This is a genomic window from Ramlibacter sp. PS3R-8, from assembly GCF_037572435.1.
Taxonomy (GTDB): Bacteria; Pseudomonadota; Gammaproteobacteria; order Burkholderiales; family Burkholderiaceae_C; genus Ramlibacter.
In genome coordinates this window covers 222,824-280,245 of the sequence record NZ_JBBHGT010000005.1, presented here as the reverse complement: position 1 = coordinate 280,245, position 57,422 = coordinate 222,824, and the positions used below count along the sequence as shown (strand labels likewise).

Annotated in this window: 50 protein-coding genes (2 of these 50 running past the window's edge); 23 read left to right on the top strand and 27 right to left on the bottom strand. The window is 66.5% G+C overall.

Annotation, left to right across the window (positions count from 1 at the left end; translation table 11 throughout):
- Positions 1-304, bottom strand: the start of a protein-coding gene (gene imuA, locus WG902_RS18155; RefSeq protein ID WP_340061625.1) for a translesion DNA synthesis-associated protein ImuA. The gene continues 437 nt to the left of window position 1, outside the view; the window shows 304 of its 741 coding nt (coding positions 1-304); it begins with the start codon at positions 302-304; its stop codon lies beyond the left edge, outside the window.
- Positions 305-447: 143 nt separating this feature from the next.
- Here imuA and WG902_RS18150 point away from each other — a divergent pair, with 143 nt between their 5' ends.
- On the top strand, positions 448-2,298 hold the full coding sequence (locus WG902_RS18150; RefSeq protein WP_340061565.1) for an ABC transporter ATP-binding protein: 1,851 nt from the start codon (positions 448-450) through the stop codon (positions 2,296-2,298).
- On the top strand, positions 2,291-2,854 hold the full coding sequence (locus WG902_RS18145) for a DNA-3-methyladenine glycosylase (RefSeq protein ID WP_340061564.1): 564 nt from the start codon (positions 2,291-2,293) through the stop codon (positions 2,852-2,854). Before WG902_RS18150 ends, WG902_RS18145 begins: the two co-directional genes overlap by 8 nt.
- A 92-nt stretch (positions 2,855-2,946) precedes the next feature.
- On the opposite strand, the gene WG902_RS18140 is transcribed toward WG902_RS18145, so the two are convergent.
- The 4 genes from WG902_RS18140 to WG902_RS18125 all read right to left on the bottom strand — a co-directional run bounded on the left by WG902_RS18140 (position 2,947) and on the right by WG902_RS18125 (position 6,376).
- On the bottom strand, positions 2,947-3,510 hold the full coding sequence (locus tag WG902_RS18140) for a hypothetical protein (RefSeq protein WP_340061562.1): 564 nt from the start codon (positions 3,508-3,510) through the stop codon (positions 2,947-2,949).
- 127 nt (positions 3,511-3,637) lie between these two features.
- Positions 3,638-5,017 (bottom strand): CoA transferase, encoded by a 1,380-nt coding sequence (locus WG902_RS18135; RefSeq protein WP_340061561.1) that lies wholly within the window; start codon positions 5,015-5,017, stop codon positions 3,638-3,640.
- An 11-nt stretch (positions 5,018-5,028) separates the two neighbouring features.
- Positions 5,029-5,667, bottom strand: coding sequence for a 3-oxoacid CoA-transferase subunit B (locus WG902_RS18130; RefSeq protein WP_340061559.1), 639 nt, complete (start codon positions 5,665-5,667; stop codon positions 5,029-5,031).
- A 13-nt stretch (positions 5,668-5,680) separates the two neighbouring features.
- Entirely contained in the window at positions 5,681-6,376 is a 696-nt protein-coding gene (locus tag WG902_RS18125; RefSeq protein ID WP_340061557.1) for a CoA transferase subunit A, read from the bottom strand.
- A 94-nt stretch (positions 6,377-6,470) separates the two neighbouring features.
- Between WG902_RS18125 and WG902_RS18120 the strand changes: the two genes are divergently transcribed.
- The gene (locus WG902_RS18120) at positions 6,471-7,016 is read left to right on the top strand and encodes a LuxR C-terminal-related transcriptional regulator (protein WP_340061555.1); all 546 of its coding nucleotides are present in this window, start codon (positions 6,471-6,473) and stop codon (positions 7,014-7,016) included.
- 76 nt (positions 7,017-7,092) lie between these two features.
- Here WG902_RS18120 and WG902_RS18115 read toward each other — a convergent pair whose 3' ends face one another.
- The 4 genes from WG902_RS18115 to WG902_RS18100 all read right to left on the bottom strand — a co-directional run bounded on the left by WG902_RS18115 (position 7,093) and on the right by WG902_RS18100 (position 21,258).
- Entirely contained in the window at positions 7,093-8,070 is a 978-nt protein-coding gene (locus WG902_RS18115) for a hypothetical protein (RefSeq protein ID WP_340061554.1), read from the bottom strand.
- A 78-nt stretch (positions 8,071-8,148) separates the two neighbouring features.
- Positions 8,149-8,532 carry a carboxymuconolactone decarboxylase family protein gene (locus WG902_RS18110; protein WP_340061553.1) on the bottom strand — a complete coding sequence of 128 codons (384 nt, stop codon included), beginning with the start codon at positions 8,530-8,532 and terminating at the stop codon, positions 8,149-8,151.
- Between the two features lie 327 nt (positions 8,533-8,859).
- Complete coding sequence (locus tag WG902_RS18105; RefSeq protein ID WP_340061551.1) at positions 8,860-9,324, bottom strand: hypothetical protein; 465 nt, start codon at positions 9,322-9,324, stop codon at positions 8,860-8,862.
- 12 nt (positions 9,325-9,336) lie between these two features.
- The gene (locus WG902_RS18100) at positions 9,337-21,258 is read right to left on the bottom strand and encodes a LysM peptidoglycan-binding domain-containing protein (RefSeq protein ID WP_340061550.1); all 11,922 of its coding nucleotides are present in this window, start codon (positions 21,256-21,258) and stop codon (positions 9,337-9,339) included.
- Positions 21,259-21,437: 179 nt separating this feature from the next.
- Between WG902_RS18100 and WG902_RS18095 the strand changes: the two genes are divergently transcribed.
- The 3 genes from WG902_RS18095 (at position 21,438) to WG902_RS18085 (ending at position 23,716) form a co-directional block, all read left to right on the top strand.
- Positions 21,438-22,013 carry a peroxidase-related enzyme gene (locus WG902_RS18095; protein ID WP_340061548.1) on the top strand — a complete coding sequence of 192 codons (576 nt, stop codon included), beginning with the start codon at positions 21,438-21,440 and terminating at the stop codon, positions 22,011-22,013.
- Positions 22,014-22,189: 176 nt separating this feature from the next.
- Entirely contained in the window at positions 22,190-22,711 is a 522-nt protein-coding gene (locus WG902_RS18090; protein WP_340061547.1) for a MarR family winged helix-turn-helix transcriptional regulator, read from the top strand.
- Positions 22,712-22,735: 24 nt separating this feature from the next.
- Positions 22,736-23,716 (top strand): Bug family tripartite tricarboxylate transporter substrate binding protein, encoded by a 981-nt coding sequence (locus WG902_RS18085; protein WP_340061546.1) that lies wholly within the window; start codon positions 22,736-22,738, stop codon positions 23,714-23,716.
- Between the two features lie 140 nt (positions 23,717-23,856).
- On the opposite strand, the gene moaE is transcribed toward WG902_RS18085, so the two are convergent.
- From moaE to WG902_RS18050, 7 genes are all read right to left on the bottom strand, one after another.
- On the bottom strand, positions 23,857-24,333 hold the full coding sequence (moaE, locus tag WG902_RS18080) for a molybdopterin synthase catalytic subunit MoaE (RefSeq protein WP_340061545.1): 477 nt from the start codon (positions 24,331-24,333) through the stop codon (positions 23,857-23,859).
- Between the two features lie 4 nt (positions 24,334-24,337).
- A complete protein-coding gene (moaD, locus tag WG902_RS18075; RefSeq protein WP_340061544.1) occupies positions 24,338-24,589 on the bottom strand; it encodes a molybdopterin converting factor subunit 1 in 252 nt (83 codons plus the stop codon).
- Positions 24,586-25,812, bottom strand: a complete 1,227-nt coding sequence (locus tag WG902_RS18070) for a molybdopterin molybdotransferase MoeA (protein WP_445263706.1) — start codon at positions 25,810-25,812, stop codon at positions 24,586-24,588. Before WG902_RS18070 ends, moaD begins: the two co-directional genes overlap by 4 nt.
- Complete coding sequence (mobB, locus tag WG902_RS18065) at positions 25,809-26,342, bottom strand: molybdopterin-guanine dinucleotide biosynthesis protein B (RefSeq protein WP_340061540.1); 534 nt, start codon at positions 26,340-26,342, stop codon at positions 25,809-25,811. Before mobB ends, WG902_RS18070 begins: the two co-directional genes overlap by 4 nt.
- Positions 26,339-27,748 (bottom strand): threonine synthase, encoded by a 1,410-nt coding sequence (gene thrC, locus WG902_RS18060; protein ID WP_340061538.1) that lies wholly within the window; start codon positions 27,746-27,748, stop codon positions 26,339-26,341. The genes mobB and thrC overlap by 4 nt, the downstream gene beginning before the upstream one ends.
- Positions 27,748-29,070 (bottom strand): homoserine dehydrogenase, encoded by a 1,323-nt coding sequence (locus tag WG902_RS18055; RefSeq protein WP_340061537.1) that lies wholly within the window; start codon positions 29,068-29,070, stop codon positions 27,748-27,750. Before WG902_RS18055 ends, thrC begins: the two co-directional genes overlap by 1 nt.
- 82 nt (positions 29,071-29,152) lie before the next feature.
- Positions 29,153-30,379, bottom strand: a complete 1,227-nt coding sequence (locus tag WG902_RS18050; RefSeq protein ID WP_340061536.1) for a pyridoxal phosphate-dependent aminotransferase — start codon at positions 30,377-30,379, stop codon at positions 29,153-29,155.
- 98 nt (positions 30,380-30,477) lie between these two features.
- Between WG902_RS18050 and WG902_RS18045 the strand changes: the two genes are divergently transcribed.
- The 3 genes from WG902_RS18045 to WG902_RS18035 all read left to right on the top strand — a co-directional run bounded on the left by WG902_RS18045 (position 30,478) and on the right by WG902_RS18035 (position 33,367).
- Positions 30,478-30,846: an Mth938-like domain-containing protein gene (locus tag WG902_RS18045; RefSeq protein WP_340061535.1), complete on the top strand. Its 369-nt coding sequence runs from the start codon at positions 30,478-30,480 to the stop codon at positions 30,844-30,846.
- A 162-nt stretch (positions 30,847-31,008) separates the two neighbouring features.
- Positions 31,009-31,485, top strand: a complete 477-nt coding sequence (locus tag WG902_RS18040; protein WP_340061534.1) for a peroxiredoxin — start codon at positions 31,009-31,011, stop codon at positions 31,483-31,485.
- A gap of 196 nt (positions 31,486-31,681) precedes the next feature.
- Positions 31,682-33,367, top strand: a complete 1,686-nt coding sequence (locus WG902_RS18035) for a PhoH family protein (protein WP_340061533.1) — start codon at positions 31,682-31,684, stop codon at positions 33,365-33,367.
- Positions 33,368-33,446: 79 nt separating this feature from the next.
- On the opposite strand, the gene WG902_RS18030 is transcribed toward WG902_RS18035, so the two are convergent.
- The 10 genes from WG902_RS18030 to WG902_RS17985 form a co-directional block, all read right to left on the bottom strand.
- On the bottom strand, positions 33,447-33,797 hold the full coding sequence (locus WG902_RS18030; RefSeq protein ID WP_340061532.1) for a hypothetical protein: 351 nt from the start codon (positions 33,795-33,797) through the stop codon (positions 33,447-33,449).
- 95 nt (positions 33,798-33,892) lie between these two features.
- A complete protein-coding gene (dnaB, locus tag WG902_RS18025) occupies positions 33,893-35,299 on the bottom strand; it encodes a replicative DNA helicase (protein ID WP_340061531.1) in 1,407 nt (468 codons plus the stop codon).
- 303 nt (positions 35,300-35,602) lie between these two features.
- A complete protein-coding gene (gene rplI / locus WG902_RS18020) occupies positions 35,603-36,055 on the bottom strand; it encodes a 50S ribosomal protein L9 (protein WP_340061529.1) in 453 nt (150 codons plus the stop codon).
- 11 nt (positions 36,056-36,066) lie between these two features.
- Positions 36,067-36,348, bottom strand: coding sequence for a 30S ribosomal protein S18 (gene rpsR, locus WG902_RS18015; protein WP_332823801.1), 282 nt, complete (start codon positions 36,346-36,348; stop codon positions 36,067-36,069).
- A 55-nt stretch (positions 36,349-36,403) separates the two neighbouring features.
- Positions 36,404-36,697 (bottom strand): primosomal replication protein N, encoded by a 294-nt coding sequence (gene priB / locus WG902_RS18010; protein WP_340061527.1) that lies wholly within the window; start codon positions 36,695-36,697, stop codon positions 36,404-36,406.
- A 19-nt stretch (positions 36,698-36,716) separates the two neighbouring features.
- Positions 36,717-37,082, bottom strand: coding sequence for a 30S ribosomal protein S6 (gene rpsF / locus WG902_RS18005; protein ID WP_340061526.1), 366 nt, complete (start codon positions 37,080-37,082; stop codon positions 36,717-36,719).
- 98 nt (positions 37,083-37,180) lie between these two features.
- On the bottom strand, positions 37,181-37,633 hold the full coding sequence (locus WG902_RS18000) for a hypothetical protein (protein WP_340061524.1): 453 nt from the start codon (positions 37,631-37,633) through the stop codon (positions 37,181-37,183).
- 59 nt (positions 37,634-37,692) lie between these two features.
- Entirely contained in the window at positions 37,693-39,396 is a 1,704-nt protein-coding gene (locus WG902_RS17995) for an MFS transporter (RefSeq protein ID WP_340061523.1), read from the bottom strand.
- 109 nt (positions 39,397-39,505) lie between these two features.
- The gene (locus WG902_RS17990) at positions 39,506-40,771 is read right to left on the bottom strand and encodes a putative Na+/H+ antiporter (RefSeq protein ID WP_340061522.1); all 1,266 of its coding nucleotides are present in this window, start codon (positions 40,769-40,771) and stop codon (positions 39,506-39,508) included.
- 32 nt (positions 40,772-40,803) lie between these two features.
- The gene (locus WG902_RS17985) at positions 40,804-43,128 is read right to left on the bottom strand and encodes a VC_2705 family sodium/solute symporter (RefSeq protein ID WP_340061520.1); all 2,325 of its coding nucleotides are present in this window, start codon (positions 43,126-43,128) and stop codon (positions 40,804-40,806) included.
- Between the two features lie 123 nt (positions 43,129-43,251).
- Between WG902_RS17985 and WG902_RS17980 the strand changes: the two genes are divergently transcribed.
- Positions 43,252-43,767: a hypothetical protein gene (locus WG902_RS17980; RefSeq protein WP_340061518.1), complete on the top strand. Its 516-nt coding sequence runs from the start codon at positions 43,252-43,254 to the stop codon at positions 43,765-43,767.
- Between the two features lie 8 nt (positions 43,768-43,775).
- Here WG902_RS17980 and ppsA read toward each other — a convergent pair whose 3' ends face one another.
- Entirely contained in the window at positions 43,776-46,166 is a 2,391-nt protein-coding gene (gene ppsA, locus WG902_RS17975; RefSeq protein ID WP_340061517.1) for a phosphoenolpyruvate synthase, read from the bottom strand.
- A 179-nt stretch (positions 46,167-46,345) separates the two neighbouring features.
- On the opposite strand from ppsA, the gene ppsR reads away from it, so the two are divergent.
- From ppsR to WG902_RS17910, 13 genes are all read left to right on the top strand, one after another.
- Positions 46,346-47,167, top strand: a complete 822-nt coding sequence (gene ppsR, locus WG902_RS17970; protein WP_340061515.1) for a posphoenolpyruvate synthetase regulatory kinase/phosphorylase PpsR — start codon at positions 46,346-46,348, stop codon at positions 47,165-47,167.
- A gap of 228 nt (positions 47,168-47,395) precedes the next feature.
- Positions 47,396-47,968 carry an alkyl hydroperoxide reductase subunit C gene (gene ahpC / locus WG902_RS17965; protein ID WP_340061514.1) on the top strand — a complete coding sequence of 191 codons (573 nt, stop codon included), beginning with the start codon at positions 47,396-47,398 and terminating at the stop codon, positions 47,966-47,968.
- 78 nt (positions 47,969-48,046) lie between these two features.
- Positions 48,047-49,588 (top strand): alkyl hydroperoxide reductase subunit F, encoded by a 1,542-nt coding sequence (gene ahpF, locus WG902_RS17960; protein ID WP_340061512.1) that lies wholly within the window; start codon positions 48,047-48,049, stop codon positions 49,586-49,588.
- 97 nt (positions 49,589-49,685) lie between these two features.
- The gene (gene bfr / locus WG902_RS17955; protein WP_340061511.1) at positions 49,686-50,162 is read left to right on the top strand and encodes a bacterioferritin; all 477 of its coding nucleotides are present in this window, start codon (positions 49,686-49,688) and stop codon (positions 50,160-50,162) included.
- 205 nt (positions 50,163-50,367) lie between these two features.
- Positions 50,368-52,536, top strand: a complete 2,169-nt coding sequence (locus WG902_RS17950; protein WP_340061510.1) for a TonB-dependent receptor — start codon at positions 50,368-50,370, stop codon at positions 52,534-52,536.
- A gap of 10 nt (positions 52,537-52,546) precedes the next feature.
- Positions 52,547-53,230: a Fe2+-dependent dioxygenase gene (locus WG902_RS17945; protein ID WP_340061508.1), complete on the top strand. Its 684-nt coding sequence runs from the start codon at positions 52,547-52,549 to the stop codon at positions 53,228-53,230.
- Positions 53,227-54,315, top strand: coding sequence for an alpha-hydroxy acid oxidase (locus tag WG902_RS17940; RefSeq protein ID WP_340061507.1), 1,089 nt, complete (start codon positions 53,227-53,229; stop codon positions 54,313-54,315). The genes WG902_RS17945 and WG902_RS17940 overlap by 4 nt, the downstream gene beginning before the upstream one ends.
- Before the next feature lie 100 nt (positions 54,316-54,415).
- Positions 54,416-54,676, top strand: a complete 261-nt coding sequence (locus WG902_RS17935; RefSeq protein ID WP_340061506.1) for a (2Fe-2S)-binding protein — start codon at positions 54,416-54,418, stop codon at positions 54,674-54,676.
- A gap of 61 nt (positions 54,677-54,737) precedes the next feature.
- Positions 54,738-55,475, top strand: coding sequence for an energy transducer TonB (locus tag WG902_RS17930; protein WP_340061505.1), 738 nt, complete (start codon positions 54,738-54,740; stop codon positions 55,473-55,475).
- 8 nt (positions 55,476-55,483) lie between these two features.
- Entirely contained in the window at positions 55,484-56,200 is a 717-nt protein-coding gene (locus WG902_RS17925; protein ID WP_340061504.1) for a MotA/TolQ/ExbB proton channel family protein, read from the top strand.
- Position 56,201: 1 nt separating this feature from the next.
- Entirely contained in the window at positions 56,202-56,615 is a 414-nt protein-coding gene (locus WG902_RS17920; protein WP_340061503.1) for an ExbD/TolR family protein, read from the top strand.
- Entirely contained in the window at positions 56,612-56,800 is a 189-nt protein-coding gene (hemP, locus tag WG902_RS17915; protein ID WP_340061502.1) for a hemin uptake protein HemP, read from the top strand. The genes WG902_RS17920 and hemP overlap by 4 nt, the downstream gene beginning before the upstream one ends.
- A gap of 116 nt (positions 56,801-56,916) precedes the next feature.
- Positions 56,917-57,422: the 5' portion of a Bax inhibitor-1 family protein gene (locus WG902_RS17910; RefSeq protein WP_340061501.1), read on the top strand. Its footprint extends 193 nt past the window's final position; the window shows 506 of its 699 coding nt (coding positions 1-506); it begins with the start codon at positions 56,917-56,919; its stop codon lies off the right edge, out of view.

Sequence of the window (57,422 nt, the reverse complement as noted above, 5' to 3'; positions counted from 1 at the left end):
TGATCCCTTGTGCCCGCAGAGAAGGGCCGAAGGGTTGATACGGAGCATTCACCAGCACCGCTGGCCCGGCGCCTTGCGCCATGCAAGATGACAATCCAGGCCCCACGAGTTGCCACACGTGGTGCTGCGCTTCCTGCTGCAGGACTTCGACCAGGTTGCCGACGGGCCAGCCTTTACCGGGAAGCTGCGCATCCAGCAGGTCGTGGCCGGTGGACAATGTCTTTTCCTGCGCCTGCGCAAGCTCCCGCCCGCGCCACACGTGCGGAAATTGCAGGGCTTGGGCGGAGGACGCGGAGGCAGTCATGGCAGCTTGGAATACTGTTTCTTTATACAGTAGTTTCCAGCCGACCGAAAGCGTCCCTTCCCCGTCCACCCACCGGGATCGTCTTTCCGATTAAAACTGCCGGTTTCCCCGCGCCTGGCTGCGCATCACTGGAGTGCTTTCGTTTGTACCGGCTGTTCGAGAAACTGCTTCACCCCTACCCGGAGTCCGAGCCTCCGGAGCTGCCGAAAACCTTCCTCTCCTTCGTCTGGGCCTGCACGGCCGGGCTGCGCGTCTACCTGGTGATGCTGGCGGTGCTGAGCGCCCTGGTGTCGGGGTGGGAAGCCTGGTTGTTCTCCGTGCTCGGCCATGTCGTGGACTGGCTGGCCAACACGCCCGCCTCCGAACTGTGGGAGCGCGAGCGCGAGCGGATGCTCACCTTCGCGGTGATCCTGTTCGCCAGCATTCCGCTGGTGGGCCTGCACACCTTCGTCAAGCACCAGACCCTGGCCATCAACTTCCCGCTGCGGCTGCGCTGGAACTTCCACCGCATGATGCTGGGGCAAAGCCTGGCTTTCTACTCGGACGATTTCGCCGGGCGCATCACCACCAAGGTGATGCAGACAGCGCTGGCCGTGCGCGAGATGCTGTTCACCACCAGCGAGGTGATCATCGGCATCGGGGTGTACTTCATCACATTGGTCGCACTGGCCGGCGCCTTCGACACCCGGCTGATGTTTCCCTTCTTCGGCTGGGGGTTTTTCTACGGCCTGTCCTGCTGGTACTTCGTCCCGCGGCTGGGCCGCATGGGCAAGGCGCAGGCGGATGCACGGGCCATGATGACCGGCCGCATCACCGACGCCTACACCAACATCTCCACGGTCAAGCTGTTCTCGCACACGCACCGCGAAGCGGGCTTCGCGCGCCAGGCGATGTCCGAGTTCATGACCACCGGCTACAAGCAGATGCGGCTGGTCAGCACCTTCGAGATCGTCAACCACACGCTCGTCGTTTGCCTGATCGTCTCGGCCGCCGGCTATGCGGTGTGGCTGTGGGCGCATGGCCAGGTCGGCCCGGGCGCGGTGGCCGCGGTGGTGGCCATGACGCTGCGCGTCAGCGGCATGTCGCACTGGATCATGTGGGAGATGGCGTCGCTGTTCGAGAACATCGGCACCATCCAGGACGGCATCGGCACCCTGACCCGGCCGCGCCAGGTGGTGGACCGGCCGGATGCCAAGCCCCTGGAAGTGTCGCGCGGCGAAGTGCGGTTCGAACACGTGCGATTCGGCTACGGCAAGCCGCAGCCGGTGATCGACGACTTCACCCTGTTGGTGCAACCGGGAGAGAAGGTGGGACTGATCGGCCGCTCGGGCGCCGGCAAGTCCACGCTGGTCAACATCCTGCTGCGCTTCTACGACGTGGAAAGCGGCCGCATCCTGATCGACGGCCAGGACATTGCCGGCGTCACGCAGGACAGCCTGCGCGCCAGCATCGGCATGGTCACGCAGGACACGTCGCTACTGCACCGCTCCGTGCGCGACAACCTCATGTACGGCCGGCCCACCGCCACCGAGGAAGACATGGTGCGCGCAGCCCAACGCGCGCAGGCGCATGGCTTCATCCAGACACTGACGGACCTGCAGGGGCGCATCGGCTACGACGCCCACGTCGGCGAGCGTGGGGTCAAGCTGTCCGGCGGCCAGCGCCAGCGCGTTGCGATCGCCCGCGTGATGCTGAAGGACGCGCCGATCCTGCTGCTGGACGAAGCCACCAGCGCGCTCGACTCGGAGGTGGAAGCGGCGATCCAGGCCAGCCTGTCGGAACTGATGCAGGGCAAGACCGTGATCGCCATAGCGCACCGGCTCTCCACCATCATGGCGCTCGACCGGCTGGTGGTGATGGACCAGGGCCGCATCGTCGAGGAAGGCACGCACAAGTCGCTGCTGGCGCAAGGCGGCCTGTACGCGCGGCTGTGGTCGCACCAGAGCGGCGGCTTCCTGGGCGAGAGCGTCGAGGAAGAGACGGTCGATGCCTAGGCGGTTGCGGCCGGCGGACTTCGAAGAGGATGCGCCGGTCGTCGCACAGGCGTTGATCGGGGCGGTGCTGCTGGTGGACGGCGTCGGCGGCCGCATCGTGGAAACCGAGGCCTACGACCGGGAAGATCCGGCCTCGCACAGCCACTCGGGGCCGACGCCGCGCAACCAGGCAATGTTCGGCCCACCGGGGCGGGCGTATGTCTACCGCTCGTATGGCATCCACTGGTGCCTGAACTTCGTCTGTCGAGAAGATGGGCACGGCGCCGGTGTGCTGATCCGTGCGATCGAGCCCTTGCACGGCATCGAGGTGATGCGCGAGCGGCGCGGGCTGCAGGAGGTGAAGTTGCTGTGCGCAGGGCCGGGGCGCGTGGGCCAGGCGCTGGGCATCGTGCACGCCTTCAATGGCCAGCGGCTGGACCAGAAGCCCTTCGAAGTACGCGCGTCGGAAGGCAGGCACGACGTGGTGATCGGCCCGCGCATCGGGATCAGCAAGGCTGCGGACGTGCCGTGGCGGTTCGGGTTGGCGGGGTCGCCGTTCTTGAGCCGGCGGCTTTGAACGCGGGCATGGCGGGGTCGCTGGCGCGAACTCGCCCTACCAGTTCGGATCCCCGTAGGGCGGGTTGCGCGAAGCGCACCCCGCCATGATTTTCACTTCCGCTCCACCACCACGTTCCCGTCGCGCGTCTCCGTGATCACGGTCTGGGGACGCGCCGGGGCGTTGCCCATCATGCGGGTGTCAGGCGCACGCGCCACGGCCGTATCGGCGGGAATCACGGTCACGGTGCCCATGTTGGCGGTCGCGCGCGCAGCAGCGGTGCCCTGCACCAGGACGATGTCGCCGGCCACCACGGTGTGCGGCAGTTTCTCGCGCAAGGCCGTCGTCCGGTCGGTCAGCAGCGGTGCGCTGCTCGACGGCGACACCTGCCTGCCCGAGCGCTCCATGCGGATGGTATTGGCGGGAATGATGCCGCTGGCGGGACGCGACACCTGGGCCAGGCTCACCGGCGTGCAGGAGGCGCCCTGCTCGAAGACCATGCTGGAGCCGGCCGAGAAGCGGCGCTCCAGCGCGACATGCAGGGGCTGGCTCATGTCGACCGGGGCGGAGGTGGACTGGAAGACGACACGGTTGCTGGCGTCATAGACGGTGTAGCACGCCATCGCGTTGGCGCCGGCCAGGGTGAGCCCGGCAAGCAGGGCGATCTTCAATTTCATGTTGGACCTTTCGGCGCGGCGACGTGCGCGTTTCTCGATGGCGCAATCTTCGTGGCGCGACCGTTCGAAGTGCGCAGGCCAAGCCAGTCATCCGCTGTCAGCAACGTTCCCGCTACGGTAGCGGACATCACCACCGCGGCGGGGACGAACCGGGAGGCGTGGAAGGAAGGACCCAGGCCGCCGGCGTGCGGCTGAGCTTGGCGCTGTGACGCACGCCCCGCAGGACGCCGAAGCCGGAGGGCTCGCTTTCCAGGTAGGGATCGAGCGACGGCCGATGGGCAGCGAGTCCGTTTTCCACCCGGCCCAGTTGCCGCAGCCAATGGCCGGTGCGCGCCAGCGACACCTGCACGTGCCAGCTGCCGCCCTCGCGCTGCTGGCGGACCAGCGCGGCAGCAGCGCCGAAAGCGATGAGGTAGCCCGTCGCCTCGTCGAGGATCTGCATGGGCAGCGGTTTCGGCCGGTCGGGCGTGCCGGCGGCCTGCGCTTCCGCCAGGTTGAAGCCCATGGCCGTCTGCACCAGCGAGTCGAAGCCGCGGCGGCCGTTCCACGGGCCGAGCGACCCGTAGGCGGACAGCGATACCTGCACGATGCCCGGCCGCCATCGGGCGATGTCATCCACACCGAAGCCGAGCGACTGCAATCCGCCCGGGCGGTAGCCTTGCACGAACACATGCGCGGTGGCCAGCAAGTCGCGCAAGGCGGTGCGGCCCTCCTCCGTGCGCAGGTCGACGTGGGCAGATCGCTTGCCACGGCTGGTATCCGCAATCGCTTCGATGTTGGGCAGGTGCGGCGCATTCACCAGCATCACGTCGGCCCCGTAGGCAGCCAGCGCGCGGCCGCCCACCGGACCGGCCAGGATGCGCGTGAGGTCCAGCACGCGCACGCCTTCCAGCGGACGCTGCTCGGCGCGCAATACAGGCAGTTCGCGCGGTGCAGCATCCCCCACGCGGGTGATCGTCAGCAGCGGCTGCGCGGCGACGGCCTGGCCCTGCTCTGTCGCATCCCATTGCGCGAAAGTGCGGGCCGCGGTGGCGACGAGCCCGGCCTGCGCGGCCGCCTGTTCGAATTCCACGGCGCTCCAGGACAGCATCGCCTGCTCCGCGGCGGCACGGTCCGCCGTGGCCGGATCCAGCCCGAGCAGCCGCAATGCGCCGTCGCGGTGATGCGGGAAATTGGCATGGACGCGCACCCAGCCATCGCGGGCGCGGTAAAGGCCGGAGAACTTGTCCCACGGGTCCGGAACGCGGCCGTCGATGCTGAACCAGCCGAGGCACTCGCAAGCGGCGTGCACGGCATCGACCGCAACGCGCTGGCGCGGCGTGCCGCGCAGGTGGCCGAGTTCGCACGCAGCCAGTGCGGCGGCCGCGATGGTGGCCTGCGCCGCCGTAGCGACCGCAAAGGAAGAAGGGAAGACCGGATCGCCGCCCGTGAGGTCCGCCAGGGCCAGCGCCTCCTCCGGCAGCCCGCCGAGCCGCCAGACATCGGCCAGGGCTGCGCGGGGGGTCACGGCATCCGGCTTCAGTCGATCAGCTTGACGCCGGTCTTGGACTGGATGGTGTCGAAGGTGACGCCGGGCGCCAGCTCCACCAGCTTCAGGCCCTTGGGCGTGACGTCCATGACGCCGAGGTCGGTGATGATGCGGTCCACCACGGCCTTGCCGGTGAGCGGCAGCGTGCACTGCGGCAGGATCTTCTGGTCCTCGGTGCCGTCCTTCTTCTTCGCGACGTGCTCCATCAGCACGATGACGCGCGGCACGCCGGCCACGAGGTCCATCGCGCCGCCCATGCCCTTGACCATCTTGCCGGGGATCATCCAGTTGGCCAGGTCGCCCTTCTCGCTGACCTGCATGGCGCCCAGGATCGACAGGTTGATCTTGCCGCCGCGGATCATGGCGAAGCTGTCGTGGCTGCCGAAGATGGCCGAGCCCTTGATGGTGGTGACGGTCTGCTTGCCGGCGTTGATGAGGTCCGGGTCCACCTCGTCTTCGGTCGGGAACGGGCCGATGCCGAGCATGCCGTTTTCGGACTGCAGCCACACCTCCTTGTCGCCGGTGAAGTTGGCCACCAGCGTCGGGATGCCGATGCCGAGGTTGACGTAGAAGCCGTCCTGCAGTTCCTGGGCCGCGCGCGCGGCCATCTGGTCTTGGGTCCAGGGCATGTTTCTCTCCTAATCAGCTTCGGACGGTGCGCTTCTCGATGCGCTTCTCGGGGGACGCATTGAGAACGATGCGATGCACGTAGATGCCGGGCAGGTGGATGTCGTCGGGCGCCAGCTCGCCCAGCTCCACGATCTTCTCCACTTCCACGATGCAGACCTTGCCGGCCATGGCGGCGGCCGGGTTGAAGTTGCGCGCGGTGAGGTTGAAGCGCAGGTTGCCGCTGGTGTCCGCCACGTCGGCCTTCACCAGCGCCACCTCCGGCACCAGCGAACGCTCCATCACGTACGTCTCGCCGTCGAAGTCCCGCAGCTCCTTGCCCTCGGACACGATGGTGCCGACGCCGGTCTTGGTGAAGAAGGCCGGAATGCCGGCGCCGCCGGCGCGCAGCTTCTCGGCCAGCGTGCCCTGCGGCGTGAATTCCAGCTGCAGCTCGCCGGCCAGGTACTGGCGCTCGAACTCCTTGTTCTCGCCCACGTACGACGAGATCATCTTCTTGATCTGCCGCGTCTCCAGCAGCTTGCCGAGGCCGAAGCCGTCGACGCCCGCGTTGTTGGAGATGACCGTCAGGTCCTTCACGCCGGAGGCCTTGACGGCCTCGATCAGCGCCTCGGGAATGCCGCACAGGCCGAAGCCGCCGACGGCCATCAGCTGGCCGCTGCGCACCACGCCGTCGATGGCCGCGGCGGCGCTGGGATAGATCTTCTTCACTCGACTCTCCTGCTCAAACGCCCGCCAAGGGCGGGCACGCTGGGGTTACGATACTACCTATGATGTTACGTAGTACTCCGTAGAGACTAGCCCGATGGACGTGGACTACCGGCTGGCCTTCGAGCACGCACCCGTGGGGCTGTGCGTCTCGCGCAACCGCGTCATTGTGGACTGCAACGCGCAGCTTTGCGACATGTTCGGCTGGTCGCGGGAGAACCTGACCGGCGAGTCCTTCATGGTGCTCTATCCCAGCCCGGAGGAATACGAGCGATTGGGCGCCCGCATGGTCCCGATCCTCAATGCCAAGGGCCATTACGCCGACGACCGCATCATGAAGCGCGCCAGCGGCGAGGTGTTCTGGTGCCACGTGAGCGGGCGCGCCCTGAACCGAGAGGCCCCGCACGAGTCCGGTATCTGGTCCTTCGAGGACTTGAGCGCGCAGCGGCCGGTGAAAGCCGAACTGACGGCGCGCGAGCGCGAGGTGGCCGCGCGCCTGCTGGACGGCCTGACCTCCAAAGAGATCGGCAAGACGCTGGCGATCAGCCACCGCACGGTGGAAATCTACCGGGCGCGCTTGATGCGCAAGTACCGCGCCAACACCACGGCGGACCTGGTGCACAAGTTGATGGCGGGCAGCTGAGCGCTGTACCTGGCTTTCCTCCCTCTCCCCCCGGGAGAGGGCCGGGGTGAGGGCACGGTCTCCGCGCGCTCCGGTCCTAAAACTCGTTGAGCAACTGACTCCGCCGCTGCGCATACCACCGCAGCATGCATGGCTTGTCCGCGCATTGCGAGTCGCGACGCGCCTGCGCCTCCGCATCCCGCCGGCGCAGCCCGGCGGCGTCCCGCGTCACCCGGCTGGCCTGCGCCTGCAGCCGGCCGATGTCGCTTTCGAGTTGCGCGAGTTCCGGGTCGGAGAAGATCAGTTGCCGAGCCGCCAAGCGCGCTTCCTCGTCGATCATGCTCGAGGGGGCCGCGCCCAGCACCGTGGAGTCGTTCGACCGTTGCATCGGCGCCGGCATGCGGCCGGCGGCCTCGGCCGCACTGCCGGTGCGCACGGCCGCCAGCCGCTGCTCGGCCAGCCGGGTGCGGGATGCGTTCTTGCCCAGAGACACCGAGTACGCATCCGCGCTTTCGGAGAACAGCGTGGCTGCGCGCTGGAACAGGGTGTTGCCGTCGCCGCCCGCCTGCCGCGCGGCGAGCGCGAGGTAATGCTCGCCGAGCTGGGCCTTGGCATCCGCGACGGGTGCGGAATGGCTGCCGCCCAGGCGCTCGGCCACGCGGCAGGCGGCGATGAACGCCACCTCCGCATCACGCACGCGGCCCTGCTTCGCGGCCTCGCGGCCCACGGCCATGAAGGCGGAGGCAGACGGCAACGGATCGGCAGCCATGGCCGCGTCGAGGGCGAAGGCGCCATCCCGCCGTTCCGCGTTGGTGGGCACCGACGCTTGGGGCGGGCAGGTGGAGACAGAGATGGGGACGGCCTGGGCGACGACGGGCGGAGCGGGCGGTGCGGCCGTCATCGCGGACCCCGTGACGGGTCCCTCAGTGGAACGTGCCTGTCGCTGCGCAGCCCGTTCTTCCTGCCACAGCGTGCGTGGCGTGCTGAACATGTACGCCCACGCGACCACAACGAGCACAGCGATGCCCACGGCAGTTGCCGCGAACATCCAGTAGCTGCGCAGTCGTGTGACCATGACCCACCATAGCGGCCGAGTCGCCAAGCGGGGTCTCACTGTGACAATTTGCTCCTGCCTCAGCAGCAGCGCCGCACGTCACTTGGCGTCGATGACCTCCGAGCCGACGCGGAAGGCGTCCAGCGCGGCCGGGTAGCCGCAGTAGACGCTGGCATGCAGGAAGATTTCCTGCAGTTCCTCCGGCGTCACGCCGTTGTTCAGCGCGCCGCGGATGTGGATTTTGAGTTCATGCGTGCGGCCGAGGGCCACCAGCATGGAAACGGTGGCGATGCTGCGCGTGCGGAGGTCGATGCCTTTGCGCTGCCAGGTGTTGCCCCAGGCGTGCTTGGTGACGGATTCTTGGAGCGGTTCGGTGAAGGGGGTGACGCGGTTGAGGGCGGCGTCGACGTAGGCGTCGCCGAGGACCTGGCGGCGGGTGGCGAGGCCGGCTTGGGTTTCGGGGTCGTTGGAGAGTTGCAGCATGCGGGGGCTCCGAGGGAGAAAGCCGCGAGCATATCGCCGGGCGGAATGGCACTTGGCGGCCACGGCCCCTGCGGAGCGACGGTAGGCTGGCGGTGAGCCCGCAGGCGAACCCCAGCTACCCGGCATAACGAGGACGATAGAGGAGTGGTGAAATTGGAATCTGACCCCAATTATGCGCTAAGCTGCCGCGCGCTCGCCAGCGCTTTGTGAGCGAGATGCTCGATACGGTGCTGGCACAGCACTCAACGAACGAAGGGCCGCGATCAGCGGCCCTTGTCTTTGGAACCCCAGCCCTTAGCGGCTAAGGGTTGAGGAGGAGTCTTCCTCCTATTGCAGATCAGCCTTTTGTAGCTCCGCATCAACCTCGGCAAGCACGTCCGCCAACTGTCTGGGAGGAGGGGTATCGACGTATGTCTGCGCGACCTCGAATGGATCAAGCATAAGAGTCTGCTTTTGGAAGCTGGGGAAGCGGCCAACCACATACCTGCCGAAGTACCTTGAGCCCGCGATGTCATTCACGTACCAGCAACCACCGTGCTTCTGAGCAAAGTACTCCCCTACGAAGTACGCCACACGCGTAAGTAGCCAAATGCGATCTTGCTCATCGTTCACCTGAAGGTCGCGCAACCCAGTGCTCATGTGAGGCGCAAATTGCACTGCCTGATTGAGCACCTCGTGAGCTGGCTTCACTCCTAAGCGGCCAACGAACTCCACCAGGGCAGGAATGAGGCCTTTGTAGAAATCCTCAAACTCACTCCTTCTCTTTTCAAGTAAGTTTTTCTGGACTTGCATGCGCGCTACCCTTCAATGGTGGATCACGTGGTCAATGCGGTGTTGCATCAAATAGCGGCTCAAGTCCACAGATGGAGGAGCATCGAGGAATATCCACCTAGGATCATAGCCAGGGACATTATTCCGCAACCACGCGTCCTTGAGGACTTGTTGTTGCATCTGCTCGGTCAATGGCACAAACTGCTGAACCGGCTGCCCGTTGACCGTGCGCCACGGCTGATACAGCTTCACTTCCCCTGCAAACGTTCCCCCGTTTGCGGTCGGAACGGGTACATCGACGAAACGACCTCCCGTACCCAAAATTTCTCCACCTGCCACGTCCGCTGCGGGAACCGGGAAATGCTTTTGCCCGGCCGAACCATAGAGTTCCTGAGCATACTTCTCACCGGCTTGCCACCGTTCGGGAAACGGCATCCGCCGAATCTGATTCAGAGTATTTGTAGTTGGCGTATATGTGAGCAAAAAAGGCTGCTGCGTCTGCGCTTGGAGAGCAGCCCTTGTGCCGCTGATCTCTGCTTGCACAGTGGACTTCATCCCTGCAATTTCTGCGCGGGCGAGTGCCGAGCCTCCACCACCAATTGGAAGCGTTGCCAGCCCGATCACCGTGTCTTGCAATGCACGCTGCTTGTTTACCCCGTACACATGCTTCAAAGTTGCGGGGTTATAGCCATCGGCGCGGAATGCAGACACACCGGTACCAATGAAGTTGGCCATCCCACCGACCACCTTGCCGGTTATCGTGTTGCCCATCACCTGCTGCACCGCGGGGGCTCCCCACATGCGTTCCCAGAATGAAGGCTGAACAGCTGTAATCGAACCGCCGGATGCACCCGGCAGATCATCTGCAATGAACCCTGCCCCAGCGGCGTTCATCCGCTCAATTTCAAACCGCCTAAAGTCCTCTTGCGTCATGAGCTCCGACGACGCTGTCACCGTAACCACGGGCAAGGTTGGTACAAAGAGATCGACTTGGGGCAGGTCGATATGCGGACCGGCTGCACTGCGGCCGTTGTCGTACATCACTCCGCCAACCATGTCGGCGGCTGCCAAGTTCACCCCCGCATACCGATTACCGCTGTCAGGCATTCCCAGCTCCTGCCTCAACCAACCGACGGTTTCGTGATCCATCTGGCTGCCATTACCAGGAGCCACCGAACCACTTGCCCCATTCACGTTTTCCGCGAGTGACTGCCCCAACGCATTGCCAAACGCATCCACCGCCACCTGCAGAACGGCGACCTTCCCTCCCCTCGCAAGTGCAGTTGCCGCGCCAGCGGCCAGTCCTGCGGTCAGGCTAGCCATGAACGGACTACTGTCAAAAACGTACCCTGCGATCGGCGTTACCGCTTGCCCAACAGCGCTTCCGACAGTTGCACCCGCCACGCTCTTCCAGCTGAAGCTGCTTTGCAGACCAGTCGCCGTAGCGACACCTTGCGTAAGAACGTTTCCAGCAACCGCGCGTGCGATGCCGTCGATTGCCTGATTACCGACAAAGTTCATCCCCTGAAGGCTGCCGCCGATCGCCCCGCCGATTGCGGCAAGCGCGATGGCCTTGAAGTCGAATTTCTCGATCGTCCCCGTAGCCAATCCGACCATCTGACCGGCTGCCGCACCCATCCCTCCAGCGAGTGCCAATGTACCGGCTGTTCCCAAGGAGCCTGCCGCAACCGATCCTGTCATGACGCCGGCCCCCGTCGCCATGGTGCTGGTGAAACCTGCGCTGACACCGGCGGTAGCAGCGCCGGCGGTATAGATCGTCACCACAATGGCGACGATCAACATCAGCACCTGCCCCGCCGCCCCGCACCCCTCCTGACCCGGCAACGGCAAACTCGGCGCCAGATCCCCCGTGATCTTGCTCGGGTCGTACGGCTTGAACGTTACGTCGTTGTTATGAATCGTCCCCACCCGATTGGGGATGTTCAAAACTTGGCCGACCCGCACATCGTCATTCGAGGACAAGCCGTTCGCCTGCGCAATCCGGTACCACAGCGCCCCATCCCCGTAAGCGCCACTCGCGATCGTCTGCAGCGTGTCACCCAGTTGCACGATGTACACGCCCGGCGCGGGCGCCGGGTTGGTCGGACTGACCGCAGCGAAACTGAAGTTGAAGTCAGCGACGTCGGTGAAGTTCGTGTTGCCGTCGGAGTCGGTCGGCACCAAGTCGTGCACGCCCACGCCATAGCGCCCCATGACTTCGCCGTTCACGATCAGCTGGCGCTGAACATGGCCGCCGCGTACCGTGGAAAGTGCGCGCCCCTGCGCGTCGTTGACGAAGCTGCGCCCATTGCCGCTCTGCTCGGCGTCGTCCACGCGCGCCAAGTGGCCGTTGGCGTCATACACCTGCACGTTCATTCCCATGTCGCCACTTCCGGAGGCCGTGACGGTGCTGCGCGTGCCGACGTACCCTTCGAAGCGCGCGAGCGTGGTGGAATACTTGACCGTCTTGCTGCCCTCGTGGGTGAAGACGGCGTAGCCCTTCACGTTGCCGGCGTGGTCGTAGCCTTCGGCCCGAAAGGCGTCGGCTGCCGGCCCGGTCGCCTCGCCCAGCACCCGGGTCGGATCCCAGCTGATCTCCTGCAGCGCGATCCCGTCGGCGCGCTTCACCGACTGGTGCAGCATCCGGCCGTTGGCGTCGTAGCGGTTGATGCGGATGTCCGGTCGGCCTACTTCGCCGAGTTCCACCAACCGGTTCATCTGTGTCAGGTAGGCAGTGGTCAGGTTCCCGCCGGACCCCAACACTCGATCCGCGGCGTCGTAGCTGCGTTTGTCGATGACCATGTCATCGCGCTTGACCTGCACTAGCCGGTTGAGATTGTCGTAGGCATAGGTCTCGGTGACCGCGCCAAGCACTTCGCGCACCGTCCACGCGCCCGCCGCATTCCTGACCACGGCGTACGCCAGATAGCTGTCCGAGGTGCGGTTGCCGTTCTTGTCGTAGGTGAGTTCGTGCGTGCTCTTGTCCTTGGCCCCGGCCGCATCGACCGCATCGACCAGGGTCTGACGGTTCATGACGTCGTATTGGAAGAAGCGGCTGGTCTTGTGCAACACCTCGCCGTTCAGGCCGGCGTAACGCACAGTGGTACTGACGCTGGTTCGATTGCCGTTTGCGTCGTAGGCCAGTTGCATGCGCACCCGCGTGTCGGCCACGTCGCGCAGCTTGCCCTGCGCGTCGTAGGCCAGGCGGTTGTCCTGGTGGACCTCTGCTCCTGATACCGTCTTCTCGAGGAGGCGGCGGCCACTCAGGTCATACGCGTAGGTGGTGACTTTCACCGCGTACCCGCTCTGGGTGTCCCGGATTTCCGTGACCTGGCCGGCTGCGTCGTACTTGTACGCCAACTGCTGTCCGCGCGAGTTGGTCTGCTTGAGCAACTGCCTGGCATTGTCGTACGTGTACTGGTACTTGGCCCCCCCGATGTCGGTGTGGGCGAGCAGCTTGCCGAAGTAGTCGTAACTCCAGGTGGCTTCGTACCCGTTGGCGTCGACCTCGGCGATCTTGTGCCCCTGCGCGTCATACGCGGCATAGGTCCTCTGCCCCATGGGCTGCACCACTTCGATGACATTGCCCAGCAAGTCGTAGCGGAACGTGGTCTTCTCGTTCTCTCCGTTGAAGTGCGATAGCCGGCGCCCGAGCGCGTCGTAGGTCCAGCGTTCTTCGATCGCGCGTGTCTCAGGCTCCAGCAACTGCTGATTGACGTCCACGTCGAAGACAGGCGCCGTTCCCTTTTTCACTGCGACCAGGTTGCCGCCTTGGTCATAGGTGAAGGACTGCACGTTGCCGCGTGCATCCGTCGTCGCCACCTTCTCGCCGAAGGCGTTGTAGCGGTGCGTGACCACGCCAGTGTCGGCGTGGTTTTCCCTCACCAGATTGCCAGTCGGTCCGTAGCCCGTGCCGTTCACGTTGCCGAGCGCGTCCCGCACCGCCACCTGGCGGCCGAGCGCGTCGTAGTAGATGCGCGTGGTGGGGTTGGAACTCGCTTGCAGGCCGCCGGCTGTGGGCAGGCGCTGCATCACCATCTGGTTGTTGGCGTTGTATGCGTAGACCGTCTTCCAGTCCGCGCTGCGCGCGTCGCTGAGTTCCACCACGTTGCCCCAGCGATCCATCTTCTGGTTGACGACCGGTCGCTGCCATGCGGAACCGGCGTTATCCGCGGGCTGCACCGTCACGACGCGGTTTGCCGCGACCGTGAAGGTGCCCGTTCCGACCTGGCGTTCTGCTTGTCCCTGCGGCGCGATGCCCAGCTCGTACTCGTAAGAGCCCGCAGCCAGCCCGGCCAAGGCGTTCCACACGGCGCGGTCGCCGAAGTCCGTCAGCGTCGCCGGCGTGAACGCGCCGGTGCTGCCTGACGGGCGGTAACGCAGGAACTCGGCAGCCCACCGGTTGTTGGCCGCATCCAGGTCGATCTGGTAGGTGCTGGTGCCCGGCGCCTGCTTGATCACCTGCGTCCAGGTGCCGTTGCTGTCCTTCTTCCAGACTGTGATTTCGGTGATGCTGGCAATCGGCTTGGTCGTCCATGACAGCGTCGCGCCCTGCGCTGCCTCGTGCGATGCGAAGACTTCCGAATCGATCACCGCTGCACCGCCTGCGCCCAGCTCGGAGGTGCTGGCCGTCTGGTAGCTGACCCGGAACTTGACGTCGCCGCTGCCCAGAACGGCCAGGTTGGTCCAGGTGAGCTTGACCGTGGCGGTTCCTTCCGCCCATTGGCCGCCGGAGTAGCCGTCTACATAGACCGGCTGCGCGGCAGCCTGCACCGTGCTCGTCGCCACCATCTGCCGCACGGACAAACCGCCCTGAGTGTCCAGCCGTGCCGCGTCCGTCTTCTGCACCAGCCGCCCGGCCGCGTCGTACGTGAAGTCGGTACGGCGGTTGCGGATGTCCAGGTGCGCTTCTTCGGCGCTGCCCACGAGGCGGAGGTCGACGTTGCCGCGGGCATCGCCAGGGCTGCGGATCTCGGATGTCCGGTTGCCCTGTGCGTCGTACAGGAAGATCTTGTCTACGCCGTCCCCAGAGTTGGTACGCCACAACCGACCTGCAGCGTCGTAGTGGAAGTACTCGGCCCCGCCCTCCGCGCTACGCGACACCACTTCGCCGAACGCGTTGTAGCGCAGGGTCTCGACCTTCTCGTCGACGGTGCTCTGGTCAACCTCCGTGACGCCCGTTCCCTGTGCCTTGGCGTACGAGCCTTCCCAGCGAATGTCCCAGGTAGTGCCATTCAGCTCCCAAACGCGGATCGTGTTGATCTTCGCCACCGGGTCCTGGAAGACCACGGTGAGGCCGGCGGGTGCCTGTGCGGCCAACTTCTCCTGCGTGACGGTCACCGTCCTGGTGGGAAAGGTTATGGCGTTGGGTGAACTCGCGACGGTATAGAGCGGCGTGGTGTAAGTCACCTCCACGCGCACGCGCGCCCCCTCCAACCCAGTCCAGCCGAGATCCAGTTGTCCCCCAGGCGGAGGGGGTGCAAGTGGCGACCCCGGGGGCGGCGTGATCCAGCGGGCCGTGATCCCGCCTTGAACCTCCATGGTCGTACCCGGACGCCGCACGGACACAAGCTGTCCCAGGCTGTCGTACGTGTTGACCTCGTACGTCACCCGGCCGGTCCCGTCCTCCAATGGTTGCCACTTCTTGGCAACCTTGCCGTAGGCGTCGTACGAGAAGAACTGTTGATTGCCGCGCGCGTCGGTCACCTGCACCGCGCGACCCAGGCGGTCATAGCGGGTGCGGACGATGCGGTCGGTTATGTGGGCGGCCCCTTCCGTATAGCCGGCCGCGCCAGCCGCACCGCCATTCGCATGGCGCTTCTCCCTCAGCACGTTTCCGTGCGCGTCGCGCAGGAAGGTAGTGAGCGGGTTCACCGCGACGGGCTCGTCACCGCCCGCCGGTGTCAATATGCCGGTCTGCGGCTGCAGGACGGCGCTGATGCGGCCCAGCGCGTCGTAGTAGGTTCGCGTGCGGCGGTCGTCCGCATCGATGACGGCGATCGGGTTGCCGACCGCATCGAATTCGAATTTGGTCACCAGGTCGCCGACCACCGACGTTCCATCCGACGCGACGCTGTATTCCACCGCACGCCGCCGCTCCAGCACCTTCCTGTTGCCCTGGTCGTACTCGTACTCGGTCTTGCGGTCATTGGCGTTGGCGACACCGCGCGTGTACACATCCCTGTTCCAGCCCGCCACCACCGCGTTGGCGTATTCCTTGAGGGAAACCAGGTTGCCGAAGGCGTCGTATGTCCTTTCGGTGACATAACCCGTCGCATCGATGCTGGCCTTCTCGCGGCCGTTTCCGTCGTAGAAACGCGTGACGACCGACCCATCGTCGGCGGCGACGTTGCGAAAGGATTTCACTTCCACGGCTTCGCCGAAAGCGTTGTAGCTCGTGTCCGTGGTCTTGCGCGCCGACCGCCACTGCAAACCGGCCGCGGCCGTGGGGTCGAACGTGTCCGCGCTTTTTTCCTGCACGCGCGTCAGGCGCCCGGCACGGTCGTAGGTGCTGGTCAGGGTGCGGTCATCGGAGTGATCGACTCCTGTGGCCATCACCGCAGTTTCAACGTCCTTCGTCGTCACTGCCTGACTGGCACGCGTCACGGCACGCGCTTCCAGCGCCGTGCCTTTTGCGTACCGGGTGAGCACTGTCACTTGGCCGAAGGTATTGCGCTGGTATCCGGTGACGTAGCCGACAGCGTCAACCTCGTACAGCACACGACCGGCCGCGTCATATGTCTTCTGGCTGAGCGCTCCCCCGACGTCGATGTTGGCTACCGCGTTGCCCAAGGCGTCGTAGATGGTGCGTGTCTGCAGCGTCCGGGGCGTATCGTTCCGCGCGGCGAGCGCGGTCGTATCCAGCGGGTCGGTTTCCGCCTCGTAGACATTTGCCTGCTCGAATGTGACCAGCACTTGCCGGCCCGCGGCGTCGTACTCGTATTTCGTCGTCCGTTGCTCCGGGCGACCATGAGCCTCCGTGCGGAAAATCAAGTTGCTCGCACCGTCGTAGCCCAGCCGGGTGATCACGCTTTCCGGACCCGTGGTGATGTCCATTCCACTTGAGGCCGGCATGGCGCTCAGTGCCAGCACCGGTGACGTCTCCTTCGTCATGCGTCCGGCAGCGTCATATTCATACAGCCAGGTGTCGCCCTTCTTGTTCGAGAACGATGTCTTGTTCCCTGCTGCGTCGTAGCCGTAATTTTCAGTGCCGCCCAATGCGTCAGCGCAGCTCACCAGCCGGCGTGCTGCGTCGTAGGCGTATTGGGTGCGCTGGTCATCCGCGGACATCGCGACTTTGCCGCTCAGCTCTGCGAAACCGGCAGCAGGCGAGAGAGCCGAGAGGGACACGACTTTGGAGCGCCGAATGACGGCCTTCACATTGCCGACCGCGTCGTACTCTGTCTCCGTGGCCGCTCCGGTGCCGTCGATGGCCAGCACCTGCCGGCCCATCGCGTCGTACCCGAAGCGCATGCTGCGGTCCGTCGCCGCCGCTGCCAGCGTGGTGACAGCGGTGCGCATGGCGGCCAAGCTGGTCGCTGCGCCAAGCGCCGGCAGAGTGGCCAGCGGATTTGCATAGGAAATCGTGCGCACCACCTGCCCCAGGCGGTCGTACACCTGCTCCGTCACGGCCCCGACGCCGTCGACCTGGAAAGCCAGCCTCCCTGCCTCGTCGTAAACCATGGAGACGACCTGGTCACGCAGCGGGTCCGGCACAACCGATGGCAGGGTGCCAGGCACCCATGTGCCCAGGTCCACGGCGCGGGCGAAAGCCGTGCGCTGGATGATGTTCCCGGCCAGATCGAGCTTGTAGCGGACCAGGGCTCCGGTGCTGTCGACAGTGGCCAGCAGCCGGCCGTCAGTGTCGTACACCCGGTGCTCGACTGGGTCGACGGCCGCGTCGGCGGTCAACCTTCCCTCGATCTGGTCCGCGGTCACCGCCTTGGCCAACCCGGCCAGGGAGATGGCAATGCCGTAGCGCATTGTGCGGACCACGCGACCTGCTGCATCGTAGGAGATCCGCGCGACACCCCCGGCGGGGTCGATATCGAATACCAACCTACCGAGCGCGTCGTACACCTGCCGAGTGGTGTTGCCGGCGCCGTCGGTGCTGGAAGTGACATTTCCGTCCGCGTCGTATGTCCGCGATCGCTGCAGGTCGAGCCCGTCGGGATCGATGCGCTCCAGCTTCTGGCGACCCAGTGGATCGTACGTACGCTGCGTCACCGTACCTCGGGGGTCGGTGGCGGTCAGGACGTTTCCCGTCCGGTCATACGTGAACGTCGTCTTCTGGCCCAGGGGATTCGCCGAAGTGAGTATCCCGTTGAAAGCATCGTAGGTGGTCCGCCAGACGCCCTTCAGTGCGTCCGTGGTCTCGTCGGTGCGGCCAAGCCGGTCGAAACCGCGCAAGGTGATGGCGCCCAACGCGTCAGTTGTCTTCTCGGCACGCGCGAACGCGTCGTAGATGACGTAGCTTCTGATGTTGAGACCGTCAGGGTCCAGCTGCGTCTTGGTCACGAGGCCACGGTGGTCGACGGTGAAGCGCGTCTCCAGCGTGGCGGATCCGGCGGCAGGCTCGAAGCTTGCAATCCGGTCACCGAAGGCGTTGTAGCCGTAGGTGGTCTGGGACCCCCGGGCATTGGTCACCGACGCCAGCTTGCCGTCGCGCGTGTAGCCGTACCGGGTCTCGCCGTCGGCTTCCGTGGCACTCGCCAGGCGGGTCAGGAGAACGGCGGGCACGGCGCCACCGACCAGCCCAGTGACGCTTATGCGCTGTGAGTGCATCACTTCCCGGCTCAGGCGGCCGTGCACGTCGTATTCCATCTGCCGGACTTCACCCAAGGCATTGACTGTGTAGACGAGTGCATCGTCGCTGTCGTAGAAATACAGCTCGCGCCAGCCAAGCGGGCCAGTGCTGGAAAGCCGCCGGCCGGCGGCATCGTATGCATGCGTCGTGCCGTAAGCTGACCAGACGGCATCGATCTGCGCCTGCGTCATGTCGTCGGTGAGCCGGGCCGCTCCTTCACCTCCCAGCTCGGCGATGACACGGCCCTGCACGTCGTACCGAGCGTAGCTGGAGAGCGCCGCGGGAATCCCCAACGCACGCACGGTGGTCACCACGTTGCCGGCGAGGTCGTAGGTGTATCCCGTCTTGATTCCTTCGGGGTTCGTTTCCGTGCTGATGCGGCCGAGGATGTCGAACTCACGCACCGTCGTACGATCGTTCGCGTCGTCCAGCACCGGACGCACCAAATCGCTTCCGGCTGTGACGATCCCGACCACCTTGCGCGCGTAGCGAACGGTGCGCTCTGCGTTGCCATCGATGTCGTACACAGTCTCCGTCAGGTAGTTCTCGCCATCGAGCTCGCCCACCAGGCGCCCCTGCTTGTCGTAAAAGTAGACGGTGCGAATGTCGTTCTCGACATCCGTGGCCGCTGGCGTGAGTTGAGCCAGGGTGCCCTGCTCACGGAGGGGTACGTACGTTGCGCGCGCATACGAGATGCGTTCCACCAGCTGGCCCGCCTGGTCGTAGTTGAATGCGCTCAAGTAGCCTTCCGCGTCGAGCTGGCCCCGACGCAGGCCGTCGCCGTCGTAGAAGTAGCGGGTGACGCGATCGTCCGGGTTCAGGCCGGGCGCCGTGACCAGCCCAGGCGCGAACGAAGCGGCGTCGTACGCCAACAGGGTGGCGAACTGCACGATGCGCACCACCCGCGACGCGCCGTCGTATTGCGTTTCGGTCACGGCCACGCTCGAGCCGGTTCGGGTGGCTGTCCTCACCAGGCGACCGGCCGCGTCATAGGCGAACCAGCTCCTGTTGTCATAGGCGTCAGGCTGCGGGGGCCGCACGTCCGCCGCCTTGAGAGCGATGAGGGGTTTGCCGGAGGCATCGGACAGTAGCGACACGTCCACCGCGGAGCCGTAGGTGACGGAGGTGGTCAGCCGGCCGGCCGCGTCGTAGCCCCATTCGGTCATGGTGCCGTTGCCGTCGATCTCGGCGGTGCGGCGGCCTGCATCGTCATAGAGCCACCAATGCCTGACGCCAACGGGATCCTGCGTCATGCGCAGGCGATCGTTCTCGTCGTAGAAATACTGCGTTTCTCCGAGGTTGGATGCGGACGGAGCCGATTCCCGCAGCCACTCGAGCCGGTTCGCCACGTCGTAGCTACTGGTGCTCACCAGGCCGTTCGCGAGCGTCACCTTGATCTTGCGTGATGCATCCTGGTAATCCGTGACCGTCACCCGGCCACTTGCATCCGAGGCTGTCTCCACGCGGCCGAGGCCGTCATAGGTGAAGATGGAGACCCCTAGTTTCGGCGTGACCGTCTTCAGCAAGCGCCCCTGCTGGCTGTACACGAACGTCTGGACCGACTGCGAGCCGTCGATCACGCCGGCACCGCTCGCCGTTACCTTCGCATAGCTCGTCCGGGTTTTAAGTTGGCCACGAAAGTCGTATGCAAAGTCGACGAGCTTCGTGTGCGCGCCGGCCTGGCCCGCCGCCCAATCCTGCATCGCGTCGAGCGTGGGAGTGTCCCTGGGCAAAAGCCCGTCAGTCGAATAGACACCGGCTTCGTACTGCAGGGTGCGGAGCAGGTCCCAGGTGTTTGGGTCATACCGGTGCTCCGTCACCCGGCCTTCCGCGCTGATGATGAAGCGCAAGTGGTTCTTGCCGGTGGTGTCGTACACGTAGCGCGTCGTGCGGGGTCCCGCTGCGGCAAGAGCTGCGTCGCCATCCGGGTCAGGCTGCAGGTACACCGTTTCCGTGAGCAACTGGTTGTTGCTGTCATAGAAGCGGCGCACGGTGTTGCCCGCCGCATCCCTTTGCAGGGTCTGGTTACCGTGAACGTCGTACTCGCACACCGTGCGATTTCCCAGGCCGTCGGTGATGGAAACAACATTGCCATCGACGTACGAGAACTGCCGGCTCTGTGTGGAGGATCCTGTGGCCGGTGCGGTGATCCGGGTCAGCTGGCCGGCGCCGTCGTACTCGAAGCGCGTCAAACCCCCGCGCGCATCCCTGACGTTCGTGTATCCGGACCCGTAGGTGAAGGTGGTGGTGTGGTCGAGCGCGTCCGTGACGGTGCTCACCCGGCCGTTGAGGTAGGTGAATGTTAGGGTGATACCTCCAGGCTCCGTGACGGTCGCGACGCGGTGGCTACCCGGCGCCTCGTAGGTGTACGTCATCTTGTACCTGTCACCGTCGTCAACGTTCTCGTCGCCGGGCGAATGGTCAACTGTTACGCTGATCAGACGATGCTCGAGGTCGTAGCCATACCGCACGCTACCGGTGCAAATGCCTCCGGCGGCAAGCGTGCGCACCTCTTTCAGGTCGGCTCGCGGCAGGTCGGTCTCGTAGACATAGCGGGTGCCTTCGCCCGCCTCGGTGAGCACGCTGTCCAGCCGGACGCCCGTGTAGCCGTAGGTCAGCTTCTCCCCGTCTGCGTTCGTTTCGAACAGCAAGCGAAAGGCGCCCGAGGCCTCATAGGTCTGGGTCAGCCCAGTGCTGCCGTCACTCCACTCCATGCGACTCGCGCCCGCGACATAGGTGATCGTGTCGTGGGCGCCGTCGCCTTGCGTGGTCACATACTTTTGGGTATCGCTGTCGAAGGTGTAGATCGCCACGGCGCCGTCGCGGCCGGTCCTGGCAATCGTGCTGCCGGCAGCGTTGAGCACGCCGACAACTTGCAGCGGCTGAAGATAGACACCGCTGTTCCAGTTGTCCCCGTTGTCGTCGTTCAGCAATCCCTGGCTGTTGTACGTGCGCAGCGCCTGGACGTCCGGGCCCCCGCCGACGGCGAAACCGTCTTCCGCCTGCACCACCAGGTTGCCGTTGGCGGCGTTGACATAAGTGCCCTGGGCGCGTCCATGCAGCGCTTTCCCCGTGAACTCCTGCGGACCCAGGGTACGCAGGGAAGTGAGGTCCAGACCCAGGCTGTTGCCGCTGACAATGGCTACCATCGGTGTACTCGCGAGTTACGGGCTCATGAATACATCCGTGCGGCGCGCTAGAAGTTGAGCGCCGCGCCGGGTGGGCCTCCTTCACAAACAGGAGGAGATCGGCACCGGTCAGGTAACAGGAGAGCCGTTATGCTTGAAAGCCCTGGGTCCCCGCCTTCGCGGGGATGACGAGAACCCCCATGACCCGCTACCCCTCCCCCGAGCTCAAGGACCTGCCCGAAGACATGCGCGCGCGCATCCTCGAGGTGCAGGAGAAAAGCGGCTTCGTGCCGAACGTGTTCCTGGCCTTCGCCCGCCGCCCTGCGGAGTGGCGCGCCTTCTTCGCGTACCACGACGCCTTGATGCTCAAGGAGACCGGTTCGCTGACCAAGGGCGACCGCGAGATGATCGTCACCACCACCAGCGCGGCCAACAACTGCCTGTATTGCGTGGTGGCCCACGGCGCCATCCTGCGCATCTACGAAAAGAAGCCTTTGGTGGCGGACCAGGTGGCGGTGAACTACCGCAAGGCGGACATCACGCCGCGGCAGCGGGCGATGCTGGATTTCGCGATGAAGGTGTGCCTGCACTCCGACGAGATCGGCGACGCCGACTTCGCTGCGCTGAAGCAGCATGGCTTCGACGACGAAGACGCCTGGGACATCGCCGCGATCACCGCGTTCTTCGGGCTGTCGAACCGGATGGCGAGCTTCTCGAACATGATGCCGAACCCGGAGTTTTACTTGATGGGGCGGGTGCCGCGGGAGAAGAAGTAGAAATCGGATTTGGGTTTTTCTGCGTCTTCTGCGTGACTTCTGCGCCTTCTGCGTCCGGTTGTTGGGCTTAACGCGGCCCAGCTATTTCGCTTTCTCCAGCAGCTCCGCCCCTGTTGGGTTGGCATGCTAACCAACATGGCGAAGTCGCCCACGGCACAATCCGCGCATACCGAAGAATGAAAGCAGCCGTGGCCAGCCCGCACAACCCGATGTCCACCCTGTCCCGCCTTTACGCTCGGCCGGGCTTCCTGTTGCGGCGCGCGCACCAGATCTCCGCGGGCGTCTTCGAGGACGAATGCAAGGACCTCAGCTTGACGCCGGCGCAGTTCGGCGTGCTCACGGTGCTGCAGGCACACCCGGGGTTGGGCCAGTCTAGCCTGGCCCGCGCGCTGGGCTTCGACAAGGTGACGGTGTTGCGCGTGCTGCGCGGCCTGCAGGCACGCGGCCTGGTCACCCGCTGCCCGGCCGAGACGAACCGCCGCAACATGGTGGTGGCCCTCACCCCCGCCGGCGAAGACGTGCTGGCGCAGGCCCAGAAGCCGGCCGAGAAGGCGTACAAGCGGCTGATGGCCCCGCTGGACCGGGAGCAGCAGGAGCAGCTGCTGCAGCTGCTGCAACTGTTGACCGGCGAACTGGAGGACGACGCCCGCGCGGCCTTCGTGCCGCCCGGCGTGCCAGCCCCGCGTCAGGCGGCGTGACGCACGCCCGGCTATGCTGCCGGGATGCATTCGAACTCCTCCTTCCAGCCCCTGCGCCGCCTTGTCCTGGCGGGCCTCGCCACCCTCGCCTGCGGCGTCGCACAAGCGCAAGGCGCCGCGCCCGTGCGCATCCTCGTCGGCTTCCCGCCCGGTGGCGGCACCGACGCCATCGCCCGCATCCTGGCCGACAAGCTGAAGGACCAGCTCGGCGCGCCCGTGCTCGTGGAGAACAAGGCGGGCGCCGGCGGCCAGATCGCCGCGCAGGCGCTGAAGACGGCGGCGCCCGACGGCCAGACGTTCTTCCTGAGCCATGACCATTCGATCTCGATCCTGCCGCTGGTGACGAAGAACCCGGGGTTCGATCCGGCGGTGGACTTCGTGCCGGTCGCCGGCTTCGCGACCTTCGCCAACGCGCTGGCCGTGTCGGGCGGCACGCCGGCGAAGTCGGTGGCCGAGTACGTGCGCTTCGTGCAGGGCAATGGCGGCAAGGACACGATCGGCGTGCCGGCGCCGGCGTCGATCCCCGAGTTCATGGTCGGCATGATCGGCGCCAAGTACAAGCTGGACGTGCAGGCGGCGCCGTACCGCGGCAGCGCGCCGATGATGGCGGACATGCTGGGCAACCAGATCAAGGCGGGCGTTGCGTCGATCCCGGATTTCATCGAGAACCACAAGGCCGGCAAGGTGCGCATCGTGGCGGTCATCGGCGACAAGCGCCAGACCATCCTGCCGGATGTGCCGACCTTTGCGGAACTGGGGATCGCGGGCCTGGAGGAGCTGCCGTACTACGGCCTCTTCGCCCCGGCCGGCACCCCGCAGCCGGTGTTGGACCGCTTCAGCCAGGCGCTGGCCCGCGTCATAGCAATGCCGGACGTGCGCGAGCAACTGACCGCGATGGGTTTGACCGTTTCGTACCAACCCCAAGCCGCTTTCACGGCGCGCGTGAAAGGCTATACGCAGAGCTGGGACCGGATCATCAAGTCGAGCGGGTTTACGCCCAAGTAGAAATCGGGAGCGGACAGCCGGACGCAGAAGGCGCAGAAGTTACGCAGAAGACGCAGAAAAAACCAAAGAAGGTTTTGGATGTCCTTTTGCGTCTTCTGCGTAACCTTTGCGTCTTCTGCGTCCGGTTGTTGGGTTTGGCTCTACGAGTTTCGACTCGCTATGCCCCACCGCTCCAGCGCCGCATCGTCGGCCACTCGCGCATCCACCCAGCGCTCGCCATCGGGCGTGCGTTCCTTCTTCCAGAACGGCGCCTGCGTTTTCAGGTAGTCCATCAGGAACTCGCAGGCCTGGAAGCTCGTGCCGCGATGCGAAGACGTGACGACGACCAGCACGATCTGGTCCTGCACCTGCAGCGCGCCGACCCGATGGATGACGCGGACGCCGCGGATGTCGAAGCGGGCGAAGGCCTCGTCGATCATGCCTTCGATCGCCTTCTCCGTCATGCCGGGATAGTGCTCCAGCTCCATCGCGCTCACCGCGCTGCCGTCGTTGCGGTCCCGCACCGTGCCGATGAAGCTGCAGACGGCGCCGACGCCCGGGTCCTGCGCGCGTAGGGCGGCGATCTCCGCGGCAACATCGAAGTCGGCCGTCTGGATCGAGACGCGCGGCGTGGCCATGGCCTCAGCCGCCGGTGACCGGCGGGAAGAACGCGACTTCACAGCCCTCGCGCAGGGCCGCGGTCTCGTCGCTCATGTCCTGGTCCAACGCGATGCGCACGGCCTTGCCGCGCGCCAGCGCCGAGGCATAGGGCTCGCCGCGCGCGATCAGCTCGTCCCGCAAGGCAGCCAGCGTTTCGCCGCGCGCCTGCACCGTCTCGCTGCCCTGCCCCACGGCTTCGCGGATCGATGCGAAATAACGGACGCGGACGTTCATGCCAGCAGCTCCGCCAGAGGCAGGAAGCGCACGACGTCGCCATGCAGGATCGCCTGCCCGCCCGGATTGTCCACCAGGCCGTCCGCCCACACCGTGGAAGTCAGCACGCCGGAGCTCTGGTTGGCAAACAGGTCCAGGCCGCCCTGCCCGTTGCGCCGCACCCGCAGGAATTCGCGGCGCTTGTCGGGTCGCTCCAGCGCGAAGTGCGCCGGCAACTGCAGTGCGGTGGGCTGCAGCTGCGCCGCGCCCTGCAGCTTGAGCAGGAAGGGACGCACGAGCAGCACGAAGGTGACGAAGCTGGAGACCGGATTGCCCGGCAGGCCGATGAAGTGCGCATCGGCCACGCGGCCGTACGCGAACGGCTTGCCGGGCTTCATGGCGATCTGCCACAAGTCGAGCGAGCCGAGTTGCTGCACTGCCGGCTTGATGTGGTCTTCTTCGCCCACCGAGACGCCGCCGCTGGTGAGGATGAGGTCGTTGCCCCGCGCCGCATCGCGCAGCGCCTGCACGGTCGCCTCGCGCACGTCCGGCACGATGCCCAGGTCCTGCACCTCGCAGCCCAGTCGCGCGAGCAGGCTGCGCAGGAAGAAGCGGTTGGAGTTGTAGATGGCACCCGGCTTCATCGCCTGCGGCGCCACCTGACCGGGCATGACGAGTTCGTCGCCGGTGGAGAACAGCGCCACCCGCGGCCGCCGCGCCACCTGCACCTGGTCCCGGCCGATGCTGGCGGCCAGGCCCTGCGCCGCGGGACCCAGCCGCTCGCCGCGCGCCAGCACGGTGCTGCCGCGCGTGATGTCTTCGCCGCTGCGGCGGATCCACTGGCCCGAGGACGGGACACGCTGGATGCGCACACGGCCGTCCTCCAGCACTTCGGTGTCTTCCTGCATCACGATCGCATCGGCGCCGGCGGGCACCGGCGCACCGGTGAAGATGCGCGCGATGGTGCCGGGCTGCAGCGGCAGCGGCGCCGCGCCGGCGGGGATGCGCTGGCTCACCGGCAACGGCACGCCTTCGTCGGCGATTTCGCCGCGGCGCACGGCGTAGCCGTCCATCGCGCTGTTGTCCTGGGGCGGCACTTGCAGGGACGACACCAGGTCTTCCGCCAGCACGCGGCCATCCGCCTCGAACGTGGACACGGTTTCGGCCGGCAGCAAGGCAGCGTGGGCGAGCAGGCTTTCCAGCGCCTCGTCCAGGCTGCGCAGCGACGGCCGGGTTGCGGTCACGCGTAGCTCTCCGCGTTGTATTCGAAGCGATCGCCGCTGTCGACCAGCCATTGCGCTATCGCATCCGGCTGGTTCAGGTCGAGCACCGGGCGCAGCGTCTCCTGCGGCAGCTGGTCCGGCGAGTCGGTGGCGATGGCGACGACGAAGTCGTCGTCTGGATAACGGGCCGGCTTGCCCGCATCGGCGCGCCAGACCTCGATCTTCAGCAGGTTGCTGTTCTTGAAGCCTTCCACCAGCACCCAGTCCACGCCGTCGTAGAGCTCGGCCAGCAGGTGGTGCACCGTCAGGGTGGAAGCCTGCTCGAACTCGCGCATCAGCGCGAGGCGCCGGTCGGAAGCGACCACCACCTCGAAGGCGCCCGCCTCGCGGTGCCGGTACGTGTCCTTGCCGGGATGGTCGATGTCGAAGTCGTGGTGGGCATGCTTGACCACCGAGACGCGCAGCCCGCGCATCTTCAGGGCGGGAATCAGCTGCTCGACAAGGTGGGTCTTGCCCGAGCCGGAGTAGCCGGCAAAGCTGACGACTTTCATGCGCAGTGGGCCGCGATGAATTGCTTCACCTGCGACGCATCGGCGGGCAGCACGGTCACGCGCCTGGGCAGCTGTTCGATGCCGGCGAACCTGGCCGGCCGGTCGGGCTCGCGGCCCAACGCCTCGCGGATGGTTTCGGCGAACTTGATCGGCAATGCCGTCTCCAGCACGACCATCGTTTCGCCGGGCTCGCGCTGCTCGCGCGCCACCTTCAGGCCGTCGGCGGTGTGTGTATCGATCACGGTGTGGAAGCGCTCCCAGGTATCACGGATGGTGGCAAGCCGGTCGGCATGCGTGCTGCGGCCGGAGACGAAGCCGTACTGGTCACGCGCGCGCGCAATGTGGCCGGCCAGGTTGAACTGTCCCTTGGCCGCCAGCTCCTCGCTGAACAGGTAGCGCAGTTTCGCGCCGTCGCGTCCGAGCAGGTCGAACACGAAGCGCTCGAAGTTGCTGGCCTTGGAAATGTCCATCGACGGGCTGGAGGTCTCGTACGTGTCCTGGCTGCCGCGCACGCGGTAGGTGCCGGTGCGGAAGAACTCGTCGAGCACGTCGTTCTCGTTGGTCGCCAGCACCAGCCGCGCAATCGGCAGCCCCATCATGCGCGCCACGTGGCCGGCGCAGATGTTGCCGAAGTTGCCGGAAGGGACGGCGAAGGAGACGCGCTCGGCGTTGGAAGAAGTGGCCTGGAAATATCCCGCGAAGTAGTAAACCACCTGCGCGACCAGCCGCGCCCAGTTGATCGAGTTGACGGTGCCGATGCGGTACTTGCGCTTGAACGCCAGGTCGCCGGAGACCGCCTTGACGATGTCCTGGCAGTCGTCGAACACGCCTTCGATGGCGAGGTTGTGGATGTTGGCGTCCTGCAGGCTGAACATCTGGGCCTGCTGGAAGGCGCTCATGCGGCCCTGGGGCGAAGTCATGAACACGCGCACGCCTTTCTTGCCGCGCATCGCGTACTCCGCGGCGCTGCCGGTGTCGCCCGAGGTCGCGCCCAGGATGTTCAGCTCTTCGCCGCGGCGGGCCAGTTCGTATTCGAACAGGTTGCCGAGCAACTGCATCGCCATGTCCTTGAAGGCGAGCGTCGGGCCGTTGGACAGGCCTTGCAGGAACACGCCTTGCTCGAGCTTCCTCAGCGGCACGATCTCGCGGGTGCCGAAGACCTGTTCGGTGTAAGTCTTGCGGCAGAGGGCCCGGAGGTCGTCCGCCGGAATGTCATCGATGTACAGCGAGAGAATCTCGAACGCCAGGTCCGCATAGGGCAACGCGCGCCATTTCGCCAGCGTCGCGGCATCCACTCGCGGATAGGACTCGGGCAGGTACAGGCCGCCGTCGGGCGCCAGGCCTTCCAGCAGGATCTCGCAAAAGCGGCGGCGATCGGGATGGCCGCGCGTGGACACATACAACATCAGGCGAGTTCTTCCTTGCGAATCCGGGTGATCGGCGCGAGCACCGTCGCCAGGCCCTGCATCTGCGCGATCACTTCGTTCATCGTGCCTTCCCGCACGCTGTGCGTCAGCAGGATCAGGTCGGTGTGGGTCGAGCCCTTGCCGCCGACCACCGCCGCTTCACGCTGGATCATGGCGTCGATGCTGATGCCCGCGGTGGCCAGCAGGCCGGCCACCTTGGCCAGCACGCCGGCCTGGTCGGCCACCCGCAGGCGCAGGTAGTAGCTGGTGACCACGTCGCTCATCGGCAGGATGGCCTGATCGCTCATCTGGTCCGGCTGGAAAGCCAGGTGCGGCACGCGGTGCGCGGTGTCCACGGTGTGCAAACGGGTCACGTCCACCAGGTCGGCGATCACTGCGCTGGCGGTGGGCTCGCTGCCGGCGCCCTTGCCGTAATAGAGGGTGGTGCCGACGGCGTCGCCCTGCACCACCACCGCGTTCATCGCGCCTTCCACGTTGGCCAGCAGGCGCTTGGCGGGGACCAGCGTCGGATGCACGCGCAGTTCGATGCCCTTGTCCGTGCGCCGCGTGATGCCCAGCAGCTTGATGCGGTAGCCCAGTTGCTCGGCGTACTCGATGTCCTGCGACGACAGCTTGGTGATGCCCTCGACATAAGCCTTGTCGAACTGCACCGGCACGCCGAACGCGATGGCGCTCATGATCGTCGCCTTGTGCGCGGCGTCGACGCCTTCGATGTCGAAGGTGGGGTCGGCCTCGGCGTAGCCCAGGCGCTGCGCCTCCTTCAGCGCCACGTCGAAGTCCAGGCCCTTGTCCCGCATCTCCGAGAGGATGAAGTTGGTGGTGCCGTTGATGATGCCGGCGATCCACTCGATGCGGTTGGCCGTGAGGCCCTCGCGCAGCGCCTTGATGATCGGGATGCCGCCGGCCACCGCGGCCTCGAAGGCCACGATCACGCCCTTGGCGTGCGCAGCCGCGAAGATCTCGGTGCCGTGCACGGCCAGCAGCGCCTTGTTGGCCGTGACCACGTGCTTGCCCTGCGCGATGGCCTCCATCATCAGTTGCCGGGCGATGCCGTAGCCGCCGATCAGCTCGATGACGATGTCGATGTCCGGGTTGGCGATGATCTCGCGCGCGTCCTTGACGACCCTGGCCGTGCCGCCGGTGACGGCTTCCGCGCGGGCGGTGTCAAGGTCGGCCACCATGGTGATCTCGATGGCCCGGCCGGCGCGGCGCTGGATCTCGGCCTGGTTGCGCTTCAGGACATTGAAGACTCCGCTGCCCACGGTGCCGATGCCCAGCAGGCCAACCTGGATCGGTTTCATCTCGCCTCCCGACGAGCCGCCTCTAGGGAGGCGAACGCCCCCTCGGGGGGCAGCGACAGCATGCAATGCGGAGCGTGGGGGCTCATTTCGTGTGTCGCTTGCGGTAGGAGTCGAGGAAGCGCGCCATGCGGTTGATCGCCTCGCGCAGGTCGTCCTCGTGCGGCAGGAAGACGATGCGGAAGTGGTCCGGCTGCGGCCAGTTGAAGCCGGTGCCCTGCACCAGCATCACGCGCGTTTCCTGCAGCAGTTCCAGGAAGAACTGGCGGTCGTCCTGGATCGGGTAGACCTTGGGGTCCAGGCGCGGGAACATGTACAGCGCCGCCTGCGGCTTGACGCAGGTGACGCCGGGGATGGCGGTGATCAGCTCGTACGCCAGGTCGCGCTGGCGGCGCAGGCGCCCGCCGGGGCCGACCAGGTCGTTGATGCTCTGGTAGCCGCCCAGCGCCGTCTGGATCGCCCACTGGCCGGGGACGTTGGCGCACAGGCGCATGTTCGAGAGCATGGTCAGGCCCTCGATGTAGTCGGCCGCCGCCTTCTTGTCGCCGGACACGACCATCCAGCCGGCCCGGTAGCCGCAGGAGCGATAGCTCTTGGACAGCGAATTGAAGGTGAGCGTCAGCACGTCCTCGGACAGGCTGCCGATGGCGACGTGCTTCACGTCGTCGTACAGCACCTTGTCGTAGACCTCGTCGGCGAAGATCACCAGCCCGTGTTGGCGCGCGATGGCGACGATCTCCACCAGCAGCTCGCGCGAGTACAGCGCGCCGGTGGGATTGTTCGGGTTGATCACCACGATGCCCTTGGTGGCCGGCGTGATCTTGCGGCGCAGGTCCGCCAGGTCGGGCATCCAGCCGTTGGCCTCGTCGCACATGTAGTGCACGGGGGTGCCGCCGGACAGCGCCGTGGCGGCCGTCCACAGCGGGTAATCGGGCGCGGGCAGCAGCAGCTCGTCGCCCTCGTTGAGCAGCGCGTTGGTGGACAGCGCGATCAATTCGCTGGCGCCGTTGCCCAGCCAGATGTCGTCGAGCGTCACGCCCTTGATGCCCTGCTGCTGCGTGTAGTGCATCACCGCCTTGCGCGCCGCGAAGATGCCCTTGCTGTCCGAGTAGCCCGCCGAATTCGGCAGGTTGCGGATCATGTCCTGCTGGATCTCCTCGGGCGCGTCGAAACCGAACGGGGCGAGGTTGCCGATGTTCAGCTTGATGACCTTGTGGCCCTCTTCCTCCATCTGCCGCGCGGCATCCATGATGGGTCCGCGGATGTCGTACAGCACGTTGGCGAGCTTGGTGGATTTCTGGACGGTCTTCAAAGCCCCTCCTGACGGGCGTTCACGCTCGGTGAAACGTATAATTTGACCATACTCCGCCCGGGCCCCCGCCCTGCGGGGCTTCCCCTTTCCGCATTGCCTTGAAACTCCAGCCCGATCAGTCCAGCGCCCAGACCATCAGCGGCTATGGCCCGGGCTGGGTGGGCGTGGGGCCGGAAAAAATCACGCACAACGTGGTGCTGTCGTCGCGCGGTGACCGCCTGCCCTGGGCGGACAGCTACGAGGCGCTGGGCCCCGAACACTTCGAGGCGCTGGCCCGCCTGCAGGTGGAGGTGGTGATCTTCGGCAGCGGCGAGCGCATCCGCTTTCCCAAGCCGGCCTGGCTGGCGTCGCTGGCCCAGCGCCGCATCGGCATCGAGACCATGGACACGGCCGCGGCCTGCCGCACCTACAACGTCCTGGCGCAGGAGGGGCGGGAGGTCGCGGTGGCCCTGTTGCTCGTGCCATGACACGGGGCGCTGGCCCGTTGGCGGGCCGAAACCGACCCCACGCCATCAGCGGGGACTGTTTCGCTGTAAAATCTCGGGTTGCGGCAAAGGCCTGCGCTGCGTCTTGGCGCTGCATGGGCAAGTAGCACTGTCACCCAGAACCACACACCCGCACAGGACCTTATGGCGATCGTTGTCAACAAACCCCTTCCTGAATTCGAAGCGAACGCCACCGGCGGCCTCAAGGTCACCAACACGACCCATGTGGGCCAGATCGTGGTGATGTACTTCTACCCGAAGGACAATACACCCGGGTGTACCACCGAGGCGATGCAGTTCCGCGACAAGTACAAGGATTTCGTGAAAGCCGGCGCCACCGTGTTCGGCGTCTCGCGCGACAACATGAAGTCGCACGACGAATTCAAGTCCAAGCTGGAACTGCCGTTCGAGCTGATCGCGGACACCGAGGAAAAGATGTGCCACATGTTCGGCGTGGTCAAGAACAAGATCATGTACGGCAAGAAGGTCAAGGGCATCGAGCGCAGCACCTTCCTGGTGGGCGCGGACGGCCTGCTCAAGCAGGAATGGCGCGGCCTCAAGGTCCCCGGTCACGTGGATGAAGTGCTCAAGGCCGTGAAGCTGTTGAAGAAGGCCGCCTGAACCCCTGCTGTCGGGGCTGACGTATCGTTGCAACAGGAAGCCGGCTGACATTGTTGTGCAGCGCGCGATGTGCATAATGAATTCATGCCGTTGACCCTGACGCACCGCGTCATCACCGTCAGTCCCCGAGAAGCCGCCCGGCCTGCCAGGCGGCTTTTTTGTTTGTCGTTGTCCTCAACAGGAAGCCGTAGTCCTTATGCCCCTGCCTCCCGCCCCGACCAAGCGCGCTGCCATGCTCCCGCCGGAAGCCTTCGACGCCCCGGCCCGTTCCTCGCACAAGGCGGCGCGAAAATCGGAAGGGCCTGCAGCCGATAGCGCGCTCGACGAGCGGCCGCAGATCGACGACGACTTCGACCCCCGCGCCGGCGGCGGCGACGTGCAGGCCGGCACGTTCGATCCGGAGATCGAAACCTACCTGGACGAGCCGCAGCAGGCCCGCAAGAAGAAGGACGTGACCGTCCCGGTGCCGCAGCCGAAGAAGAAGAAGGCCAGCGGCCCGCCCAAGATGTTCGTGCTGGACACCAATGTCCTGATGCACGACCCGATGAGCCTGTTCCGCTTCGACGAGCACGACATCTTCCTGCCCATGGTCGTGCTGGAAGAGCTGGACGGCCACAAGAAGGGCACCACCGAAGTGGCGCGCAACGCGCGCCAGGCCAGCCGCTCGCTCGACGCCTTGGCCGGCGCGCCCGGGACGGACATCGCACACGGCCTGAAGCTCGAGAGCACCGGCCACAAGGAAGCGGGCGGCTGCCTTTTCTTCCAGACGATGCCGCTTTCTTCCGGCCTGCCGATGGGCTTGCCGCCCGGCAAGGCGGACAACCAGATCCTGAGCGTGGTGCAGGCGCTGCAGGAAAAGCACGCGCCGCGCCAGGTGGTGCTGGTGTCCAAGGACATCAACATGCGCGTCAAGGCGCGCGCGATCGGCCTGATCACCGAGGACTACAAGAACGACAAGACGCTGGACGACCTGGACCTGATGTATTCGGGTTCGCTGGCCCTGCCCCCGGACTTCTGGGCCAAGCACGGCAAGACCGTCGAAAGCTGGCAGTCCGGCCTGCACACCTTCTACCGCATCAGCGGCCCGATCGTGCCCAGCCTGTTGATCAACCAGTTCGTGTACTTCGAGTCACCCGGCGAGCCGAGCCTGTATGCCCGCGTCACGGAAATCCGCGGCAAGACGGCTGTGCTCAAGACACTGAAGGATTATGGCCACCTGAAGAATGCGGTCTGGGGCGTGACCACGCGCAACCGTGAGCAGAACTTCGCGATGAACCTGCTGATGGACCCGGAGATCGATTTCGTCACCCTTTCCGGCACGGCCGGCACCGGCAAGACGCTGCTGGCGCTCGCCTCGGGCCTGACGCAGGTGCTGGACGAGCGCCGCTACACCGAGATCATCATGACCCGCGCCACCGTCAGCGTGGGCGAGGACATCGGCTTCCTCCCCGGCACCGAGGAGGAAAAGATGGGGCCCTGGATGGGCGCGCTGGACGACAACCTCGAAGTGCTGGGCAAGACGGAAAACGGCGCCGGCGAATGGGGCCGTGCGGCAACCAACGAGCTGATCCGCAGCCGCATCAAGATCAAGAGCATGAACTTCATGCGCGGACGCACCTTCCTGAACAAGTACGTGATCATCGACGAGGCGCAGAACCTGACGCCCAAGCAGATGAAGACCTTGATCACGCGGGCGGGCCCGGGCTCCAAGATCATCTGCATGGGCAACCTGGCGCAGATCGACACGCCCTACCTCACCGAGGGTTCGTCCGGCCTCACCTTCGCGGTGGACAAGTTCAAGGGCTGGCCGCACAGCGGGCACATCACGCTGGCGCGCGGCGAGCGTTCCCGCTTGGCGGATTTCGCCAGCGAAGTGCTGTAGATCAGCGCAAAGGTGTCGGGGTCGGCGTTGCCGAACCCGACCTACGTAGGCCGGGTTCCGCCGCAGGCGGACCCCGGCGTCAACGCTGCTGCGCGTTCACGTCACACGGCGGGCAATAACTGATGCGGCTGCCGAAGGGCGTATAGCGCAGTACCTTCGACAAGCCCTTGCGGCCGCTGGCGGCGCGCGCCACCAGCGTCGCCGCGCCCATGGCGCCGGCAAACCGCACCACCGGATTGCGGTGCTTGCGCGTCACCTGCCACAAGCCGATGCCGATGGCGAGCACCAGCCAGTGCTCGCCCGGAAAGCCTGGCCGCGCCTCGTCGGCGGCCTTGATCTTCTCCAGGGGGGAAGGCTCGTCGAGTTCCGGGGGGACGCTTTGCGCGACCATGGGCACGTTTGCCTCGGCCAGCGTGGGCATCAGGTTCATTTCTTCCATGATCGATCGTCTCCAGGGGATACCTGCAGCAAGGATCGCGCCCCGGCGGCGGCCGGCGCGTAGGAAGAACGCCCCAAACAGACGCGTCAGAAGTCGGCGTTGCCTGACGCGAGGTTCTCGAACTTGGTCAGGTTCTTGATGAAGGCCATCTTCACCATGCCGGTGGGGCCGTTGCGGTGCTTGCTGATGATGATCTCGGAGACGCCGGGCTCCTTGGAGTCCTTGTTGTAGTAGTCGTCCCGGTAGATGAACATGATCAGGTCGGCGTCCTGCTCGATGGCGCCGGATTCACGCAGGTCGCTCATCATCGGGCGCTTGTCGGTGCGCGCCTCCACGCCCCGCGACAACTGCGACAACGCGATCAGGGGGCAACCCAGCTCCTTGGCCAGCATCTTCAGACCGCGGGAGATCTCGCCCACGGCGGTGGCGCGGTTCTCGTCGGCCATGCCGCCGGACACGCTCATCAGCTGCAAGTAATCCACCACGATCAGGCCCAGCTTGCCGCCGCACTGGCGCGCCAGCCGCCGCGCGTTGGCGCGCAATTCGCTCACCGTGAGGCCCGGCGTCTCGTCGATGTGCAGGGAGATGTTGCGCAGCTTTTCGATGGCTTCGGTCAGGCGCGGCCACTCGTCGTCGGTCAGCTTGCCGCTGCGCAGGTGGCCCTGGTCGATGCGGCCGATGGAGCCGACGATGCGCACCGCGAGTTGCGACGCGCCCATCTCCATGGAAAACACGGCGACCGGCAGGCCTTCGTTGAGCGCCACGTGTTCGGCGATGTTGATGGCCAGCGAGGTCTTGCCCATGGAGGGGCGCGCGGCCAGGATGATCAGGTCGCCGGCCTGCAGGCCCGACGTCATGCGGTCGAAGTCGTAGAAGCCGGTGGGCACGCCCGTGATGTCGTTCGGGTTGTCCGCCATCTCCTGCACGCGGTCCAGCAGTTGCACCACCAGGCTGTCCATGCCCTGGAAGCCCTGCTTCATCCGGGAGCCTTCCTCCCCGATGTTGAAGATCTTCTGCTCGGCCTCGTCGAGGATGCGGTCGACCGGCCGGCCCTGCGTGTTGAAGGCGGCGGTGGCGATCTCGTCGCTGGCGGACACCAGCTTGCGCAGGATGGAGCGCTCGCGCACGATCTCCGCGTAGCGGCGGATGTTGGCGGCGCTCGGCACGTACTGCGCGAGCGAGTTCAGGTAGGCCAGCCCGCCGATCTCGTCGGACTTGCCCTGCGCCTGCAGCTGCTCGTACACCGTGATCACGTCGGCCGGCTTGCTGGCGTTGATCAGGCTGCCGACCACGCCGTAGATCAGCTTGTGCTCGTAGCGGTAGAAGTCGCCGTCCACCAGCAGGTCGCCGACGCGGTCCCAGGCCTGGTTGTCCAGCAGCAGGCCGCCGAGCACGCTGGACTCCGCCTCGATGGAATGCGGCGGGACGCGCAACTGCGCGACCTGCCGGTCACGGGGGAAATCGCCGTCGACGGCGCTCAGGACTGCGGACATGGGCTTGCTCTCTTCCTCAAGCGTGGATTGTCCCGCGCCCTGTAGAAATGTCCAGTGATAACACTGGGTACAGCCTGTGGACAACGGGGTGGAGGCTGTGAGGAAAGCGGGAGCGGACAACCGGACGCAGAAGACGCAGAAACTACGCAGAAGACGCAAAAGAAACCAAAGTCCTTTTTCGGATTTTCTCTGGATCCCTTCTGCGTCTTCTGCGCAACTTCTGCGCCTTCTGCGTCCGGCATTCCGATCCCGCATTGAAAAAGCCGCCCGAAGGCGGCTTTCAGCAGCGGAGGGAGATGAGGCTTACGCCGTCTCGCCCAGCACGGTCACGTTGACTTGCACCACCACGTCCGTGTGCAGGGCCACGGAGACGGTGCTGTCGCCGGTGACCTTGATCGGGCCGTTCGGCATGCGAACCTGGGCCTTGGCGACCGGGAAACCCAGCTTGCCCAGGGCTTCGGCGATGTCGAAGTTGGTGACCGAGCCGAACAGGCGGCCATCGACGCCGGCCTTTTGCGTCAGCTTGACGGTCTGGCCGCCCAGCTTCTCGCCCTGTGCCTGCGCTTCGGCAAGCTTGGCCGAGGCGGCCTTTTCCAGTTCGACGCGCTTGGCTTCGAATTCGGCCTTGTTGGCCTCGGTGGCGCGACGGGCCTGGCCGTGCGGGATCAGGAAGTTACGGGCGTAGCCGTCCTTCACCTTCACGATCTCGCCCAGGTTACCGAGGTTGATGACTTTCTCGAGCAGGATGACTTGCATGGCGTGCGTCCTCAGATGCGGTGCTGGTCGGAGTACGGAATCATCGCCAGGAAGCGCGCGCGCTTGATGGCGGTGTTCAGCTGCCGCTGGTAGATCGCGCGGGTGCCGGTCAGGCGCGCCGGGATGATCTTGCCGTTTTCCGAGATGAAGTCGCGCAGGGTGTCGACGTCCTTGTAGTCGATCTCTTCGACGCCGGCGACGGTGAAGCGGCAGAAGCGCTTGCGCTTGAACAGCAGCGACTGCGTGTTGCGCTTCGGACGCTTGTCCTTGTTGAACTTCTTGAATGCGGGCATGTTGGGCTCCTGATCAGTTGGGGACAGAGCTGAAGATCTGTCCCGCAAAAAACTATTAACTGGGTTCTTGCTGGAATGACTGGATATGCAAAACCGGGTGCTTGCCGTGCCGCGGGGCGGCCAGGAAACCGGTGAACCTGAACTCGCTGCCGACGGCCTGCCTGGCAAGCGTCTCGGCATCGGTGCCGAACGCCACGGCCCTGATCTGGGCCTTCACCTGCCTCGTCGAGCCGGCCTCCAGGGCTTCGGACTCGTGTTCGAGGATCAGGTCCAGGGCAGGCAATCCGGCGGGGGTGTAGCGCAGGGGCTTGGCCTCGGCGATACGCGCGCTCAGGATCGTCTGGTTCACACCCGGCGAGTGCCGTCGCTTACGACTGGAACTCCGCCTGTTGCTGCTTGCGCGCTTCTTCGCGCTCCACGGTCTTCATCATGGACGACGGGCCGGTGTCGGCCTTCTTCTTCACCACGGTCAGGTGGCGCAGGACGGCGTCGTTGAAGCGGAACGCGTGCTCCAGTTCGCTCATCACGGGCTGGTCGGCCTCGATGTTGATGCACAGGAAGTGGGCCTTGCCCAGCTTGTTGATCTGGTAGGCCAGCTGGCGACGGCCCCAGTCCTCGACACGATGCACCTTGCCGTTGCCGGCGGTGATCATGCCCTTGTAGCGTTCCAGCATGGCCGGAACCTGCTCGCTTTGATCCGGGTGGATCAGCAAGACGATCTCATAGTGACGCATCAATTTGGACTCCTTTTGGATTGAAAGCTGCCCCGGGGTCCAGACCAGGTGCAGCAAGGGTAAGCCCGCGATTATAGCCCGCGCGCTCCCGCCCCGCTCTACGGGGCCTTCAGCAGCAGGCCCAGCCGTGCGTAGCCCGACGGACCCAGGGCGGCGCGCATCTGCGGCGCCAGCTCCTGCAACTCCGCCAGGCTGCCTGCGGCCTCCACCGCCAGGTGCAAGGCCTCCCACCGCGGCCCAAGCTCGGCCGTGAGCCGGGTCGCCAGGGGGTAGGCCTGCAGGTATCGCTCACGGCCCGACGGATCGGGGGCGCCCGGGGCCAGCGGCGCCGGAGCCGATGCGACGAAGGTGCCCAGTTCCGCCACCAGCCCCATGTCGACCAGCCGGTCGATGTCGGCCCGCGTGACGCCGCCCGGCGAGGTGGCGGCCAGCACCTCCTCGATGGTGCGCTGGCCGTCGCACAGGATGAGTGCGGCGCGCTGCCGGTGCGACAAGCCGCCGTGCCGGTCCTTCAGCACCAGCATGCCCGCGTCCGTCTTGGCCAGATTCATCCGCTACTCCCAAAAAGAAAGCCCGCGCTCGGCGGGCTTTCTCGAGCGATGGCGGAAGCTTAATCCCGGGCGTAGATATCCACGTCCTTGGTTTCCCGGATGAACAGCATGCCGATGATGAACGTACCGGCTGCCACGATCACGGGGTACCAGAGGCCGTAGAAGATGTCGCCGGTGGCCGCCACCATGGCGAAGGCCGTGGTCGGCAGCAGGCCGCCGAACCAGCCGTTGCCGATGTGGTACGGCAGGCTCATGGACGTGTAGCGGATGCGCGTCGGGAACATTTCGACCAGCATGGCCGCGATCGGGCCGTACACCATGGTGACCAGGATCACGAGGAACACCAGGATGGCCAGGACCATGCCGGTATTCATCTTCCCCTTGTCGGCCGCCTGCGTCAGGCCCGCCGCCTTGGCGCCATCGCCCAGCTGCTTCTTGAAGTCGGCGATGGCCTTGGCGGACTCGGGCGCAAACCCGTTGCGCTGGGCGTTCAGCGTGGCGGTCGGCGCATTCAGCACCAGGGTCCCCAGCGTGATCGTGGCCGCACTGCCGGCCGGGCCCGCCTTGTTCTCGTACGGGATGTACGACTGCGTCAGGGCGCGCTTGGCGATGTCGCAGGAGCTGGTGAAGTCGATCTCACGGGCGATCGGGCTGCCCTGGAACGAGCACTGCTTCGGGTCGGCGGTGATCGTCACCTTGCTGGCTTGCTGCGCGGCAACCAGGCCGGGGTTGGCGGCCTTCAGCAGCATCGGGAACACCGTGAAGTACGTCAGCGCGGCGATCAGGCAGCCCGCCATGATGATCGGCTTGCGGCCGATCTTGTCCGACAGCGAACCGAACAGGATGAAGAACGGCGTGCCGATCAGCAGCGAGGCGGCGATCAGCAGGTTGGCCGTGGTCACGTCCACCTTGGCGATGGTGATCAGGAAGAACAAGGCGTAGAACTGCCCCGTGTACCAGACCACGGCCTGGCCGGCCGTCAGGCCCAGCAGCGCCAGGATCACGATCTTGAGGTTCTTCCACTGGCCGAAGGATTCGGTCAGCGGCGACTTGGAGGTCTTGCCCTCGGCCTTCATCTTCTGGAAGGCGGGGGACTCGTTCAGGCTCAGTCGGATCCACACCGAGATGGCCAGCAGCAGGATCGAGACCAGGAACGGGATGCGCCAGCCCCAGTCGGCGAAATCCTTGGGCGTCATCATCTCCCGCACGCCCAGGATCACCAGCAGCGACAGGAACAGGCCCAGCGTCGCCGTGGTCTGGATCCAGGAGGTGTAGGCGCCACGCTTGCCGTGCGGCGCGTGCTCGGCGACGTAGGTCGCGGCACCACCGTACTCGCCGCCGAGCGCCAGGCCCTGCAGCATGCGCAGCGCGATCAGGATCACCGGGGCGGCGATGCCGATCGTGGCGTAGTTGGGCAACAGGCCGACCACGAATGTCGAAGCGCCCATGATCATGATGGTGACCAGGAAGGTGTACTTGCGGCCGATCATGTCGCCCAGGCGGCCGAACACGATGGCGCCGAACGGGCGCACCAGGAAGCCCGCAGCGAACGCCAGCAGAGCGAAGATGTACGCCGAGGTCGGATCGAGCCCCGAGAAGAACTGCGCGGCGATGACGCCGGCGAGCGAGCCGTACAGGTAGAAGTCGTACCACTCGAAAACCGTTCCAAGGGAGGAGGCGAAGATGACCTTCTTCTCCTCGCGGGTCATCGGTGCAGTGTGTACGACCGGACCCGCGCCTGCGCCGGCGGAGGCTGTTGCCATGGCTGTCTCCTTCTTGATGGAAGCCGCAGTATTGGAAGCGGGTCTGACGCAAGCCTGACTGGGACCGACCGGCAGGACTAGGGCATTCCCTAGGCCGCCCGGCCCGCGTTCAGAGCAGGAGAAAGGCCGCCGCGGCGACCGCCGTGGGAACCAGCGCACCGAGCAGGAGCCCCAGCGCGCCGATCGACTCGTCCGCGAAGCCGCGCTTGAGCAAGGCCACACCGGCTGGATTGGGCGCATTGGCGATCACGGTGAGCCCGCCGCCGGCGACGGCACCCGCCACCAGCATGTACTTCGCCTCGTCCGAGATGCCTTCGATCAGGGAACCCAGGTACGTGAGCGCGGCGTTGTCCGTGATGGCGGTCAGGGCGGCGGCGCCGAAGAAAAGCACGCCGGGAGACATCGAAGACACGAAGGGCTGCAGCCACCATTGCTGCATTCCACCCAGCACCACCAGCCCCGCCAGGAAGAATGCGACGAGCAAGGCTTCCTTGAGGATCAGGGGGTTCTGGTGGCGCTCGTACGCCTGGGTGAATCCCAGGAACATCAGGAACAGGCCCAGGAACGCCACCGGATGGTGGGCGAGCGCCACCACCGCCGCCAGGAAAGCGAGGTGGATGGCAATGATGGGATACGGAACGCGGAGTCCCGGCACGGCGTCGTGCGCGACGCCGTGCCCCAGGTGCGGGCGCAACACGGCCACCGCGAGAGTCGCGTTGACCAGCACGGCGATCGCTGCCTTCCAGCCGAAGGTCTGCGCCATGAAGCTCGACGTCCACCCCCAGGCGCCCGCGACCATCAGCACCGGGGGCGCCGCGAACGACGTCAGGGTCCCGCCGATCGAGACGTTCACGAACAGCACGCCCAGCGCGAAGTATTTCGGCGGCTCGGGCATGTTCGACCGGAAGATCTGCGGCGCGAGCATCAGGGCGGCAAGCGTCATGGCGGCGGGCTCGGTGATCAGGGAGCCGGCCAGGGGCACCAGGGCCAGGCCGAGCCAGGCGGCGGCGATCGGCGCCGGCACGGGAAGCAGCCGCACGAGGAGCGCCGTGACCTGCACGGCGGCGACCAGGACCGGGCGCGACGCTGCCACCACCATCACGACGAACACGAACAGCGGCTCCGTGTACTGTCGGGACTCGGCGTAGTCGAGCGCGAGCTTGCTGCTGCCGAAGACGGCCAGGCACAGCACCAGCGCGATGGCCCAGAAGCCGAACACCACCTCCACTTCACCGAGCAGGTGGAACAAGCCCGCGTGGCGGGGATACCGGTGGGCGAGCCGCTCGAACTGCTTGGCCAACAAGGTATGCAGCACGGCGGCGCCGAAAAAGACCGCCGCCAGCTGCAGCAGGAAGGGAGGAATGTCCTGGGTCATGGCCGGAACCAGGATGCAATGGCGGCCATGGTCTATTCCTCCTCGGCGATGCCGTATGCCTGGTCGAGCTTGTTCATGGAGTACGCGTAGTACCAGATCAGGGCCACGTACACCGCCAGCGCGCCCTGGGCGCCCACCCAGAAGCTGAACGGCCAGCCGAAGAAGTTGAAGTTCAGGTGGCGCGAAAAGTACGCCACCACGAAGGTCACCAGGAACCAGATCACCAGCAGGACGCCGGTGAGCCGCAGGTTCCTGCGCCAGTACGCCCGATGGCTGGCCGTCATCTGCACAATTTGTCTCTTCTCGGACCCGGGGAGCAGGCTGGCGGCGACCGTCACCGCGATGCCGGTGGCGACGCCGAACACGCCCCCGGCGACGGGCATGATGCCGAACCACAAGGAGGCCTCCCCGGAGGCGCCCAGCGCGCTACGCACGCTGGGGCTGCTCGAAGCCATGTAGTACACGGTGACGCCGAAGCCCGCGAGCATCCCGCTGACGGCGCCGCGCCGCGTGGCGCCAGGCCAGAAGATGCCCAGCACCATGGCGGGCAGCAAGGCGGACGCGGCCAGCGAGAACGACGCCGACACGAGCGGCAGGATGTCGGCGGGCTTGAGCGTCGCCACCATCGCCGCCAGCAGCGCCACGCCCAGCAATGCGAACTTGGACAGGATCACCCTTTGCTCCGGGGTGGTCCGGTGGCCGCTGTCGTGGCTGTACAGGTCGCGCACGAGGGCGTTGCTGATGGTGAGCAGCAGGCCGTCGGCCGTGGACAGCGCCGCCGCCACCCCCCCGGCGGCCACCAACCCGGAGATGACGTACGGCAGGCCGCCGATCTCCGGCGTCGCCAGCATGATGATGTCCGCCCCCATGCGGATCTCGCCGAACTGCACGCGGCCGTCGCCGTTGACGTCGCTCACCGACAGCAGCGCAGGGTCCACCCTCCCCCACTGCACGATCCAGGTCGGCAAGGCGTCGAAGCTGCTGCCGACCAGCCCCTGCATCACCTCGAACTTCACCAGCACCGCCAGTGCCGGGACACTCAGGTAGAGGAGGCCGACGAAGAACAGCGCCCAGGCCACCGAAGTGCGCGTGTCGGCGACGGAGCGCGTCGTATAGAAGCGCGTCAGCAGGTGCGGCAGGCTCGCGGTGCCCGCCATCAGGCAGAACATGAGCGCAAGGAAGTTGGCGCGGGACGTCTGGAACGCCTCGCGCTCGGCGGCGGTCCCGTCGGGATCGCCGGCGAAGGGCTTGCTGTGCGGCGGCAGGCCGCCCAGGGGCTGCGCGCGCTGCAGCGATTCCTGCTGCAGCCGCGTCCAGTACTCGCGCGCGGACGCGGGATCCTTCGGCAAGGCTGCCAGCTCCCGGTTGGCGGCGACGATGCGTGCCGGGTCCGCGTCCTGCGCCTTGAGCTGGCGGATGCGCTCGCGCGCCTCGGCACGTTCCCGCACCAGCGCCCCTTCGACATCGGCCAGCTTGTCGCGGTAGTCGGCGGCGCGCCGCAGGAACACGAGCTGCACTTCGCGCTCGCCCGGCGACGCCATCAGCTGCCGCTCGAGCTCTTCGATCTTCTGCATCTGCAGGCCGTAGACCAGCGGCGCCATCGGGTTGCCGAGCTGCTTGTAGGCCAGCCACGAAACCGGAATCAGGAAGGCAAGCAGCAACACGACGTACTGCGCCACCTGCGTCCAGGTGATGGCCCGCATTCCCCCCAGAAAGGAGCAGAGCAGCACGCCGCCGAGGCCGAGGAGGACGCCGATCTCGAATTGCACGCCGGTCAGGCGCGAGGCGATCAGCCCGATGCCGTAGATCTGCGCCACCACGTACGTGAACGAGCAGATCATGGCGGCGAGGGCCGCCAGCCGCCGCGGCCAGTTGCCGCCATAGCGCACATGGAAATAGTCGGGCACGGTGTAGAGCCCCAGGCGCCGCAGGTAAGGCGCCACCAGCAGCGCCACCAGGCAAAAGCCGCCGGTCCACCCGAGCACGTAAGCCAGGCCGCCGGGCTCCCGCTCGCTGCCGCCGAAGCCTTGCAGGTACAGCCCGCCGGCCAGGCTGATGAAGGATGCGGCGCTCATCCAGTCGGCGGCCGCCGCCATGCCGTTGTACATCGGCGGGATGCGGCGGCCGGCGACGTAGTACTCCTCGGGGTCCGTCGTGCGGCCCCGGATGCCGATGGCCGCGTACATGATCACGGTGGCGAACATGAAGATCGGACCGAGCCATAGGCGCGACAGGCCTCGCTGCTCCGCCCAGGCAAGCGCGGCCAGGAACAGCAGGAAGCCGGCGACGAACGCGATGAGCACTCGGCGGATGCGCCGTTCGTAGCGCACTGCGGGACTGCCGGTCAGGTCATCCATGGCCGCGATCATCGCACCGGTCGCCAACTTGTTCGCACGCGCCGCCTGTGCGCGGTACCGGGCGGCCCCACGCGGGGAAGCCACGCGGCATACTCACGCTGAGCTATCGCAGGGAGTCAAGCCATGGCGATCGACACGGACGTCATCTATCGCAAATCGGGTCGCGGCGTGGACGCCATCGGCACGCGGCCGGCCGGGTTGAGCTCGGCCCAGCGCAACCTGCTGATCCTGGTGGACGGCAAGCGCACTTTCAACGAGCTGGCGACGCTGTGGAGCGTGCTCGGCGACACCCACGAGGCGCTGGGCGTGCTGCTTGCGCTGGGTTTCATCGAGCCGACTGCGGCGCGGGCGGCGCCCGCGCCGATCCGCGTGCAGCCGTCCGCTCCCTCGGCGCAGCGCGGCCCCGGGGCCACGGAACTGCTGGTGCCGCTGCAGCACGCGCAGGAGTTCGCCACCGAACGGCTGCTCGACCTGCTGGGCGCCGAAGGCGACGACCTGTGCCAGCGCCTGCGCGCCACGCGCAGCCCGCGCGAGTTCCGCGCGGCACTGCGCCGCACCGAAACCAGCCTGAGGGAAGTGATCGGCCACGAGCTGGCCGAGCGGTTCCTGCAGCAGGTGGAGAACCTGCGCGCGCCCTGACCGGGCGCCTACTCGGCCAGCTTCTGCCAGGTGGCGATCACGCTGTCCGGGTTCAGCGAGATCGACGTGATGCCCTCGGCCACCAGCCACTGCGCGAAGTCGGGGTGGTCGCTGGGGCCCTGGCCGCAGATGCCCACGTACTTGCCGTGCTTCACGCACGCGGCGATGGCGCGCGACAGCATCGCTTTCACCGCCGGGTCGCGCTCGTCGAAGTCGGCGGCCAGCAGCGCCAGGCCGGAGTCCCGGTCCAGCCCCAGCGTGAGCTGCGTGAGGTCGTTGGAGCCGATCGAGAAGCCGTCGAAGAATTCCAGGAACTCCTCGGCCAGGATGGCGTTGCTGGGGATCTCGCACATCATGATCAGCTTCAGGTCGTCGCGGCCCCTCTGCAGCCCCTGCTCCGCCAGCAGCTTGGTCACGCGATCGGCCTGGCCGAGCGTGCGCACGAACGGCACCATCACCTGCACGTTGGTCAGGCCCATCTCGTTGCGCACCCGCACCAGCGCCTCGCACTCCATCGCGAAGGCCTCGCGGAACTCGGCGCTGATGTAGCGCGCCGCGCCGCGGAAGCCGAGCATCGGGTTCTCTTCCTCCGGCTCGTAGCGGCTGCCGCCGATCAACTTGCGGTATTCGTTGGACTTGAAGTCCGACAGCCGCACGATCACCGGCTTGGGCCAGAAGGCCGCGGCGATGGTCGCCACGCCCTCGGCCACCTTGTCGACATAGAAGGCGCGCGGCGATGCGTGGCCGCGGGCCACCGACTCCACCGCCTTCTTCAGGTCGCCGTCGACGTTGGGATAGTCGAGGATGGCCTTCGGGTGGACGCCGATGTTGTTGTTGATGATGAATTCCAGGCGCGCCAGGCCCACGCCGTGGTTGGGCAGCTGCGCGAAGTCGAAGGCGAGCTGCGGGTTGCCCACGTTCATCGTGATCTTGGTCTTGATCTCCGGCATCTCCCCGCGCTGCACCTCGGTGATTTCGGTCTCCAGCAGGCCGTCGTAGACGAACCCGGTGTCGCCCTCGGCGCAGCTCACCGTCACCAGCGTGCCGTCCACCAGCCGCTCGGTGGCGTCGCCGCAGCCCACCACGGCGGGGATGCCGAGCTCGCGCGCGATGATGGCCGCATGGCAGGTGCGGCCGCCCCGGTTGGTGACGATGGCGCTGGCGCGCTTCATCACCGGCTCCCAGTTCGGGTCGGTCATGTCCGTGACCAGCACGTCGCCGGCCTGCACCTTGTCCATCTCCGCGGTGCTGTGCACCAGCCGCACCGGCCCGGTGCCCACCTTCTGGCCGATGGCGCGCCCTTCGGCCAGCACGCTGCTCTTGCCCTTGAGCTTGTAGCGCATTTCCGCCTTGCCCTGCTGCTGGCTCTTCACCGTTTCGGGCCGCGCCTGCAGGATGTACAGCTGGCCGTCCCCGCCGTCCTTGCCCCACTCGATGTCCATCGGCCGGCCGTAGTGCTTCTCGATCACCAGCGCATAGCGGGCGAGCGCCTCGACGTCCTGGTCGGTCAGCGAAAAGCGGTTGCGCTGCTCCAGCGGCACGTCGACCGTCTTCACCAGCTTGCCGCCTTGCGCTTTCTCGGCGTCGCTGGTGAACACCATCTGGACCAGCTTGGAGCCAAGATTGCGGCGGATCACCGCGCGCTTGCCGGCGTTCAGCATCGGCTTGTGGACGTAGAACTCGTCGGGGTTGACGGCGCCCTGCACCACCGTCTCGCCCAGGCCGTAGCTGGAGGTGATGAACACGACCTGGTCGAAACCCGACTCGGTGTCGATGGTGAACATCACGCCGGCGGCCCCCAGGTCGGAGCGCACCATGCGCTGTACGCCGGCCGACAGCGCGACTTCGGCGTGGGCAAAGCCCTTGTGCACGCGGTAGCTGATGGCGCGGTCGTTGTACAGGGAGGCGAACACCTCCTTCATCTTGTGCAGGATGTCCTGGATGCCGACCACGTTGAGGAAGGTCTCCTGCTGGCCCGCGAACGATGCGTCGGGCAGGTCTTCAGCGGTCGCGGAGGAACGCACGGCGAAGCTTGCGCCGGCGTTGCCGGCGGCGAGCTTGTCGAAGTGCGAGCGGATCTCCCGCTCCAGGTCCGCCGGGAAGGGCTGGGCCTCGATCCAGCCGCGGATCTCCGCGCCGGCCGCTGCGAGCGCCCGGACGTCGTCGGTGTTCAGCGTTTTCAGGCGCTGCTCGATGCGTCCGGCCAGGCCGTCGTGCTGGAGGAATTGGCGAAAGGCATGCGCGGTGGTGGCGAAGCCGGTCGGCACGCGCACGCCCCCTGGCAGCTGCGAGATCATTTCGCCGAGGCTGGCGTTCTTGCCGCCGACCGCCTCGACGTCGGTCATTCTCAGGTCTTCAAACGGTACGACCAGGGCGGTCGCGTTGAAAAGGGCAGACATGGGGAGACTCCGGAAGTTGGAACTGGGTCTGCGCGGCGGCGCAACGCGGCAGGCCCCACCGATGGGCTTTGTCGTTGTTCGAAGGGGCGGCGGGGAGGCATGCGCGGGAATTCTTCAATAATGGCCGGGATTGTAGGCGTGGCCGCCTGTTCGCGGCCCACCCTGAGCAAGGCTCCTTCATGCACACCCGCACTGTCTTTTTCGTGTCGGACGGCACCGGCATCACCGCCGAAACCTTCGGCAACGCCATCCTCGCGCAGTTCGAGTTCAAGCCGCGCCACGTGCGGCTGCCCTTCATCGACACGGTGGACAAGGCGCACCAGGTGGTGCGGCAGGTGAACCACACGGCGGAGGTCGAGGGCCGCCGCCCGGTGGTGTTCACGACGCTCGTCAACGTCGAAGTGCTGCAGGTGATCGAGGAGGGTTGCCGGGCCATGGTGCTCGACATGTTCGGCACCTTCGTGCGGCCGCTGGAGATCGAGTTGGGCATGAAGTCCAGCCACCGGGTGGGGCGCTTCGCCGACGTGAGCAAGAGCAAGGAATACCACGACCGCATCGAGGCGATCAACTACAGCCTGGCCCACGACGACGGCCAGTCCAACCGCGACCTCGAGCAGGCCGACATCATCCTGGTGGGTGTCAGCCGCAGCGGCAAGACGCCGACTTCGCTGTACCTGGCCATGCAGTACGGGCTGAAGGCGGCCAACTATCCGCTGATCCCGGAAGACTTCGAGCGCCGGCAATTGCCGCCGTCGCTGGTGCCGCATCGCCAGAAGATCTTCGGCCTGACGATCCAGCCGGAGCGGCTGAGCGAAATCCGCAACGAGCGGCGGCCGAACTCGCGCTACGCGGCGCTCGAGAGCTGCCGCAACGAGGTGGCGGAGGCCGAGGCGATGATGCGGCGCGAAGGCATCCGGTGGTTGTCGACGACCACCAAGTCGATCGAAGAGATCGCCACGACGATCCTGCAGGAGATCCGGCCGGAGCGGCTGGACTACTGAAGTGTCGGGGTCGCTCCGCGAACCCGACCTACGCATTCGGCCGCGCAATTCGGGTTCGCGCAGCGATCCAGTCGGTCCGGGTAGGTCGGGTTCGCGCAGCGACCCCGACAGGCCGCGATAGCTGTCCCCTAACACCGCCATGCCTGCTTTCAATTGGGAAGCGGCCCGAACTGCCTTATCCTTCATAGGCGCCCTGAATCAACCAGCACTCAGCAATAGAGGAAAACAATGTCTCTCATCAACACCGAAATCCCCGCCTTCACCGCCACCGCGTACCACAACGGCAAGTTCGTTCCGGTCACGCAGGACAACTTCAAGGGCAAGTGGTCGGTCGTCGTCTTCTACCCGGCCGACTTCACCTTCGTCTGCCCGACCGAGCTGGGCGACCTGGCCGACAACTACGCCGAGTTCAAGAAGCTGGGCGCCGAGGTGTATGGCGTGTCCACCGACACCCACTTCACCCACAAGGCCTGGCACGACACCTCCGACACCATCAAGAAGGTGCAGTACCCGCTCGTGGGCGACCCGTCCCATCAGCTGGCCCGCTTCTTCCAGGTGCTGATCACCGAAGGCGAAGACACCGGCCTGGCCCTGCGCGGCACGTTCGTGATCGACCCCGAAGGCAAGATCAAGACGATCGAAGTGCACGACAACGGCATCGGCCGCGACGCCTCCGAAACACTGCGCCGCCTCAAGGCCGCCCAGTACGTCGCCGCCCACCCGGGTGAAGTCTGCCCCGCCAAGTGGGAGCAAGGCGCAGAGACGCTCAAGCCCTCGCTGGACCTCGTCGGCAAGATCTAAGCGCTCCGCAGGAAGGCCCGGGCGCATCCGTGCCCGGGCCTTTTTCATTCTCCATCCACAACAACACAAGGACATCCCATGCTCGACGCCAACCTGAAAGCACAGTTGACCGCTTACCTGGAGCGCATGACGCAGCCGGTGGAGATCACCGCGTCGCTGGACGACACCGCGGCGTCGCGCGAGATGCAGGCCCTGCTCAAGGACATCGCGGACGCTTCGCCGCGCGTCACGGTCATCGAGACCACCGGCGGCCCGCATCGCACGCCGTCGTTCCAGATCAACCGGCCGGGCGAAAACCACGGCCCGCGCTTCGCCGGCCTGCCCATGGGGCACGAGTTCACTTCGCTGGTTCTGGCGCTGCTGCAGGTGGGCGGCTACCCGCCGAAGGTGGAGCAGGCGCTGCTGGAGCAGATCCGCGCGCTCGACGGCGACTTCGAATTCGAGGTGTACGTCTCGCTCACCTGCCACAACTGCCCGGACGTCGTGCAGGCGCTGAACCTGATGGCGGTGCAGAACCCGCGCATCAAGACCACCATGATCGAAGGCGGCCTGTTCCAGGACGAGATCAAGGAACGCCAGATCATGGGCGTGCCGACGGTGTTCCTCAACGGGACGTTCTTCGACTCTGGTCGCCTGAGCCTGGAGGAGATCCTGGCCAAGGTCGACAAGGGCGGCGCCGAACGCGAAGCGCAGAAGATCGCCGCCAAGGAACCCTTCGACGTGCTGATCGTCGGTGGCGGCCCCGCAGGCGCGGCGGCCGCGGTGTATGCGGCGCGCAAGGGCATCCGCACCGGCGTGGCTTCCGAGCGCTTCGGCGGCCAGGTGCTGGACACGCTGGGCATCGAGAACTTCGTGTCGGTGAAGGAAACCGAAGGCCCGAAGTTCGCCATGGCGCTGGAAGAGCACGTGCGCACGTACGACGTGGACATCATGAACCTGCAGCGCGCCAAGGGGCTGAAGGCAGGCGACCTGATCGAGGTGGAACTGGAGAACGGCGCCTCGCTGAAAGCGAAAAGCGTGATCCTCACCACCGGCGCGCGCTGGCGCAACGTCAACGTGCCCGGCGAGAAGGAGCTCAAGAACAAGGGCGTGGCCTATTGCCCGCACTGCGACGGCCCGCTGTACAAGGGCAAGCGGGTGGCGGTCATCGGCGGCGGCAATTCCGGCGTCGAGGCGGCCATCGACCTGGCCGGCATCGTCAAGCACGTGACGCTGATCGAGTTCGACACCAGGTTGCGCGCCGACGCGGTGCTGCAGAAGAAGCTGCAGTCGCTGCCGAACGTGACGGTGATCCTGAACGCGCAGACCACCGCGATCACCGGCGCCGACAAGGTCGACGGCCTGACGTACAAGGACCGCGCCACCGGCGAAGACCAGCGCGTGGACCTGGAAGGGGTGTTCGTGCAGATCGGCCTGGTGCCCAACACCGAGTGGCTCAAGGGCACGCTGGAGCTGTCGAAGCACGGCGAGATCATCGTCGGGCCGCGCGGCGAGACTTCGATGCCCGGCGTGTTCGCCGCCGGCGACTGCACGACCGTGCCGTTCAAGCAGATCATCATCGCGGCCGGCGACGGCGCGAAGGCGGCGCTCGGTGCGTTCGATCACCTGATCCGCAGCTGAATTGCCTCCTCTCCCCCCTGGGGAGAGGGCCGGGGTGAGGGGCGGAGGCGCGTTTGCGAGACAATCGTCGCCACCTTCAAGGCCACGAAAGAAGAACATGCAAGGAGATCCGCAAGTCATCCAGCACCTGCAGGCGCAACTCAAGAACGAGCTGACGGCCACCAACCAGTACTTCCTGCACTACCGCATCCTCAAGCACTGGGGTTTCGAGCGGCTGGCCAAGAAGGAATACGAAGAGTCGATCGGCGAGATGAAGCACGCCGACAAGCTGATGGAACGCATCCTCATGCTCGACGCGCTGCCCAACCTGCAGGACCTGGGCAAGCTGATGGTGGGCGAGGACGTTCCCGAGATCCTGAACGCGGACCTGCAAAGCGAGCGCGGCGCCCAGGCCACCGTCAAGGTGGGCATCGCCCATTGCGAGTCCGTGCGCGACTTCATCTCGCGCGAGATCCTGGAGCGCATCCTCGAAGACACGGAGGAGCACATCGACTTCCTCGAGACCCAGCTCGAACTGCTCGCCAAGGTGGGCCTGCAGAACTACCTGCAGTCGCAAATGGGCGACGCCAGCTGAAATTTTCCCGATCGTGATGAGAAGCATTCTCATTTAACGATATAATCGCGGCGAAATCCGGCCAGCCAACCCGGCACGGCAAACCGCCGTGCGCCCAGCCAGCCTCACGTGAAACCGCCCGCCACCGCGCGGGCTCCACCTGGAGGCCACCTTGGCGCACTCTCGCATTCCGTCCGATCCTGTCCGGCTCCCGCTGGGCGCCCTCATGCTCGCCGCTTCCGCCGGCGCATGGTCCCAAGGCACCGTCCCCGAAGCCACCGGCACCTTGGCGACGGTGACCGTGCGGGAGGAAGCCGAAGGCCCCGAATCCAAGAACTCGCTGCGAGCCACCACGACGAGCATCGGCAAGGGCACCCAGGAACTGCGTGACATCCCGCAGACCGTGACCGTCACGACCGAGCGGCTGATCGACGACCGCAACCTCGACGACTTCCGCGAAGTCCTGAAGAACACCGCCGGCGTGACCTTCCAGGCCGGCGAGACCGGCGAGGAAGATGTGCGGCTGCGCGGCTTCTCGCTCGGGCAGGCCGGCGACATCTACATCGACGGCTTCAAGGACGCGCCCATCCAGTCACGCGACACCTTCAACCTCGATCGCGTGGAGGTGCTCAAGGGCTCGGCCTCGATGCTGTTCGGCAAGGGCTCCACCGGCGGCGTCGTGAACCAGGTGAGCAAGCAGCCGTTCCTGATGACGCAGCACGAGGTGGACTACACCCTCGGCACCGGCGGCGAGCATCGGCTGACCGGGGACTTCAACTTCCACACCGGCGAAAACGCCGCGTTCCGCCTGAACACGATGGTGCACAAGGCGGACAACTACGGCGCCGCGCAGGACCGCAACGGCTTCGCGCCTTCCTTCCGCTGGGGCATCGGCACGGCCGATGAATTCCTGGTGTCCTTCTATCACGCGAAGGTGACGGAGATTCCGAACTACTCGCACCGCTGGTTCAACGACAGCGGCCGGCTGGTGCCGCTCGTGCCCGCGCGCAATTTCTACGGCCTGGCGAGCGACTTCAACGACTCGCAAGCGGACTACCTGACACTGGGCCACAAGCACCGCTTCGCCGACGGCGGCCAGCTGGACACGCGCTTTCGCCACGGCCTGTACCAGCGCGACCTGTGGGCCACGGTCTGGAACTTCGCCGTGCCGCCGACGTCGCCGTCGGACATCGGTGACGACACGGTCATTTCGCGCACCAGCAACAAGGGCCGTGTCGCCACCAGCCGCATCACGCAACTGCAGTCCGACTACACCAACACGTTCGACCTCGGCGGCCGCAAGCACGCGCTGATCGCCGGCGTCGACGCGTACCAGGACAACGCCGAGCGCAACCAGAACTTCCCGTCCGACCTGGTGAACTCGGTCAACCGCCCGCCGACCACCGTCGGCAACCCGAACGACGGTGCGAGCGTGGGGGACGAGCGCGGCGCGCCGCCGCTGAACACGTTCCGCTCACGCAACCTGGGCGTGTATGCGCAGGACATGATCTCGCTCGGCGGCCCGTGGAAGCTGGTCGCCGGCCTGCGCTTCGACCACTTCACCGCGTCCTTTCGCGACTCCGCCGGAGCGCTGACGAACGAACGTTCCGACAACCTGTGGAGTCCGCGCGTCGGCTTGCTGTACCAGCCGAGCGACACCGCCTCGTACTACGCGTCGTACGGCACTTCGTACAACACGTCGGCCGACGCGTACCAGTACGCGGTGACGATCGGCCCGACCACTCCCCGCTCCGCCAACACGCCGCCCGAGAAGAGCCGCAACTTCGAGGTCGGCGCCAAGTTCGACCTGTTCGCCAAGCGCGCGCTGCTCGGCATCGCCGCTTTCTACAGCGAGAAGTACAACGAGCGGAACACCGACCCGGACGTCGCGGCGACGCAGGAGCTGCTGTCCGGCAAGCGCCACGCCGCCGGCCTGGAGTTCAACCTCGCGGGCCAGATCACGCCACGCTGGGACATCTTCTACAACCAGACGTGGATCCCCGACGCCAGGATCGACCAGAGCAACGTGCCGGCTGAAGTGTGCTTCAACGGAGTCTGCGGTCCGAACACTGCGCAGCAGCTGGGCGACCGCCCGGGGCTCACGCCGCGCCACAGCGCCAACCTGTGGACCACGTACCGGGTGCTGCCCCGCGTGCGCGTCGGCGCGGGCATCAACTTCCGCGGCTCGCAGCAGGCCGAAGGCAACCGGACGATCACCGCGGAAAGCTTCACCACCCTGGACCTGATGGCCGAATACACGATCAACCAGGTCTGGTCCGCCAGGCTCAACCTGTCCAACGTCACGAACGAGCTCTATGCGGATGCCCTGTACCGCGGTTTCTACGTTCCCGGCACCGAGCGCCGCGCGCAGCTGACCGTCAAGGCGATGTTCTAGAGGACGCCCCATGTTGCTGCACCTTCGCAATGTCCTCACGCCGCAGGAACTGGGCGACGCACGCGCGCTGCTCGGTCCCGGCGCGGCGTGGCTGGACGGGCGCAGCAGCGCGGGCGGGCAAGCGGTCGAGCGCAAGAACAACCAGCAGCTCGCCCAGGACGACCCCGCGGCCGCCCGCTTGCGCGCGCTGGTGCTCGCCGCGTTGCGGCGCGACCCGGTCTTCTTCTCGGCGGCCTTGCCGCGCAGGATCTTCAACCCGATGTTCAACCGCCATGCCGGCGGGCAGAACCACTACGGGCAGCACGTCGACGGCGCCGTGCTGCACTCGCGCGATCCCGACCAGTGGGTCCGCACGGACCTCTCGTGCACGCTCTTCCTGGCACCGCCCGATGCGTACGACGGTGGCGAGCTGGTGCTGCACGAGCCGCAGGGGCAGCAGCGCTTCAAGCTGCCCGCGGGCGACCTGCTGCTGTACCCCGGCACCCTGCTGCACGAGGTGAGCCCGGTGACGCGCGGAGAGCGCATCGCCAGCTTCTTCTGGGTGGAAAGCATGGTGCGCGGCGAGGAGCAGCGCCGGCTGCTGTTCGACATGGACATGGCATTGCTGAAGCTGCGAGGACGCGGCGACGACGACGCCGTGGTGCGGCTGACCGGCACGTACCACAACCTCTTGCGCATGTGGGCGGACACATGAAGGCGCCGCGGCTGCAGGCCCTGCCGGCCGACGTCGGCTCGGCCGCGGATTACGAAGCGCACGCGCGGCGCGCGCTCGACGACAACGCCTGGACCTGGCTGGCGGCCACCGCGGGCGCAGGTTCGACGGCACGCGACAACGGCGCGGCATGGGATGCGATCCGCCATCTGCCGCGGGTGCTGCGCAAACCGGGCCACGTCGCGCTGCACGCGACCTTGCTGGGGCGCCCGCTGCCGTGGCCGGTGCTGGCTGCACCCATGGCCTTGCAGCGCCTCGCCCATGACGACGGCGAGATCGCCACGGCCCTTGCGGCATCCGCGCAAGGGGCGGGCATGGTGCTGAGCAGCCAGGCCAGCATGCGGCTGGAAACGGTGGCCGAGGCCGTGCGCGCGGACACCGCGCGCGGCCCGCTCTGGTTCCAGCTCTATTTGCTGCGCGAGCGCGCCGCCACGCTGTCGCTGGTCCGACGCGCGGAGGCGGCCGGCTACGAGGCGATCGTGCTCACCGTCGATGCCGCGGTCCGCGCCAGCCGCTCGCCCTTTCGCCTGCCGCCCGGGGTGAGCCAGGCCAACCTCGCGCCCTCTTCACCGGAGCCGGCCTCGCTCGTGGACTTGCTGTCCATGGCCCCGGGCTGGGACGACGTCGCCTGGCTGCGCGCGCAGACCCGCCTGCCCGTGCTGTTGAAGGGCGTGCTGCATCCCGAGGATGCGCGCGAGGCCGTGCGCCACGGCGTCGCCGGCCTCATCGTCTCCAACCATGGGGGCCGCACGCTCGACGGGGCCGTGGCGACCGCGACCGCGCTGCCCGGCATCGTCGACGCCGTGGCCGGCGCCCTGCCCGTTCTCGTGGATGGGGGCATCCGCAGCGGCAACGATGTCTTCAAGGCCTTGGCGCTCGGTGCCCGGGCCGTCCTGCTCGGCCGTCCGGTGCTGTGGGGGCTGGCCACTGCGGGCGCGGCAGGCACTGCCCATGTCCTGCGGCTGCTGCGGGACGAACTGGAACTGGCGATGGCGCAATGCGGCGCCGCCAGCCTTGCCGACGTCACCCCCGACCTCGTGGCCCATCCGTTCCAGCGGCAAATGTAAATCCAGGGGTCCGAGGCCAAAAGGTATTGCAAATGCGAAGTATTCGCATTTATACTTTGTCCCAGTCACCATCCATCCACAGCCAGCCAACCCGACTGCCATGATCGTCTGTGTCTGCCGCCGCGTCTCCGACCGCGATATCGCCCGCCACGCCAGGGCGGGCATGAGCTTCGACGACATCCAGTTCGAACTCGGCGTGGCCACCCAATGCGGGCAGTGCGAATGCTCGGCCCGCGAAGTGGTGGCCCAGTGCTGCGGCGGCCATGCCGTGGCCGCCCTGCACCAGGAGACCGCCGTCCAGCTCGCCCCCGCGATCCGGGAGAGCAAGGCATGGCCCACGTCGCCGTCGGCTTCGGCCTGATCTTCGTCGTCGCCGGCACTTGGTGGGCCTGCAAGGGCCGCTAGCCCCTGCATCCCGGACAATGAGCAACTTCGCTCCTTCCTCGCCCCGCGTGCCGACGGTCCCGCGCAACGTGCTCATTGCAGGCAGCGTGCTCGCCTTGCACGCGGCAGCGCTCTGGGCCTTGCAATCCGGCCTCGTGCGCCGGGCGGTGGAGGTCGTGGTGCCGGTGGAGATCCTGAGCAGCATCGTCACGCCGCCGGCGCCCGTGCAACCGACACCCCCCGCCCCGCCCGCGCCGCCAGCCCAGCCTGCCCCGCCGCAGCCGCAAAAGCCGAAGCCGGTGGTACAGCGATCTCGCCCCGCCCCTGCGCCGGCCCCCGCGCCGATGCCGGTGGCCACGCCGTCGCCAGCGCCCGCACCGCAAGCGCCGGTCGGCGTCGCCGAACCGCAGCCGGCCCCACCGCCGATCGCCGCCCCGGTCACGGCCGCAGCGGCGCCCTCGCCCGCGCCGGCTCCCCCGCCCCCGCCTGCCGTGCAGCTGCCCTCCACCAACGCCGACTACCTGCAGAACCCGCCGCCGGCGTATCCCCCCATCAGCCGGCGCCTGCGCGAACAGGGCAAGGTGCTGCTGCACGTCCAGATCAGCGCCCAGGGCGCCGCGCTGGACGCGCAGGTCAAGCGTTCCAGCGGGTACGACCGGCTGGACCGCGCGGCGCTCGACGCCGTGCTCAAGTGGCGCTACGTGCCTGGCAAGCGCGGCGGAGTGCCCGAGACGATGTGGTTCGACGTGCCGGTGGACTTCGTGCTGAACAACTGAGAAAGAACATGAACAACAACGACTTCGGCTTGGCCCATGTCTGGATGCAAGGGGACTTCGTCACCCGCTTCGTCGCCGTGCTCCTGCTGGGCATGTCGCTCGCCTCCTGGATGGTGATCCTGGTCAAGGCGCTGGACCTGCGCCGCTTCATGGGCCAGGCGCGCCGCATCGAAAGCTTCTGGCACGCAGCCGACTTCGCCGACGGACTGAGCAAGCTCGGGGCCGACGCGTCCAATCCCTTCCGGGCGCTGGCGCTGGAGGGCCGGGAAGCCGCCGCCCACCACAATGCGCAGGCGCAACTGCACGACTCGCTCGGTGCCAGCGAATGGCTCACGCGGACGCTGCGTAACTCGATCGACGACTCCACCGCGCGCATGCAGTCCGGCCTGGCGGTGCTGGCCTCGGTGGGCTCGACGGCTCCCTTCATCGGCTTGTTCGGCACGGTCTGGGGGATCTACCACGCGCTGATCTCGATCAGCACCGCCGGCCAGGCCACCATCGACAAGGTGGCCGGCCCCATTGGCGAGGCGCTGATCATGACGGCGCTCGGCCTGGCGGTCGCCATCCCCGCAGTGCTGGGATACAACGCGCTGGTGCGTGGCAACAAGGGCGTGCTGAACAAGCTGAACCGCTTCGCGCACGACCTGCATGCCTACTTCGTCACCGGCGCGCGCGTCGCCAGCGGCAACCCCACCAAGGTGGTGCCGATGAAGAAGGGGAGCTGACATGGCCTTCGGCACCCAGGACGAGACCGACGAGGTGATGAACGAGATCAACATGACGCCGCTGGTGGATGTCATGCTGGTGCTGCTGATCATCTTCATCATCACCGTGCCGGTGATGAAGCATTCGGTCCAGGTCGACCTGCCGCGCGCGACCAGCACGCCGCAGGAGACGAAACCCGAGACCGTGCGGCTGTCGGTGAACGCGCAGGGACGCTACTTCTGGAACGAGCAGGAGGTCGGCGAGGCCGACCTGCAGCCGCGCCTGGAAGCCGCCGCGGCCCGCACGCCGCAGCCCGAACTGCACCTGCGCGGCGACAAGGATGCCCGCTACGAGCGCGTGGCGCAGGCCCTGGCCGCCGCGCAGCGCGCCGGCGTGCGCAAGATCGGCTTCGTCACGGAGCCGACGACGCCATGAAGGACCCGCAACCGCGCGCCGTTGCGGCCTCGCAACCCGCGGATCCCGCCCCCGATGGCGCCCGGCGCCCACCGCTGGCGAGCCAGGAACTCCTGCGCGGCAACCGGCTGGTGGAAATCGTCCACAACGGCGAGGTCTATCGCCTGCAATCCACCCGCCTGGGCAAGTTGATCCTGACCAAGTGAGCGCCGTTGGGGCGATTGCAACGGCATGGCCGTTGCCGCCGGGCTTATTTCGCCTGCCGGCGGGAACCCTCCTAGAATGCGCTCATCCAATAGCCGCAAGGCAAAGGAGGCTTTCCATGAGCGATCCCGTCCAGACCGTCCCTTCATTCGGGTACGGCACGACCGCGACATCCGTCGCGGAGCGCAACAAGGTCCTGCGCAATACTTACTGGCTGCTCGCACTGAGCATGATCCCGACGGTGCTCGGCGCCTGGCTGGGCGTCGCCACCGGCATCACCCGTGCCCTGTCCGGCGGGCTGGGCCTGATGGTCTTCCTGGGCGGCGCGTTCGCCTTCATGTACGCGATCGAGAAGACCAAGGATTCCGCCGTCGGCGTGGGCGTGCTGCTCGGCTTCACCTTCTTCATGGGCCTGATGCTGTCGCGCCTGCTGGCCACGATCCTCGGAATGAAGGGCGGCTCCGGCATCGTCATGACGGCCTTCGGCGGCACCGCGGCGATCTTCTTCGTGATGGCATCCCTGTCCAGCATCATCAAGCGCGACCTGTCCGGCCTGGGCAAGTGGCTGTTCGTCGGCGCGCTGGTGATCATGGTGGGCGCCATCGTCAACGTGTTCGTCGGCTC

What these genes read in the sequence shown, in the direction of transcription:
- WG902_RS18100 (WP_340061550.1), bottom strand. Translation starts at nt 21,258, where the DNA reads ATGGTAGCCATTGTCAGCGGCAACAGCCTGGGTCTGGACCTCACTTCC.
- WG902_RS18040 (WP_340061534.1), top strand. Translation starts at nt 31,009, where the DNA reads ATGGCGATCGTTGTCAACAAACCCCTTCCTGAATTCGAAGCGAACGCC.
- WG902_RS18110 (WP_340061553.1), bottom strand. Translation starts at nt 8,532, where the DNA reads ATGCTGCAACTCTCCAACGACCCCGAAACCCAAGCCGGCCTCGCCACC.
- ppsR (WP_340061515.1), top strand. Translation starts at nt 46,346, where the DNA reads ATGCACACCCGCACTGTCTTTTTCGTGTCGGACGGCACCGGCATCACC.
- WG902_RS18095 (WP_340061548.1), top strand. Translation starts at nt 21,438, where the DNA reads ATGACCCGCTACCCCTCCCCCGAGCTCAAGGACCTGCCCGAAGACATG.
- dnaB (WP_340061531.1), bottom strand. Translation starts at nt 35,299, where the DNA reads ATGTCCGCAGTCCTGAGCGCCGTCGACGGCGATTTCCCCCGTGACCGG.
- ahpF (WP_340061512.1), top strand. Translation starts at nt 48,047, where the DNA reads ATGCTCGACGCCAACCTGAAAGCACAGTTGACCGCTTACCTGGAGCGC.
- WG902_RS18000 (WP_340061524.1), bottom strand. Translation starts at nt 37,633, where the DNA reads ATGAATCTGGCCAAGACGGACGCGGGCATGCTGGTGCTGAAGGACCGG.
- WG902_RS17935 (WP_340061506.1), top strand. Translation starts at nt 54,416, where the DNA reads ATGATCGTCTGTGTCTGCCGCCGCGTCTCCGACCGCGATATCGCCCGC.
- hemP (WP_340061502.1), top strand. Translation starts at nt 56,612, where the DNA reads ATGAAGGACCCGCAACCGCGCGCCGTTGCGGCCTCGCAACCCGCGGAT.
- WG902_RS18055 (WP_340061537.1), bottom strand. Translation starts at nt 29,070, where the DNA reads ATGAAACCGATCCAGGTTGGCCTGCTGGGCATCGGCACCGTGGGCAGC.
- thrC (WP_340061538.1), bottom strand. Translation starts at nt 27,748, where the DNA reads ATGTTGTATGTGTCCACGCGCGGCCATCCCGATCGCCGCCGCTTTTGC.
- ahpC (WP_340061514.1), top strand. Translation starts at nt 47,396, where the DNA reads ATGTCTCTCATCAACACCGAAATCCCCGCCTTCACCGCCACCGCGTAC.
- WG902_RS17930 (WP_340061505.1), top strand. Translation starts at nt 54,738, where the DNA reads ATGAGCAACTTCGCTCCTTCCTCGCCCCGCGTGCCGACGGTCCCGCGC.
- WG902_RS17925 (WP_340061504.1), top strand. Translation starts at nt 55,484, where the DNA reads ATGAACAACAACGACTTCGGCTTGGCCCATGTCTGGATGCAAGGGGAC.
- WG902_RS17950 (WP_340061510.1), top strand. Translation starts at nt 50,368, where the DNA reads ATGCTCGCCGCTTCCGCCGGCGCATGGTCCCAAGGCACCGTCCCCGAA.
- WG902_RS18090 (WP_340061547.1), top strand. Translation starts at nt 22,190, where the DNA reads ATGAAAGCAGCCGTGGCCAGCCCGCACAACCCGATGTCCACCCTGTCC.
- WG902_RS17985 (WP_340061520.1), bottom strand. Translation starts at nt 43,128, where the DNA reads ATGGATGACCTGACCGGCAGTCCCGCAGTGCGCTACGAACGGCGCATC.
- mobB (WP_340061540.1), bottom strand. Translation starts at nt 26,342, where the DNA reads ATGAAAGTCGTCAGCTTTGCCGGCTACTCCGGCTCGGGCAAGACCCAC.
- WG902_RS18130 (WP_340061559.1), bottom strand. Translation starts at nt 5,667, where the DNA reads ATGCCCTGGACCCAAGACCAGATGGCCGCGCGCGCGGCCCAGGAACTG.
- moaE (WP_340061545.1), bottom strand. Translation starts at nt 24,333, where the DNA reads ATGGCCACGCCGCGCGTCTCGATCCAGACGGCCGACTTCGATGTTGCC.
- bfr (WP_340061511.1), top strand. Translation starts at nt 49,686, where the DNA reads ATGCAAGGAGATCCGCAAGTCATCCAGCACCTGCAGGCGCAACTCAAG.
- WG902_RS18120 (WP_340061555.1), top strand. Translation starts at nt 6,471, where the DNA reads ATGGACGTGGACTACCGGCTGGCCTTCGAGCACGCACCCGTGGGGCTG.
- rpsR (WP_332823801.1), bottom strand. Translation starts at nt 36,348, where the DNA reads ATGCCCGCATTCAAGAAGTTCAACAAGGACAAGCGTCCGAAGCGCAAC.
- WG902_RS18085 (WP_340061546.1), top strand. Translation starts at nt 22,736, where the DNA reads ATGCATTCGAACTCCTCCTTCCAGCCCCTGCGCCGCCTTGTCCTGGCG.
- rplI (WP_340061529.1), bottom strand. Translation starts at nt 36,055, where the DNA reads ATGCAAGTCATCCTGCTCGAGAAAGTCATCAACCTCGGTAACCTGGGC.
- WG902_RS17940 (WP_340061507.1), top strand. Translation starts at nt 53,227, where the DNA reads ATGAAGGCGCCGCGGCTGCAGGCCCTGCCGGCCGACGTCGGCTCGGCC.
- WG902_RS17980 (WP_340061518.1), top strand. Translation starts at nt 43,252, where the DNA reads ATGGCGATCGACACGGACGTCATCTATCGCAAATCGGGTCGCGGCGTG.
- WG902_RS18030 (WP_340061532.1), bottom strand. Translation starts at nt 33,797, where the DNA reads ATGAACCTGATGCCCACGCTGGCCGAGGCAAACGTGCCCATGGTCGCG.
- WG902_RS18145 (WP_340061564.1), top strand. Translation starts at nt 2,291, where the DNA reads ATGCCTAGGCGGTTGCGGCCGGCGGACTTCGAAGAGGATGCGCCGGTC.
- WG902_RS18140 (WP_340061562.1), bottom strand. Translation starts at nt 3,510, where the DNA reads ATGAAATTGAAGATCGCCCTGCTTGCCGGGCTCACCCTGGCCGGCGCC.
- ppsA (WP_340061517.1), bottom strand. Translation starts at nt 46,166, where the DNA reads ATGTCTGCCCTTTTCAACGCGACCGCCCTGGTCGTACCGTTTGAAGAC.
- WG902_RS18115 (WP_340061554.1), bottom strand. Translation starts at nt 8,070, where the DNA reads ATGGTCACACGACTGCGCAGCTACTGGATGTTCGCGGCAACTGCCGTG.
- rpsF (WP_340061526.1), bottom strand. Translation starts at nt 37,082, where the DNA reads ATGCGTCACTATGAGATCGTCTTGCTGATCCACCCGGATCAAAGCGAG.
- WG902_RS17990 (WP_340061522.1), bottom strand. Translation starts at nt 40,771, where the DNA reads ATGACCCAGGACATTCCTCCCTTCCTGCTGCAGCTGGCGGCGGTCTTT.
- WG902_RS17920 (WP_340061503.1), top strand. Translation starts at nt 56,202, where the DNA reads ATGGCCTTCGGCACCCAGGACGAGACCGACGAGGTGATGAACGAGATC.
- moaD (WP_340061544.1), bottom strand. Translation starts at nt 24,589, where the DNA reads ATGAACGTCCGCGTCCGTTATTTCGCATCGATCCGCGAAGCCGTGGGG.
- WG902_RS17945 (WP_340061508.1), top strand. Translation starts at nt 52,547, where the DNA reads ATGTTGCTGCACCTTCGCAATGTCCTCACGCCGCAGGAACTGGGCGAC.
- WG902_RS18105 (WP_340061551.1), bottom strand. Translation starts at nt 9,324, where the DNA reads ATGCAAGTCCAGAAAAACTTACTTGAAAAGAGAAGGAGTGAGTTTGAG.
- WG902_RS18035 (WP_340061533.1), top strand. Translation starts at nt 31,682, where the DNA reads ATGCCCCTGCCTCCCGCCCCGACCAAGCGCGCTGCCATGCTCCCGCCG.
- WG902_RS17995 (WP_340061523.1), bottom strand. Translation starts at nt 39,396, where the DNA reads ATGGCAACAGCCTCCGCCGGCGCAGGCGCGGGTCCGGTCGTACACACT.